General features: G+C 66.8%; 47 protein-coding genes and 1 riboswitch (2 of these 48 only partly in view). Of the genes, 32 read left to right on the top strand and 15 right to left on the bottom strand.

The window, feature by feature from the left end:
* Positions 1 to 1,791, bottom strand: partial view of a GspE/PulE family protein gene (locus ACZK45_RS21470; RefSeq protein ID WP_369353864.1) — the 5' portion only. The gene continues 45 nt to the left of window position 1, outside the view; 1,791 of the gene's 1,836 nt are visible here — the first part of the coding sequence; it begins with the start codon at positions 1,789 to 1,791; its stop codon lies off the left edge, out of view.
* 83 nt (positions 1,792 to 1,874) lie between these two features.
* Between ACZK45_RS21470 and glyQ the strand changes: the two genes are divergently transcribed.
* The 7 genes from glyQ to ACZK45_RS21435 all read left to right on the top strand — a co-directional run bounded on the left by glyQ (position 1,875) and on the right by ACZK45_RS21435 (position 16,797).
* Positions 1,875 to 2,786 (top strand): glycine--tRNA ligase subunit alpha, encoded by a 912-nt coding sequence (gene glyQ / locus ACZK45_RS21465; RefSeq protein ID WP_006403404.1) that lies wholly within the window; start codon positions 1,875 to 1,877, stop codon positions 2,784 to 2,786.
* An 87-nt stretch (positions 2,787 to 2,873) separates the two neighbouring features.
* Complete coding sequence (gene glyS / locus ACZK45_RS21460) at positions 2,874 to 4,949, top strand: glycine--tRNA ligase subunit beta (RefSeq protein WP_180866533.1); 2,076 nt, start codon at positions 2,874 to 2,876, stop codon at positions 4,947 to 4,949.
* A gap of 24 nt (positions 4,950 to 4,973) precedes the next feature.
* Positions 4,974 to 5,171, top strand: a complete 198-nt coding sequence (locus ACZK45_RS21455; protein ID WP_478445243.1) for a hypothetical protein — start codon at positions 4,974 to 4,976, stop codon at positions 5,169 to 5,171.
* 34 nt (positions 5,172 to 5,205) lie between these two features.
* Entirely contained in the window at positions 5,206 to 7,002 is a 1,797-nt protein-coding gene (locus ACZK45_RS21450; protein WP_080291770.1) for an autotransporter assembly complex protein TamA, read from the top strand.
* Positions 6,999 to 10,859, top strand: a complete 3,861-nt coding sequence (locus tag ACZK45_RS21445; protein WP_478445242.1) for a translocation/assembly module TamB domain-containing protein — start codon at positions 6,999 to 7,001, stop codon at positions 10,857 to 10,859. Before ACZK45_RS21450 ends, ACZK45_RS21445 begins: the two co-directional genes overlap by 4 nt.
* A gap of 171 nt (positions 10,860 to 11,030) precedes the next feature.
* The gene (locus tag ACZK45_RS21440; RefSeq protein WP_478445241.1) at positions 11,031 to 13,178 is read left to right on the top strand and encodes a S46 family peptidase; all 2,148 of its coding nucleotides are present in this window, start codon (positions 11,031 to 11,033) and stop codon (positions 13,176 to 13,178) included.
* A gap of 172 nt (positions 13,179 to 13,350) precedes the next feature.
* On the top strand, positions 13,351 to 16,797 hold the full coding sequence (locus ACZK45_RS21435) for a hybrid sensor histidine kinase/response regulator (RefSeq protein WP_110714185.1): 3,447 nt from the start codon (positions 13,351 to 13,353) through the stop codon (positions 16,795 to 16,797).
* A gap of 100 nt (positions 16,798 to 16,897) precedes the next feature.
* Here ACZK45_RS21435 and mntP read toward each other — a convergent pair whose 3' ends face one another.
* The 4 genes from mntP to acs all read right to left on the bottom strand — a co-directional run bounded on the left by mntP (position 16,898) and on the right by acs (position 21,168).
* Positions 16,898 to 17,473 (bottom strand): manganese efflux pump MntP, encoded by a 576-nt coding sequence (mntP, locus tag ACZK45_RS21430; RefSeq protein WP_478057924.1) that lies wholly within the window; start codon positions 17,471 to 17,473, stop codon positions 16,898 to 16,900.
* Positions 17,474 to 17,561: 88 nt separating this feature from the next.
* Positions 17,562 to 17,651: riboswitch (yybP-ykoY riboswitch) on the bottom strand.
* A gap of 246 nt (positions 17,652 to 17,897) precedes the next feature.
* The gene (locus ACZK45_RS21425) at positions 17,898 to 18,269 is read right to left on the bottom strand and encodes a hypothetical protein (RefSeq protein ID WP_478445240.1); all 372 of its coding nucleotides are present in this window, start codon (positions 18,267 to 18,269) and stop codon (positions 17,898 to 17,900) included.
* Between the two features lie 168 nt (positions 18,270 to 18,437).
* A complete protein-coding gene (locus ACZK45_RS21420; RefSeq protein WP_005420420.1) occupies positions 18,438 to 19,103 on the bottom strand; it encodes a response regulator transcription factor in 666 nt (221 codons plus the stop codon).
* Between the two features lie 121 nt (positions 19,104 to 19,224).
* The gene (gene acs, locus ACZK45_RS21415; protein ID WP_049462254.1) at positions 19,225 to 21,168 is read right to left on the bottom strand and encodes an acetate--CoA ligase; all 1,944 of its coding nucleotides are present in this window, start codon (positions 21,166 to 21,168) and stop codon (positions 19,225 to 19,227) included.
* Between the two features lie 245 nt (positions 21,169 to 21,413).
* On the opposite strand from acs, the gene ACZK45_RS21410 reads away from it, so the two are divergent.
* From ACZK45_RS21410 to xth, 4 genes are all read left to right on the top strand, one after another.
* Positions 21,414 to 22,841, top strand: coding sequence for a DcaP family trimeric outer membrane transporter (locus ACZK45_RS21410; protein ID WP_071229448.1), 1,428 nt, complete (start codon positions 21,414 to 21,416; stop codon positions 22,839 to 22,841).
* 98 nt (positions 22,842 to 22,939) lie between these two features.
* Complete coding sequence (locus ACZK45_RS21405; RefSeq protein ID WP_049399160.1) at positions 22,940 to 24,604, top strand: MFS transporter; 1,665 nt, start codon at positions 22,940 to 22,942, stop codon at positions 24,602 to 24,604.
* A 184-nt stretch (positions 24,605 to 24,788) separates the two neighbouring features.
* Entirely contained in the window at positions 24,789 to 26,198 is a 1,410-nt protein-coding gene (locus tag ACZK45_RS21400; protein ID WP_478445239.1) for a coniferyl aldehyde dehydrogenase, read from the top strand.
* A gap of 191 nt (positions 26,199 to 26,389) precedes the next feature.
* Complete coding sequence (xth, locus tag ACZK45_RS21395) at positions 26,390 to 27,157, top strand: exodeoxyribonuclease III (protein ID WP_478445238.1); 768 nt, start codon at positions 26,390 to 26,392, stop codon at positions 27,155 to 27,157.
* 72 nt (positions 27,158 to 27,229) lie between these two features.
* Here the strand turns inward: xth and ACZK45_RS21390 are convergent, their stop codons facing one another.
* Positions 27,230 to 27,481 (bottom strand): GlsB/YeaQ/YmgE family stress response membrane protein, encoded by a 252-nt coding sequence (locus ACZK45_RS21390; RefSeq protein ID WP_005411656.1) that lies wholly within the window; start codon positions 27,479 to 27,481, stop codon positions 27,230 to 27,232.
* 84 nt (positions 27,482 to 27,565) lie between these two features.
* Between ACZK45_RS21390 and ACZK45_RS21385 the strand changes: the two genes are divergently transcribed.
* The 9 genes from ACZK45_RS21385 (at position 27,566) to ACZK45_RS21345 (ending at position 35,756) form a co-directional block, all read left to right on the top strand.
* Complete coding sequence (locus tag ACZK45_RS21385) at positions 27,566 to 28,165, top strand: 4'-phosphopantetheinyl transferase family protein (RefSeq protein ID WP_049399162.1); 600 nt, start codon at positions 27,566 to 27,568, stop codon at positions 28,163 to 28,165.
* 39 nt (positions 28,166 to 28,204) lie between these two features.
* The gene (rsmG, locus tag ACZK45_RS21380; RefSeq protein WP_012512505.1) at positions 28,205 to 28,843 is read left to right on the top strand and encodes a 16S rRNA (guanine(527)-N(7))-methyltransferase RsmG; all 639 of its coding nucleotides are present in this window, start codon (positions 28,205 to 28,207) and stop codon (positions 28,841 to 28,843) included.
* A gap of 112 nt (positions 28,844 to 28,955) precedes the next feature.
* The gene (locus tag ACZK45_RS21375) at positions 28,956 to 29,753 is read left to right on the top strand and encodes a ParA family protein (RefSeq protein ID WP_032128472.1); all 798 of its coding nucleotides are present in this window, start codon (positions 28,956 to 28,958) and stop codon (positions 29,751 to 29,753) included.
* Complete coding sequence (locus ACZK45_RS21370; protein WP_049413186.1) at positions 29,753 to 30,676, top strand: ParB/RepB/Spo0J family partition protein; 924 nt, start codon at positions 29,753 to 29,755, stop codon at positions 30,674 to 30,676. The genes ACZK45_RS21375 and ACZK45_RS21370 overlap by 1 nt, the downstream gene beginning before the upstream one ends.
* A gap of 126 nt (positions 30,677 to 30,802) precedes the next feature.
* Positions 30,803 to 31,543 (top strand): suppressor of fused domain protein, encoded by a 741-nt coding sequence (locus ACZK45_RS21365; RefSeq protein WP_032128474.1) that lies wholly within the window; start codon positions 30,803 to 30,805, stop codon positions 31,541 to 31,543.
* 46 nt (positions 31,544 to 31,589) lie between these two features.
* The gene (locus ACZK45_RS21360; RefSeq protein ID WP_049399164.1) at positions 31,590 to 32,555 is read left to right on the top strand and encodes an NAD-dependent epimerase/dehydratase family protein; all 966 of its coding nucleotides are present in this window, start codon (positions 31,590 to 31,592) and stop codon (positions 32,553 to 32,555) included.
* Positions 32,556 to 32,644: 89 nt separating this feature from the next.
* On the top strand, positions 32,645 to 33,367 hold the full coding sequence (locus ACZK45_RS21355) for a glycosyltransferase family 2 protein (RefSeq protein ID WP_478445237.1): 723 nt from the start codon (positions 32,645 to 32,647) through the stop codon (positions 33,365 to 33,367).
* Positions 33,367 to 33,714: a lipid-A-disaccharide synthase N-terminal domain-containing protein gene (locus tag ACZK45_RS21350; protein WP_005414908.1), complete on the top strand. Its 348-nt coding sequence runs from the start codon at positions 33,367 to 33,369 to the stop codon at positions 33,712 to 33,714. Before ACZK45_RS21355 ends, ACZK45_RS21350 begins: the two co-directional genes overlap by 1 nt.
* Positions 33,715 to 33,983: 269 nt before the next feature.
* Positions 33,984 to 35,756 carry a DUF885 domain-containing protein gene (locus tag ACZK45_RS21345; protein WP_478445236.1) on the top strand — a complete coding sequence of 591 codons (1,773 nt, stop codon included), beginning with the start codon at positions 33,984 to 33,986 and terminating at the stop codon, positions 35,754 to 35,756.
* Positions 35,757 to 35,819: 63 nt separating this feature from the next.
* On the opposite strand, the gene ACZK45_RS21340 is transcribed toward ACZK45_RS21345, so the two are convergent.
* From ACZK45_RS21340 to ACZK45_RS21320, 5 genes are all read right to left on the bottom strand, one after another.
* Complete coding sequence (locus ACZK45_RS21340; RefSeq protein ID WP_478445235.1) at positions 35,820 to 39,029, bottom strand: efflux RND transporter permease subunit; 3,210 nt, start codon at positions 39,027 to 39,029, stop codon at positions 35,820 to 35,822.
* Between the two features lie 10 nt (positions 39,030 to 39,039).
* Positions 39,040 to 40,245 carry an efflux RND transporter periplasmic adaptor subunit gene (locus ACZK45_RS21335; RefSeq protein ID WP_478445234.1) on the bottom strand — a complete coding sequence of 402 codons (1,206 nt, stop codon included), beginning with the start codon at positions 40,243 to 40,245 and terminating at the stop codon, positions 39,040 to 39,042.
* Positions 40,242 to 41,495, bottom strand: a complete 1,254-nt coding sequence (locus tag ACZK45_RS21330) for a TolC family protein (protein WP_478445233.1) — start codon at positions 41,493 to 41,495, stop codon at positions 40,242 to 40,244. Before ACZK45_RS21330 ends, ACZK45_RS21335 begins: the two co-directional genes overlap by 4 nt.
* A gap of 56 nt (positions 41,496 to 41,551) precedes the next feature.
* Positions 41,552 to 41,893 carry a hypothetical protein gene (locus ACZK45_RS21325; protein ID WP_049399170.1) on the bottom strand — a complete coding sequence of 114 codons (342 nt, stop codon included), beginning with the start codon at positions 41,891 to 41,893 and terminating at the stop codon, positions 41,552 to 41,554.
* A 484-nt stretch (positions 41,894 to 42,377) separates the two neighbouring features.
* Entirely contained in the window at positions 42,378 to 42,767 is a 390-nt protein-coding gene (locus tag ACZK45_RS21320) for a RidA family protein (RefSeq protein ID WP_012512496.1), read from the bottom strand.
* A gap of 108 nt (positions 42,768 to 42,875) precedes the next feature.
* Here ACZK45_RS21320 and ACZK45_RS21315 point away from each other — a divergent pair, with 108 nt between their 5' ends.
* Both ACZK45_RS21315 and dnaQ read left to right on the top strand, forming a co-directional pair.
* Positions 42,876 to 43,769 (top strand): LysR substrate-binding domain-containing protein, encoded by an 894-nt coding sequence (locus tag ACZK45_RS21315; RefSeq protein WP_478445232.1) that lies wholly within the window; start codon positions 42,876 to 42,878, stop codon positions 43,767 to 43,769.
* A gap of 55 nt (positions 43,770 to 43,824) precedes the next feature.
* Positions 43,825 to 44,334 carry a DNA polymerase III subunit epsilon gene (dnaQ, locus tag ACZK45_RS21310; protein WP_478445231.1) on the top strand — a complete coding sequence of 170 codons (510 nt, stop codon included), beginning with the start codon at positions 43,825 to 43,827 and terminating at the stop codon, positions 44,332 to 44,334.
* 13 nt (positions 44,335 to 44,347) lie between these two features.
* Here dnaQ and ACZK45_RS21305 read toward each other — a convergent pair whose 3' ends face one another.
* The gene (locus ACZK45_RS21305; protein ID WP_478445230.1) at positions 44,348 to 45,562 is read right to left on the bottom strand and encodes a glycosyltransferase; all 1,215 of its coding nucleotides are present in this window, start codon (positions 45,560 to 45,562) and stop codon (positions 44,348 to 44,350) included.
* Positions 45,563 to 45,840: 278 nt separating this feature from the next.
* Here ACZK45_RS21305 and rpmB point away from each other — a divergent pair, with 278 nt between their 5' ends.
* The 6 genes from rpmB (at position 45,841) to uvrD (ending at position 52,303) form a co-directional block, all read left to right on the top strand.
* Positions 45,841 to 46,077: a 50S ribosomal protein L28 gene (rpmB, locus tag ACZK45_RS21300; RefSeq protein ID WP_005411638.1), complete on the top strand. Its 237-nt coding sequence runs from the start codon at positions 45,841 to 45,843 to the stop codon at positions 46,075 to 46,077.
* 10 nt (positions 46,078 to 46,087) lie between these two features.
* On the top strand, positions 46,088 to 46,255 hold the full coding sequence (rpmG, locus tag ACZK45_RS21295; RefSeq protein ID WP_170272460.1) for a 50S ribosomal protein L33: 168 nt from the start codon (positions 46,088 to 46,090) through the stop codon (positions 46,253 to 46,255).
* A 261-nt stretch (positions 46,256 to 46,516) separates the two neighbouring features.
* Positions 46,517 to 47,935, top strand: coding sequence for a cardiolipin synthase (cls, locus tag ACZK45_RS21290; RefSeq protein ID WP_478445905.1), 1,419 nt, complete (start codon positions 46,517 to 46,519; stop codon positions 47,933 to 47,935).
* 36 nt (positions 47,936 to 47,971) lie between these two features.
* Positions 47,972 to 48,625: a hypothetical protein gene (locus ACZK45_RS21285; protein WP_100435484.1), complete on the top strand. Its 654-nt coding sequence runs from the start codon at positions 47,972 to 47,974 to the stop codon at positions 48,623 to 48,625.
* Between the two features lie 54 nt (positions 48,626 to 48,679).
* A complete protein-coding gene (locus ACZK45_RS21280) occupies positions 48,680 to 50,101 on the top strand; it encodes an FAD/NAD(P)-binding protein (RefSeq protein WP_478445229.1) in 1,422 nt (473 codons plus the stop codon).
* 9 nt (positions 50,102 to 50,110) lie between these two features.
* A complete protein-coding gene (gene uvrD, locus ACZK45_RS21275; protein WP_006402493.1) occupies positions 50,111 to 52,303 on the top strand; it encodes a DNA helicase II in 2,193 nt (730 codons plus the stop codon).
* A 105-nt stretch (positions 52,304 to 52,408) separates the two neighbouring features.
* Here the strand turns inward: uvrD and ACZK45_RS21270 are convergent, their stop codons facing one another.
* Entirely contained in the window at positions 52,409 to 53,119 is a 711-nt protein-coding gene (locus tag ACZK45_RS21270) for a hypothetical protein (protein WP_478445228.1), read from the bottom strand.
* A gap of 132 nt (positions 53,120 to 53,251) precedes the next feature.
* On the opposite strand from ACZK45_RS21270, the gene ACZK45_RS21265 reads away from it, so the two are divergent.
* Both ACZK45_RS21265 and ACZK45_RS21260 read left to right on the top strand, forming a co-directional pair.
* Complete coding sequence (locus tag ACZK45_RS21265) at positions 53,252 to 53,578, top strand: low molecular weight protein tyrosine phosphatase family protein (RefSeq protein WP_057500899.1); 327 nt, start codon at positions 53,252 to 53,254, stop codon at positions 53,576 to 53,578.
* A 207-nt stretch (positions 53,579 to 53,785) separates the two neighbouring features.
* Positions 53,786 to 54,340: a hypothetical protein gene (locus ACZK45_RS21260; protein ID WP_478445227.1), complete on the top strand. Its 555-nt coding sequence runs from the start codon at positions 53,786 to 53,788 to the stop codon at positions 54,338 to 54,340.
* Between the two features lie 83 nt (positions 54,341 to 54,423).
* Here the strand turns inward: ACZK45_RS21260 and ACZK45_RS21255 are convergent, their stop codons facing one another.
* A complete protein-coding gene (locus ACZK45_RS21255) occupies positions 54,424 to 54,570 on the bottom strand; it encodes a hypothetical protein (RefSeq protein WP_317217713.1) in 147 nt (48 codons plus the stop codon).
* Positions 54,571 to 54,754: 184 nt separating this feature from the next.
* Here ACZK45_RS21255 and ACZK45_RS21250 point away from each other — a divergent pair, with 184 nt between their 5' ends.
* Entirely contained in the window at positions 54,755 to 55,201 is a 447-nt protein-coding gene (locus tag ACZK45_RS21250) for a universal stress protein (protein ID WP_005411629.1), read from the top strand.
* Positions 55,202 to 55,335: 134 nt separating this feature from the next.
* Here ACZK45_RS21250 and ACZK45_RS21245 read toward each other — a convergent pair whose 3' ends face one another.
* Positions 55,336 to 55,620: a DUF2782 domain-containing protein gene (locus ACZK45_RS21245; RefSeq protein WP_125893331.1), complete on the bottom strand. Its 285-nt coding sequence runs from the start codon at positions 55,618 to 55,620 to the stop codon at positions 55,336 to 55,338.
* A gap of 98 nt (positions 55,621 to 55,718) precedes the next feature.
* On the opposite strand from ACZK45_RS21245, the gene polA reads away from it, so the two are divergent.
* Positions 55,719 to 57,671, top strand: partial view of a DNA polymerase I gene (gene polA / locus ACZK45_RS21240; RefSeq protein WP_478445226.1) — the 5' portion only. The gene runs 822 nt beyond the window's last position; 1,953 of the gene's 2,775 nt are visible here — the first part of the coding sequence; it begins with the start codon at positions 55,719 to 55,721; its stop codon lies beyond the right edge, outside the window.

The following is a 57,671-nucleotide window of genomic DNA, read 5'->3' as shown; positions in this document are numbered from 1 at the left end:
TGACAGGACTTCCTCGATTGTAGTCAGCCCCTGCGCCACCTTTTCAAGCCCGGCCTGGCGCAGGGTTCGCAGCCCTTCAGCCCGTGCGGCACGGCTGAAACCGGCCAGATCCATGTCGGCACGGATCTGCCCGCGCAGCCGCGAGCCCAATGGCAGCAACTCATACAGGCCGATGCGGCCAAGGAATCCGGTGCGCCGGCACTCCAGGCAACCGACCGGCCGACAGGGCGTGGCGGCATCTGGATATGCGGCATGGCTATCAGCCAGCACCGCCCAGTCGGCCGCGCCGAGGCTGTGCGGTTGCTTGCAGTGCGGGCACAGCGTGCGCACCAGGCGCTGGGCAAGGATGCCGTTGAGGGTGCTGGCCAGCAGGTAGTGCGGCACGCCCAGGTCGAGCAGGCGGGTGACCGCCGAGGGCGCATCGTTGGTATGCAGGGTGGACAGCACCAGGTGGCCGGTCAGCGAGGCCTGCACCGCCATCTGCGCGGTTTCCAGGTCGCGGATCTCGCCGATCATGATGATGTCCGGGTCCTGCCGCAGCAGCGTGCGCACGCCGCTGGCGAAATCCAGGTCGATGTTGGCCTGCACCTGCATCTGGTTGAACTCGGGCGCGATCATCTCGATCGGGTCCTCCACCGTGCACACGTTCACGTCCGGCGTGGCCAGCCGCTTCAGCGTGGAATACAGGGTGGTGGTCTTGCCCGAGCCGGTTGGGCCGGTGACCAGCACGATGCCGTGCGGGCGTTCGACCAGTGCATTCCAGCCCGCCGCCTCCTGCGGGCTGAAACCGAGCTGGTCGATGCTCTTGAACGCGGCATCGGGGTCGAAGATACGCATCACGCACTTTTCGCCGAAGGCGGTGGGCATGGTCGACAGGCGCATCTCGACCTCACGGCCGCCCGGCGAACGGGTCTTGATGCGGCCATCCTGCGGGCGCCGGCGCTCGGCCAGGTCCATGCGGCCGAGCACCTTGATGCGGCTGACCACCGCGGTCATCACCGCCGGCGGTACCTCGAACACCTTGTGCAGCACGCCGTCGATGCGGAAGCGCATGCGCCCCATTTCGCGGCGCGGCTCCAGGTGGATGTCCGACGCGCGCTGCTCGTAGGCGTACTGCAGCAGCCAGTCCACGATATGCACGATGTGCTGGTCGTCGGCATTGACGTCGCCGGTGCGGCCCAGCTCCACCAGCTGTTCGAAGCTGGGCAGGGTGGTATTGGCTTCGCCACGCACGTCGCCACGGGCGCCGCGCACCGAACGGGTCACCCCGTAGAACTCCATGGTGTAGCGGTGCAGGTCCAGCGGGTTGACCACCGCCAGTTCGATGCGGCGCCGGGTCAGGTGCTGCAGGTCGCGGCGCCATTCCTGCACCAGTGGCTCGCTGGTGGCCACCAGCACGCGCTCGGCATCCACCGCCAACGGCAGGAAACGGTGGCGGCGCGCGTAGGCATGGGAGACCAGCGCGGTGACCGCGGCAACGTCGACCCGGGTCGGGTCGATGCGCAGGTAGCGGCTGCCGGTGCGCTGCGCCAGCCACTCGGTGAGGCGCTCCAGGGTCAGTTCGCCACCGCCGTTGGCGGCCAGCTTGAGGTTGGACAGCAGCACCAGCGGGTGCACTTCACTGGCGTTGCGTGCGCCTTGCGCGGAAAAGCGCATGCGCTCGCGGTCCTGCTCGGCCACCAGGCCATCGGCGATCAGGGCCGCGGCAATCTGCTCGAACTGCAGCCGTCCCCACGGCAGCGGTACGCGGCCAGCCTCGCCGGGCGTGCCCACCGGCAGCCGATGTTCCATCTGCCTGCTCCTCCCGGGTACGGAATGCCCCGCAGGTCGGCCGTTATACTAGCGCACCCCCTTGCCGGCCAAGACTCGTACGCATGTCCGCGACCCCGACCGTTCCGATCACCTTCCAGGGCCTGATCCAGACCCTGAACCAGTTCTGGGCCCAGCAGGGCTGCGTGCTCATCCAGCCGCTCGACCTGGAGGTGGGCGCCGGTACCTTCCACCCGGCCACCTTCCTGCGTGCGATCGGTCCGGAGAGCTGGAACGCGGCCTACGTGCAGCCCTCGCGCCGCCCGACCGACGGCCGCTACGGCGAGAACCCGAACCGTCTGCAGCGCTACTACCAGTACCAGGTGGCGATGAAGCCGGCGCCGGACAACATCCAGCAGCTGTACCTGGATTCGCTGAAGGCACTGGGCATCGATCCGCTGGTGCACGACCTGCGCTTCGTCGAGGACAACTGGGAATCGCCGACGCTGGGCGCCTGGGGCCTGGGCTGGGAAGTCTGGCTCAACGGCATGGAGGTGACCCAGTTCACCTACTTCCAGCAGGCCGGTGGCCTGGAGTGCCGCCCGGTGCTGGGCGAGATCACCTATGGTCTCGAGCGCCTGTGCATGTACCTGCAGAACTGCGACAACGTCTACGACCTGGTCTGGACCTACGGCCCGGACGGCCAGCCGGTGACCTACGGCGACGTCTACCACCAGAACGAGGTGGAGCAGAGCACCTACAACTTCGAATACGCCGACGTGGAAGAGATGTTCCACCGCTTCGATGCCTGCGAGCGTGAAGCGCAGAAGCTGGTGGAAGTGAACCTGCCGCTGCCGGCCTACGAGCAGGTGATGAAGGCCAGCCACACCTTCAACCTGCTGGACGCGCGCCGCGCGATCAGCGTGACCGAGCGCCAGCGCTACATCCTGCGCGTGCGCGCGCTGGCCCAGGCGGTGGCCAAGGCGTACTACGAGCAGCGCGAGAAGCTGGGCTTCCCGGGTGCGAAGAAGGCCTGACGGCCTTCCTGCACCGACCCGCTTTTCACCCACTACCCGGGGCGCCGGACGCGTTGCGCGCTGCGCCCCCACCACAGGATCGAACCGATGAGCCAACTGTCCCCCCTGCTGATCGAACTGGGCACCGAGGAGCTGCCGGTCAAGGCGCTGCCGGGCCTGGCCCAGGCGTTCTTCGACGGTGTCGTCGAAGGCCTGCGCAAGCGCGGCGTCGCGCTGGAACTGGGCGATGCGCGCCCGCTGTCGACTCCGCGCCGCCTGGCCGTGCTGCTGCCGGGCGTTGGCCTGGAACAGCCGGAACAGCACAGCGAAGTGCTGGGCCCGTACCTGAACATCGCGCTGGATGCCGAAGGCCAGCCGACCAAGGCCCTGCAGGGCTTTGCCGCCAAGGCCGGGATCGACTGGACCGCGCTGGAAAAGACCACCGACAACAAGGGTGAGCGCTTCGTGCACCGCGCGGTGACCCCGGGCGCGAGCACCGCCAGCCTGCTGCCGGAGATCCTGCGCGAGGCGATTGCGGCGATGCCGATTCCCAAGCCGATGCGCTGGGGTGACCACGCCTGGGGCTTCGCGCGCCCGGCCCACTGGCTGGTGCTGCTGCACGGTGCCAACGTGGTTGAAGCCGAGCTGTTCGGCCTGCAGGCCGGTCGCGTCAGCCGTGGCCATCGTTTCCACCACGACCAGGCGGTGTCGCTGGCCCAGCCGCAGGATTATGTTGAAGCCCTGCGTGCCGCCTTCGTGCTGGTCGACCCGAGCGAACGCCGTGCGCGCATCGTTGCCGAGGTCGAGGCCGCTGCGGCCAAGGCCGGTGGCAGCGCCCGCATCACCGACGACAACCTGGAGCAGGTGGTGAACCTGGTCGAATGGCCGTCGGCAGTGCTGTGCAGCTTCGAACGCGCGTTCCTGGCGGTGCCGCAGGAAGCGCTGATCGAGACGATGGAGATCAACCAGAAGTTCTTCCCGGTGCTGGATGCCGCTGGCACCCTGACCGAGAAGTTCATCGGCATCGCCAACATCGAATCGAAGGACGTGGCCGAAGTGGCCAAGGGCTACGAGCGCGTGATCCGCCCGCGCTTCGCCGATGCCAAGTTCTTCTTCGACGAGGACCTGAAGCAGGGCCTGGTGTCGATGGGCGACGGCCTGAAAACGGTGACCTACCAGGCCAAGCTGGGCAGCGTGGCCGACAAGGTGGCGCGCGTGGCCGCTCTGGCCGAAGTGATCGCCCCCCAGGTCGGCGCCGACGCTGCGCAGGCCAAACGTGCGGCCGAGCTGGCCAAGAACGACCTGCAGTCGCGCATGGTCAACGAGTTCCCGGAGCTGCAGGGCATCGCCGGCCGCCACTACGCCGTGGCCGGTGGCGAATCGGCCGATGTGGCGCTGGCCATCGACGAGGCCTACCAGCCGCGCTTCGGCGGTGACGACATCGCGCTGTCGCCACTGGGCAAGGTGCTGGCGATTGCTGAACGCGTCGACACGCTGGCCGGTGGTTTCGCCGCTGGCTTGAAGCCGACCGGCAACAAGGACCCGTTCGCCCTGCGCCGCAACGCGCTGGGCCTGGCCCGCACCATCATCGAAAGCGGCTTCGAGCTGGACCTGCGTGCGCTGCTGGCCAGCGCCAACGCCGGCCTGGCCGCGCGCAACGTGCAGGCCGACGTCGGCGAGCTGTACGACTTCATCCTCGACCGCCTGAAGGGCTACTACGCCGACAAGGGCGTGCCGGCCACGCACTTCAATGCGGTGGCCGAGCTGAAGCCGGCCTCGCTGTACGACTTCGACCGCCGCCTGGATGCGATCGGCACCTTTGCTGCGCTGCCGGAAGCCGAGGCGCTGGCCGCGGCCAACAAGCGCATCCGCAACATCCTGCGCAAGGCCGAGGGCGACATTCCGGCCCAGATCGATCCGGCGCTGCTGCAGGAAGATGCCGAGCGCGCGCTGGCCGAAGCGGTCACCGCGGCCATCGACGACACCGGCGCCAGCCTGCAGCACAAGGACTATGTGGCGGTGCTGGCACGCTTGGCGCGCCTGCGCCCGCAGGTCGACGCGTTCTTCGATGGCGTGATGGTCAATGCGGAAGATCCGGCGCTGCGTGGCAACCGCCTGGCGCTGCTGACGATGCTGGGCGAGCGCCTGGGCAAGGTCGCGGCGATCGAGCATCTGTCGAGCTGACGCCCGTATCGGTAGTGCCGGCCGTTGGCCGGCATTGCCACCGCGCATCGGATCGATCTGTGGGTTGCCGGCCAGCGGCCGGCACTACCGGATCATCGCCGGCGGATGTCCATCGGGGTCATTGCCGGCATCGCGCACGATGCCGGCATCCTCGCCTGCACTCACGATGATCGCCACAAAGGCGCGTATTTTGACCGCCACTTAACAACCGATCCCGAATGACGTGATGCATTTCGCATCGTCACCTTCGGTCGGTATGCTGTGCCGCATGCAGCCAAAGAAATACGCCCTGCCGCTGATGGTCCTGTCGCTGGCCGCCACCTCCGTGGCCCACGCGCGCGGCACCATCGACAAGGTGGACATCAAGGGATTGGACAAGGGCGACGACGCCGCAATCATCGAGAACATTCAGGAATCGCTGTCGCTGTACGACACGATCGGCAAGGAACAGGGCGAATCGCGCCTGGAGTACCTGCTGTCACAGGCCGAGCGGCAGACCCGCCAGGCACTGGAACCGTTCGGGTACTACAACCCGGTGATCAAGGTCGAGGCACCGCGCGAGGACGAGCACGTGCGCGTGCTGATCCATGTCGACAAGGGCACCCCGGTGACCGTCCGCCGCGAGCACATCGACATCACCGGGCCGGCGATGTACGACCAGTACCTGCAGGACGATCTGGCCGCGTTCAAGCCGCGCAAGGGCCAGCGTTTCGAACACACGCAGTACGAAGCCAGCAAGATCACCGTCACCCGTCGCCTGGCCGAACGTGGCTATTTCGATGCCGACTACACCCAGCGTCAGGTGCAGATCACCCGTGCCGACAACGCCGCCGACATCGACCTGACCTGGGACAGCGGCCGCCGCTACAACATGGGACCGGTGCGTTTCGAGCAGGACTACTTCGTCGACAAGCTGTTCGATCCGCTGGTCTACTGGGAACAGGGCAGCTACTTCCACGAGGGCAAGCTGGACCGGCTGCGCGAGTCGCTGACCAAGCTGGACTACTTCAGCGTGATCGACATCCAGCCGCGGCCCGACCAGGCCGATGCGAACGGCGAAGTGCCGGTGGATGTGAAGCTGACCCGTGCCAAGCGCACCATCTACACCGCGGGTCTGAGCTACGGCAGCGAAAGTGGCCCGGGTGTACGCGGTGGCATCGAACGGCGGTGGCTGAACAACCGCGGCCACAAGATGAACACGCAGCTGGACTATGCGCAGAAGCGCAAGAGCCTGGTCACCAGCTACCGCATTCCGGCCTTCAACTGGCTTGATGGCTGGTACACCTTCGCTGCCAGCGCCTACGACGAGCAGACCGACTACATCGACCTGCGCAACTTCAAGCTGATCGCCAGCCGCAGCGGTGAGATCAACGAACACTGGACCGCGATCGCCTCGATCAACGCACTGCGCGAGCGCTGGCGCTATGCCTCCGGCACCGAATTCACCGACGCGGTCTACAACACGTCGACGCTGGTGTACCCGCAGATGGTCGCCGACTACGTCAACGTCGATGACGAACTGTTCCCGCGCAAGGGCATCAGCGGTACTGCGACGATGCGTGCCGGCGTTGAAGGTGCCGGTTCGGACACCAGCTTCGTGCAGGCCAATGCCGTGCTGCGCTGGTACATCCCGGTGGGCGAAAGCAACCGCCTGATCCTGCGCGGCGAGGGTGGCACCACCTGGACCAGTGATCTGGTGGCCATGCCGCCCAGCCTGCGCTACTTCGCCGGTGGTGACCGCAGCATCCGCGGCTATGCCTATCGCGAGGTGGGCCCGCGGACCCCGGCACCGGACAAGTACGCGCTGGGCGCCAAGAACCTGGTGATCGGCTCGGCCGAGTATGAGCACTACTTCAATGGTGGCCCGTGGGGTGCGGCGGTGTTCGTCGATACCGGCAGCGCCTTCGACAACACCATCGATCTGCATACCGGCGTCGGCTTCGGCGTGCGCTGGAAATCGCCGGTGGGCCCGGTGCGCGTGGATATCGCGCATGGCTTGAACAACCCGGATTCGCAGTTCCAGCTGTACCTCAACATCGGAGCGGACCTGTGAGTACGCCCGCACCCACTCCGAACCCGACCACGCCGCCGCGCGTGCGCTTCTACCGCCGCCGCCGCTTCTGGGCCTGGTCCGGTGTGGGCGTGCTGGGCCTGGTGCTGCTGGCCCTGCTGGCGGTGTACTGGCTGCTGCAGACCGTGGCCGGGCGAGACGTGCTGCTGGCGCAGGTGGTGGCACGGCTGCCGGTGGGCGCCAGCTTCACCTGGGACAAGGTGGACGGCCCGGTGGCCGGTCCGCTGACCCTGTACAACGTCGACTTCCGCTACGACGACATCCATTTCCACGCCGAGCGCGCCCATCTGGAGCCGGACCTGCGCCCGCTGCTGGGCCGCAAGCTGCTGCTGGACAAGCTGGAGCTGACCAACGCGACGTTGAACCTGGCCAAGAGTGACGAGCCGTTCAAGCTGCCGTCGTGGCCCGATTCGCTGCCGCAGATCGAAATGCCGTTGGCGATCCAGGCCGATGCCATCGCCATCGACGGCTTCCGCATCAGCCAGGCCAACGAGCCGGTGATCGACATCAGTCGCGTGCGCGGCGGCATCGAGATCGCCAATGGCGAGTTCCAGGCACACAAACTGGTGGTGGACAGCGACATGGGCAATTTCACCGCCCAGGGTCGTTACATCCCGGCCAAGGACTACGACACCGATGTGACCGTCACCGCGGTGCTGCCGGCGCCGCGTGGCCGCACGGCCGCCACCGTCGGCCTGGTCGCCCGCGGTGACCTGTCGCACATGGAAGTGGCCGTGGCCGGGCGCGCGCCGAAGCCGCTGCACGCGATGCTGGTGTTCGATGGCCGCACCGATCCGAGCTGGAGTGCCAGCATCCGCAGTGACGAGCTGGATCTGGCGCTGCTGTCGCCGGCACTGGCCAGCTCGGCGATCGCGCCGCTGGCACTGGACTTCACCGCCGCCGGCAAGGGCGGCAACGCCAACCTGCGTGGCAAGGTGAAACAGGGCGATCAGGAACTGGAACTGGCACCGTCGGTGGTGTCGCTGCAGGACCAGGTGCTGAAAGTCTCACCCCTGCTGGTGAAGGGTCTTGGCGGTGAGGCGCGGCTGGAAGGCACCGCCGATTTCAGCCAGGAAGACCAGCAGAAGCTCAACTTCTCGGTGGTCGCACATGACCTGACCTACGTGCCAGCGGCGGACCCGAACACCGCCGGCAGCGCCCCGGTGCCGGTCACCTTGAAGGAAGCGCGCTTCGGCCTGGCCGGTACCCTGAAGGCCTGGGCGGCGATCGGCCGCGCCGAGGTCGAGCGCGACGCGCAGAAGGCACAGCTGCACTTCGATGTGCGCGGCAACGATCAGGCCGCGTCGATCCACCAGCTGCAGGCGCAGACCCCAGGTGGCCAGCTGCAGGTGGAAGGCCAGGTGGCGTGGGCACCGCAGCTGGACTGGGATGCCAAGGCCACGCTGAAGGACTTCGACCCCGGCTATTTCGTGCCGGGCTGGAATGGCCGCCTGTCCGGCAACCTGGCCTCCAAGGGCCGCCAGCTGCCGCCGCCGGCAAACGCACCGCCGGGTACCGCCGGCACGTTGGAAGCCACGGTCGATCTGCCGTCGTTGAAGGGCGTGCTGCGTCAGCGCAACCTGGACGCGCAGGGCAAGTTCGCGCTGCAGGGCGCGCAGGGCCAGGGTGACCTGAAGCTGTCGCTGGGCAGCAGCCGGGTGACCGCTTCGGGCAAGGTCGGTGACCGCCTCGACATCGATGCGCGTTTCGAACCGCTGCAGCTGAGTGACCTGCTGCCGGGCGCCGATGGCGGCCTGCGTGGCCAGGTACAGGTGAAGGGCCCGCGCGATGCGCCGGACATCACCGCCGACCTGGTCGGCAACAACCTCAACTGGGACAGCTACGGCGCCGAGAGCGTGAGCATCAAGGGCCACCTGCCGTGGCGTGGCGACAGCGGCACGCTGGCGATCCAGGGCCAGCAGGTCAATGCCGGCATGCTGCTGGAACGCTTGAACGTGGATGCGCAGGGCAGTGTCTCCAACCTGCGCCTGGCCGCGCAGACCCGCAACGAGATGGGCGCGATCGAGCTGCAGGGCAGCGTGCGCCAGCAGGGCGCGCAGTGGCGCGGCGAGCTGGCCGCGCTGCGCATCGCACCGGTGAAGGGCGATGCCTGGTCGCTGCGTGCACCGGCGGCGTTCGCGATCAACGGCAGCAACTACACGCTGGGCGAAGCCTGCCTGGCCGCCGCCAGCAGCGGCACACTGTGCGCACAGGCCAACTGGCCGCGCGAAGGCCTGGTGGTGCGCAGTGATGCGCTGCCACTGGCGCTGGTGCAGCCGTGGTTGCCGCCACAGTCCGGCCGTCGCATCTACCTGCGTGGCGATGTCAGCCTGGATGCGCAGATCCGCCCGCGCGGCAACGCCTGGGAAGGCCATGTGGAAGTGCGCTCGAAGGAAGGCGGCGTGCGCCTGGGTGAGAACCGCAATGCCGTGGGGGACACCACCCGTGGCGAGCTGGTGCGCTACGACCAGTTCTCGCTCAAGCTCGACATGACCCCGGCCAGCATCAAGGGCTACCTGGGCATGGGCTTCCAGGGCAACGGCTTCGTCGATGCCAGGATGCAGACCGGTTGGGAAGCCAGCGCGCCGTTGAACGGCGAGCTCTATCTCAACATGTCGCGGCTGTACTGGCTGGAGCTGTTCTCGCCGGACATCGTGCGACCGACCGGCCTGATCGAAGGCCACGTCAGCCTGCGCGGCACGCGTGGCCAGCCCTCGCTGGGCGGTGACGCGCAGCTGAGCAACTTCAAGGGTGAATTCCCGGCACTCGGCCTGACCTTCGACCAGGGCAAGGGCAGCTTCGTGGCCCAGCCCGATGGTTCGGCCAAGATCACCGCGCAGGCCAACTCCGGCCAGGGCACGCTGTACGTGGATGGTGGCCTGTCATGGTTCGGCGATGCACAGCCGCTGCAGTTGAAGATTCACGGCGACAACGTGCTGCTGTCCAACACCAGCGAGCTGCGCATCGTCGCCAATCCCAACCTCGACTTCACCCTGGCCAAGGCCGCGATGGAGCTGCGTGGCACCGTGCACGTGCCCGAGGCCGACATCGATCTGGAGCGCCTGGACCGCGGCACCTCGGTGTCCGAAGACGTGGTGGTGCTCGACCCGGCCGATCCGGAAGAGTCGCGTACCTCGCCGCTGGACATGGAGCTGACCGTCAGCCTCGGTGACAAGGTGAAGATGACCGGCTTCGGCCTGAAGGGCGCACTGACCGGCAAGATGCAGGTCTGGGCCAAGCCTGGCCGCGAGATGACCGCCAATGGTGGGCTGGAAGTGAGTGGCCGCTACAAGGCGTACGGGCAGGACCTGACCATCACCCGCGGCAACCTCACCTGGAACTACAACGCGGTGTCCGACCCGCGCATCAACATCCGTGCCGAGCGCCGGATCGGTGATGTCACCGCGGGTATCGACGTGACCGGGCGTGCGCAGCAGCCGCGTGCGGACGTGTGGTCTGATCCGGCGATGTCGCAGTCCGAAGCCCTGGCTTATCTGGTGCTGGGACGCAGCCTGACCGGCGCCAGCAGCGACCAGACGCAGCAGGTCAATGCGGCCTCGGCGGCATTGTCGGCCGGCAGCGGCCTGCTGGCCTCGCAGCTGGGTGCCAAGCTGGGCCTGGACGATGCCGGCGTGAGCCAGTCGCGCGCGCTGGGTGGCTCGGTGATCGGCGTCGGCAAGTACATCTCGCCCAAGCTGTACGTCGGTTACGGCGTGTCGCTGGTCGGTGCCGGTTCGGTGATCACGCTGAAGTACCTGCTGCGTCGCGGCTTCGACGTGGAAGTGGAATCGAGCACGGTGGAAAACCGCGGTTCGATCAACTGGCGACGGGAGAAGTAACGATGCGGTAGTGCCGGCCGCTGGCCGGCAACTGCACCGTATCTCCCGAGTTGCGTGGGTTGCCGGCCAGCGGCCGGCACTACCGTGCACGACGGCCCCAACCATCGGCCGTTGCCCCATCCGCCCCCAGCGGCTATGGTCCCGGGCTGTTCTGTCGTACCGGATTGCCCCATGTCACCACGCAAAGCCCTTCCCACTGCCCTGGCCCTGGGCCTGACCCTCGCCGCCGGCGCCCACGCCGATGAAGGCATGTGGATGCCGACCCAGCTGCCGGAGCTGGCCAAGCCGCTGCAGGCCGCAGGCTTCAAGGGCAATCCGGCCGACCTGGCCAATGTCACCGCACCGCCGCTGAGCGCAGTGGTGCGTGCCGGTGGCGGCACCGGCTCGTTCGTATCGTCGGACGGCCTGCTGCTGACCAACCACCACGTGGCGATGGGCGTGATCCAGTACAACAGCTCGCCCGAGCATGACCTGATCAATGGTGGCTTCATCGCCAGGGACCGCGCCGACGAGCGCCCGGCCAATCCCGATTTCCGCGTGCTGGTCACCGTCGGCTTCGACAAGGTGACCGACCAGGTGCTGGCGCAGGCGCGCGGCAAGACCGGCCGTGCCTACTTCGATGCGGTGGATGCGGCCAGCAAGCAGATCGTGGCCGAGTGCGAGAAGGACGGCAGCGTGCGCTGCTCGGTGGCCAACATGTACTACGGCACCGATTTCTACCGCATCGCGCAGCTGGAACTGAGCGACGTGCGATTGGTCTACGCGCCGCCGCGTGCGATCGGCAACTACGGCGACGAGATTGACAACTTCATGTGGCCGCGCCACACCGGCGACTTCACCCTGCTGCGCGCCTATGTCGGCAAGGACGGCAAGCCGGCCGCGTACAGCAAGGACAACGTGCCCTACCAGGCGCCGGCGCACCTGCAGATGTCGGTGGAAGGTCCGAAGGAAGGTGACTACGCGATGCTGGCCGGTTACCCGGGCATCACCTATCGCCACCGTACCGCGGCCGAATTCGCTGGCCAGATCGATACCGTGCTGCCGCGCCGCGTATCGGTGTTCCAGCAGATGATCGACACCATCGAGGCCGCCAGCGCCAAGGACGCGCAGGCGCGCACCCGCTACGCCTCACAGCTGCAGTCGCTGAAGAACAACCGCAAGCGCGCCGCCGGTGAGCTGGAAGGCCTGTTGCGCAGCGACGCCAAGGCCCAGCGTGCCGCCGACGAGACGGCGATGCTGGCTGCCACCGACCGCAAGTACCAGGGCGACATCAAGGCGCTGCTGACCAACCTGTCGCAGGGTGCGGCGGTGGGCGAGCGTGACCTGCTGCTGGACCAGATCGCCGCACAGAGCCAGTTGCTGCGCTCGGCGCTGCTGCTGGAACGCCTGCGTATCGAATCTGCCAAGCCGGACGCGCAGCGCGAGAGTGGTTTCCAGCAGCGCGACCAGGCGATGATCGAAGGCGTGCTCAAGCAGGTCCAGCGCCGCTACGCGCCGGAGGTCGAGAAGGCGCTGCTGACCACCCTGCTGACCCGTTACCAGCAGCTGCCGGACGCGCAGCGCGTGGCCGAGTTCGATACGGCCTTCGGCCGTACCCCGGAGCAGCTGGCAGCGGCGCTGGATACCCTGTACGCCGGCACCCAACTGGGTGAGGAGGCACAGCGCCTGTCCCGTTTCGCTGCTGCGCGCGAAGGCAAGGCGCTGGCTGCCGATCCGCTGATCACCGTGGCTGGCCCGCTGGTGGCCGCGCAGCTGCGCATCGAGAACGAAAGCAAGACCCGCGAAGGCGAGCAGCTGCGCCTGCGCCCGGCCTACATGCAGGCGCTGTTCGCCTGGCGTGCCAAGCAGGGCCGCGCGGTGTATCCGGATGCCAACCGCACCCTGCGCATCAGCTACGGCAAGGTCGAGGCGCTGCATCCGCGCGACGGCGTGACCTACTCGCCGGTGACCACCGTGGCCGGCATCGTCGAGAAGAACACCAACGCCTATCCGTTCGATGCGCCCAAGCCGCTGCTGGCCGCGATCGCCAAGGGTGACTTCGGCAGCACCGCCGACCCGGCGCTGAAGACCCAGACGGTCAACTTCCTGACCAACCTGGATACCACCGGCGGCAACTCCGGCTCGCCGGTGCTCAACGCCAAGGGCGAACTGATCGGCCTGAACTTCGACAGCAACTGGGAATCGGTCAGCGCCAGCTGGTGGTTCGACCCGCGCTACAAGCGCGCCGTGCACGTGGACATGCGCTACCTGCGCTGGCTGCTGGCCAAGGTCTACCCGGCGCCGGAACTGCTGAAGGAAATGGGCGTGCCGGCGGAATAAGGCCGGTTCCTGGTGGGTGCGCACCTCCTTTGGTGGGTGCCCACCGTTGGTGGGCATGGATGCCTCCGTCACGACCAACGGTCGTGACCCACCGCCATGACCCACCGCCGTGACCTACCCTCACGACCAACGGTCGTGATCTACTGGCCCCTGTCCTGACGGAAACGCGCGCGTGGTCTCCAGCTGGATCCTGCTGCTGGTCTCGGTTGCCTATGCCGCGCTGCTGTTCGGCGTGGCGTGGTGGGGTGACCGTCGGCCGATGTACCCCGACCGGCCGTGGCTGCGGCCGGTGGTCTACAGCCTGGCGCTGGCCGTGTACTGCTCGTCGTGGACGTTCTACGGCGCGGTCGGCACCGCCGTGCGCAACGGCGTGGGCTACCTGCCGATCTACATCGGCCCGCTGCTGCTGCTGTTGTTCGGCTGGCGCATCATCGAGCGCCTGGCGCTGATCGCGCGCAGCCAGAACGTGGTGTCCATCGCCGACTTCATCTCTTCGCGCTTCGGCCGCTCGCGGCGGCTGGCGGCGCTGGTGGCGATCATCGCGCTGATCGGCATCATTCCGTACCTGGCCCTGCAGTACAAAGCGGTGGCGATGAGCCTGCAGGTGCTGACCGGCAACACCGGCCCGACCGGCTTCTTCACCGATCCCGCGCTGTACGTGGCGCTGCTGATGGCGTTGTTCGCCACCCTGTTCGGTACCCGCCAGGTCGATGCCACCGAACACCATCACGGCATGATGCTGGCGATCGCCTTCGAATCGGTGATCAAGCTGTTGGCGATGCTGGCCGTGGGCGTGTTCGCCTACCTGTGGCTGAGCAACCGCACCGACGCGGTGGTCGAGTCGGTGCATACGCTGTTCACCGGCCTGCCGCCGGTGGGTTTCATCTCGCAGACCCTGCTCAGTTTCCTCGCCATCATCTGCCTGCCGCGCCAGTTCCACGTGGCGGTGGTCGAGTGCGGTGACGTGCGCGATGTGCGCCGCGCGCGCTGGATGTTCGGCGGCTACCTGGTGCTGATCTCGGGCATGGTGCTGCCGATCGCCACCGCCGGCGTGACCCTGTTCGGTACCGGCGGCAGCGTCGCCGACGACTCGATGGTGCTGGCCCTGCCGCTGGCCGAAGGCCGCAATGCGCTGGCGTTGATCGCCTATGTGGGCGGCTTCTCGGCGGCCACCGGCATGGTGATCGTGTCGTCGATCGCGCTGGCCACCATGGTCAGCAACGATCTGGTGATGCCGGTGCTGCTGCGTCGCAGTGGCGACCATCAGGAGGCCGCCGACGTCGCCTCGCGCGTGCTGTGGATCCGCCGCCTGGCGATCCTGCTGCTGGCGCTGATGGCCTACAGCTACTACCGCACCAGCAGCAACGACAGCACGCTGGCCTCGTACGGCCTGATGGCGTTCGCGGCGGTGGCGCAGTTCGCGCCCGGCCTGATCGGCGGCCTGTACTGGCGCGGTGCCAGCCGGCGCGGCGTCGAGGTGGGCATGCTGCTCGGCTTCGCCACCTGGCTGTACACCCTGCTGCTGCCGGCGATGACCATGGCCGGCTGGGTCGACGCCGCATGGGTGCAGCACGGCCCGTTCGGCATCGAGTGGCTGCGCCCGCAGCAGCTGTTCGGCATGACCGGCTGGGATCCGCTGACCCACGGCACCTTCTGGTCACTGCTGGTCAACGCGGCGACGATGATGCTGGTGTCTGCGCGCTGGCGGCCCGGTGTCGACGAGCGGCTTCGCGCCGCGCCGTTCCTCGATCCGTATGCCGAGCGTCCGTCGGTGGCCGGTGGCTGGCCCGGTCACGTGCACGTGGGTGACCTGCTGGCACTGGCCTCGCGCGTGGTTGGCGAGCGCCATGCGCGGCGTTCGTTCTTCGAGCAGGCGCAGTCGCTGGGCCGCGAGCTGCAATCCTCGGCGCCCGCGGACCGGCCGTGGGTGCAGTTCACCGAGCGCCTGCTGGCCGCCTCGATCGGTGCGGCGTCGGCACGCCTGCTGCTGACCAGCCTGCTGCGTGGCTCGGGCATGGATCTGGGCGAAGTGGTGGCCGTGCTGGACGAAGCCGGGCAGGAGCTGCGCTTCAACCGCGAAATCCTGTCGACCACGCTGGAGAACATCAGCGCCGGGGTCAGCGTGGTCGATCCGGACATGCGCCTGACCGCGTGGAACCGACGTTACCAGGACATGTTCGGCTACCCCGACGGCATGCTCTACGTCGGCCGCCCGGTGGCCGACCTGATCCGCTACAACGCCGAGCGCGGCGAGCTGGGCGAGGGCGATATCGAAGTGCAGATCAACCGCCGCATCGGCTACATGCGCGCCGGTTCACCGCACGTGTTCGAACGCACCCGCAGCGATGGCAAGGTGATCGAGATGCGTGGCCAGGCGCTGCCTGGTGGTGGCTACGTGACCAGCTACAACGACATCACCGACTACAAGCACGCGGAAAAAGCACTGTTGGAGGCCAACGAGACGCTGGAACAGCGCGTGGCCGAGCGCTCGCATGAGGCCGAGGTTGCGCAGCAGTCGAAGACCCGTTTCCTGGCGGCGATCAGCCATGACGTGCTGCAACCGTTGAACGCAGCGCGCCTGTTCGCTTCGGCACTGCGCGACAGTGATCACGTGAGTGACGAGCAGAAGCATCTGGCCGAGCGTGTGGACGCTTCGTTGCGTGCGGCCGAAGAGCTGCTCGATGGCCTGCTGGATGTGTCGCGGCTGGATGCCGGCGGCCTGCATCCGGTGATCGGCGAGTTCGACGTGAGTGCGTTGATGCGTGAGCTGGCCGCGCAGTACACCCCGGTCGCCGCTGGCCGCGGCCTGCGCCTGGACCTGTTCGCACGCCCTGCGTGGGTGCGCAGTGACCGCCGCCTGCTGCGCCGCGTGCTGCAGAACTTCCTGGCCAATGCGCTGCGCTACACCCGCCAGGGCCGCATCGTGCTGGCCGTGCGCCAGCGCGGCGATGAAGTGGAACTGCAGGTGTGGGATACCGGCCCCGGCATTCCCGAGCACCATATGCGTCAGATCTTCGACGAGTTCCACCGCTACCAGCAACCATTCGACTGGGGCGAACAGGGCCTGGGCCTGGGCCTGTCGATCTGCCAGCGCATCTCGCGCCTGCTCGACCATCGGTTGAACGCACGCAGCCGGGTCGGCAAGGGCTCGATGTTCTCGATCATCCTGCCGCGGGTGGCGCCGCTGCCGGGTTACACCGAGCTGGCCACGCCGGTACAGGCGGTGGCCGCACCGGTACGCAGCGATTCGCTGGCGGGCCTGCGCGTGCTGTGCGTGGACAACGACGAGGAGATCCTTGACGGCATGCGCGCGCTGCTGGGCCGTTGGCAGGTGCAGGTGATCACTGCGGCCACCGTCGACCAGGCGCTGGAGAAGATCGCCGAGCGCCCGCAGGTGATGCTGGTGGATTACCACCTGCACGACCGCATGGACGGCCTGGATGCGCTGGTAGCGCTGCGCGAGGCGGCCGGTTACCCGCTGCCGGGCGCACTACTGACCGCCGATGGTCGCGACGAGCTGAAGCGGATGGCGCGCGAACGCGGCTACCGCGTGCTGACCAAGCCGATCAAGCCGGCCTCGCTGCGCGCCTTCCTGGGCGCGCTGCGCGATGCTCAGTAGTGACGGCCGCTTGGCAGTAGATCCACGCCATGCGTGGATGTGATGCACTGGTAGTGCCGGCCGCTGGCCGGCAACCACGCAATCGCTCGCCTCCGGCAAGTTACCCCACGCCGTGCAGGTGTTCGTACAGGATCGTCGCGCCGATGATCACCAGGATCACGCCGCCGATGATCTCGGCACGCTTGCCGACCATGCTGCCCAGCACGCGGCCGAGCATGATGCCGACGGTGACCATGGTCAGCGTGCACAGGCCGATCACCAGTGCCATCACGCCGATATGCACGTCCATGAAGGCCAGGCCGATGCCCACCGCCATCGCGTCGATGCTGGTGGCGAAACCGGTCAGCGCCAGCTTCCAGAAGCCGTGGTGCTGCGAGGGGTCTTCGTCTTCGTCGGCACTGTCCGGGCGCAGGCCGTTGTAGATCATGTGGATGCCCAGTGCGCCGAGCAGGCCGAAGGCGATCCAGTGGTCGAAGGCTTCGACGTACTGCAGGGCGGCGCGGCCGAGCAGCCAACCGATGATGGGCGTGATCGCCTCGATGACGCCGAAGATGATGCCGGCACGCAATGCATCACGGAACACCGGCTTGCGCATGGCCGCACCCTTGCCGATTGCAGCGGCGAAGGCATCGGTGGACATGGCAAAGCCGATCAGGAGGATCGAAATGGGGGACATGGGCGGCGGCTGAGGTCGGGCGAGGACGGACGCACGGCCTGCGCTCGCGCCCAACCTGACGTTGCGCGCGCGGGCCGCTGGTCTCGCCAACCATCATGGTTGTCCACGCCACGGCGCACTGGCCGAGTATGTTGACGTGGACGATTCCTGCGTAGGAATCCGGCTACTCCCCAAGGGGACGCGCAGCTTAGCATCGCGATTCACGCGCGGCGCATTTCCAGCGAAACGCGCAGGCAGGGCTGGTTTGTATAGCGATGGCTATATCGAGAGCGCAGCGGTACCTGGTAGTGCCGGCCGCTGGCCGGCAGGTGCACCATCAAAAGCGTGCCAAGCAAGCTTGGCACCTACCGGAGCAGTGCCTGATGGTGCTGTGCCATGCCTGGAGGCCTGGGACCATCCGGACAGCCTTCGCGAACGAAAGCGATCAACGTGCGGATACTTTCGATTCTGTTGAGGGCAGGGCGAGAGGTTGCTCAACGGCTGGGCGGGTCATTGAACTGATCTGGAACTGACACCAGTCACGCATGATCTGCAGATTCGCAACCCGCTGCGGATCGTCCTCCCCGCTGGGCCCCACTGCACGAATGCGCAATGCAGCGATGCTTCTCTCGAGATCGTCGACATGGGTGAACAACTGCTCATTGGCTGCATATTCAAGATCGGCGAAGAGCCGCTGGTACCTTGAATAGCCGAGATCAGGCATGAACCTGCCACTCACGCGCCAGGATTCATATCGGAAGCACTGGACTACACCAATCTTCAAGCCGTCGGTATCGATCAGTGTCCAGGTGTCCATCGTTCCGGGCGGGAAGTTGGAACTTCCAGCTTGAGACCGAATCCATCATCCCGCCAGAGCTGATTGCGTCATCGGCGGGGCTGGGCAAAAGTGCCAAGCAAGCCTGGCACCTACCGAAGCGATTTCAGGCGGCTTCAGGCCAATGCCGGCCAGCGGCCGGCACTACCTTCAGTCTTCTTCCGGCGGCAGCACGATGGCGTCGTCGTCGATCGCCAGCTTGCCGGCCATCAGCACGGCCTGGGTGCGGTTGGTGACGCCCAGCTTGCGCAGGATGGCGGTGACGTGGGCCTTGATCGTCGCTTCGGACACGTTGAGGTCGTAGGCGATCTGCTTGTTCAAGCGGCCGGCGCCGAGCATCTGCAAAACGCGGAACTGCTGCGGGGTCAGCTCGCGCAGGCGCTGGCCGACTTCGCGTTCCTCGCTGCCGGTGGGCGGCACGTTGTGCGCTTCCGGCGGTGCCCAGGTCTCGCCATCGAGGATGGTGCCCAGCGCGTGGCCGATGGTGTCCGAATCCGCAGACTTCGGAATGAAGCCCAGCGCGCCGTGGTCGAGCGCGCGGCGCATCACCGTGGCTTCTTCGCGCGCGGACACCACCACCACCGGCAGCTGCGGATGCAGCGAGCGCATGTGCACCAGCGCGTTGAAACCCTGCGCACCGGGCATGTTGAGATCCATCAGGACCAGGTCGGCGTCGTTGTGCTGGTCGGCCAGCGCGTACAGCGCTTCCACGCTGTCGGCTTCGAACAGCTGCACGCCGGGGATGACCCGCTGTACCGCCCCACGCAGGGCTTCGCGGAACAGCGGGTGGTCATCGGCAATCAGGAGGGTGGTCATGGGTCGAGCTTATCGATCAGGGAAAAGAGCGACGTGATGGCAGGTGCAGGACGGGTCGGACACGGCCGGGTCCCTCCTCCCGGCCACGTCCCTGGCGCGTCCTGCGCCTGCGGTCACACCATCAGCGCACCTTGCGCTCGTCCACCAGTGACGCCACCACCGACGGATCGGCCAGGGTCGAGGTGTCGCCAAGCTGGTCCGGTGCGTTCTCGGCGATCTTGCGCAGGATGCGGCGCATGATCTTGCCCGAGCGGGTCTTCGGCAGGCCCGGCGCCCACTGCAGGTGGTCCGGCGTGGCGATCGGGCCGATCTCCTTGCGTACCCAGGCGACCAGTTCCTTCTGCAGCTCGTCGCTCGGAGCTTCTTCGGCCACCAGGGTGACGTAGGCGTAGATGCCCTGGCCCTTCACGTCGTGCGGGAAGCCGACCACGGCCGCTTCGGCCACCTTCGGGTGCGAGACCAGCGCGCTTTCCACTTCGGCGGTGCCGATGCGGTGGCCGGACACGTTGATCACATCGTCCACGCGGCCGGTGATCCAGTAGTAGCCGTCTTCGTCGCGGCGGCAACCGTCGCCGGTGAAGTAGCTGCCCGGGTAGGTGCGGAAATAGGTATCGATGAAACGCTGGTGGTCGCCGTACACCGTGCGCATCTGGCCCGGCCAGGAATCGCGGATGATCAGGTTGCCCTCGGTCGGGCCGTCCTGGATCTCGCCATCGGCGTTGACCAGCGCCGGCTGCACGCCGAAGAAGGGCAGGGTGGCCGAGCCGGGCTTGAGGTCCATCGCGCCGGCCAGCGGCGAGATCAGGATGCCGCCGGTTTCGGTCTGCCACCAGGTATCGACGATCGGGCAGCGGCTGTCGCCGACCACCTCGTAGTACCAGCGCCAGGCTTCCGGATTGATCGGTTCGCCGACGCTGCCGAGCAGGCGCAGCGACGCGCGCGAGGTCTTCTTCACCGGCTCTTCGCCTTCGCGCATCAGTGCGCGGATGGCGGTCGGGGCGGTGTAGAAGATGCTCACCTTGTGCTTGTCGATGACGTTCCAGAAGCGCGAGGTGTCGGGGTAGTTCGGCACGCCTTCGAACATCAGCGAGGTCGCGCCGTTGGCCAGCGGGCCGTACACGATGTAGCTGTGGCCGGTGACCCAGCCGACGTCGGCGGTGCACCAGTAGATGTCGTCCTCGCGCAGGTCGAACACCGCTTCATGGGTGTACGCCGCGTACAGCAGGTAGCCGCCGGTGGTGTGCAGCACGCCCTTCGGCTTGCCGGTGGAACCGGAGGTGTAGAGGATGAACAGCGGGTCTTCCGCGTTCATGCGTTCCGGCTCGCAGGTGGCCGGCTGGCTGTCCACCACATCGTGGAACCAGCGGTCGCGCGGCGCCTGCATGTCGACCGCGCCGCCGGTGTGACGCACCACCAGCACGGTTTCCACGGTATTGGTGCCGGGCAGCTTCAGCGCAGCATCGACGTTGGCCTTCAGCGGAATCCTGCGGCCACCGCGCAGGCCCTCGTCGGCGGTGATGATCAGCTTGCTCTGGCAGTCGCTGACGCGGTCGGCGATCGAGTTCGGTGCGAAGCCACCGAACACCACCGAGTGGATCGCACCGATGCGTGCGCAGGCCAGCATGGCCACGGCGGCGTCGACGATCATCGGCAGGTAGATGGTGACCCGATCGCCCTTCTTGACCCCGAGGTTGCGCAGCGCGTTGCCGAGGCGGCAGGTGCGCTCGTACAGCTCGCGATAGGTCACGTGCTGCGCCGGTGCGTCCGGGCCGTCCGGCTCGAACAGCAGGGCGGTCTTGTCGCCACGCTTCTCCAGCTGGCGGTCCAGGCAGTTCACGCTGGCATTGAGCTCGCCATCTTCGAACCACTTGATGTGGAAATCGGACAGGTCGTAGCTGACGTTCTTGATCTTCGTCGGCTTGCGCATCCACTCCAGGCGCTCGGCGGCCTTGCCCCAGAAACCATCCGGGTCGGTCACCGACGCCTGGTACTGCTGTTCGTACGACGTCTTGTCGATGCGTGCCTTGGCGGCGAACTGCGGATCGACGGGGTAGATATCAGCCATGGCACCCTCACTTGCACGTTGACTTTGTATGTGCGGTCGCAGCATCGCAGCGACCGATCCCCTTCAGTTTGCCCCATCCACCCCCGGCCGCGTCACCACTCTGGTTAGACCATGGTCGAAAGTGAGCGCCCAGCAGGGCCGGGTTCGACCAATGGCGAATAGCCGCTATACATAATCGCCCCGCAGTCTCGGCTCGACCGTGCCCCACGCGCGGCATCACCTTGCCACTTGGGAGAGAGGGCAACATGAGCCACCGTACGTTGAAAGCCGTGCGCAAACCTTTGGCGGCCTGCCTGTTGGTCGCCCTGGTCGCACCGGGCATGGCGTTCGCTGAGACCGCCAAAGAGAAAGCGCTGGAAGCACGCGTTGCCGAACTGGAACGCCAGGTCCAGCTGCTGCTGTCTTCGCAGCAACAGCAACAGACCCAGATCAGCCAGACCCAGCAGGCGGTGACCGAAGTCCGCACGGTGCAGGCCGAGCAGAAGCCGGTCGCCTCGGTGCCGGCGGGCAAGCAGCCGATCCAGGTCACCACCATCACCCCGGGCGCCGCGCCGGGCACCACGGTCAAGATCGGCGGCTTCATCAAGGCCGATTTCCTCGCCACCCAGACCAGCGATGGTCAGCTGGCCGACGACGCCACCGGCCGCTCGCTGTACCTGCCGGGCCAGACCCCGGTGGAAGGCGCCGGCGGCAGCGGCAAGCGTTCGGGTACCGACTTCAATGCCCACGCCAAGTTCTCGCGCTTCAACCTGGGCATCGACAACGTGAGCGAATCGGGCAACAAGGCCGGTGCGTTCTTCGAGATGGACTTCTTCGGCAACTCGCTGGGCAACCAGACCGCGACCAATACCTACGGTGTGACCCTGCGCCACGCCTACATGTACTGGAACAACTGGATGGCCGGCCAGACCTGGTCCAACTTCATGGATGCGGCCGCACTGCCGGAAGCGGTCGACTTCGTCGGCCCCACCGACGGCGTGATCTTCGTGCGCCAGGCCCAGGTGCGCTACACCCAGGGTGGCTTCAGCGTCGCGCTGGAAAACCCGGAAACCACCACGCTCACCGGTACCCGCAACCCGGTTACCGGCGCCTGGACCAACGCCAGCGCCAACTCCGATCGCGGCAGCCTGCCTGATCTGACGATGCGTTACGGCTGGAAGGGCAACTGGGGCACCTTCGGCGTCGGCGGCATCGTCCGTCAGCTGAAGGTCGACAACCAGGCCACCGGCGCCAAGGCCGACAAGGTGGCCGGCGGCCTGACCCTGGGCGGCAAGTGGGTGATGGGCGACAGCGATTCGCTGCACTACCAGCTGACCGGCGGCGAAGGCATCGCCCGCTACATCGGCCTGGGCATCACCGCCGATAGTGCCTACGACGTGGCCCGCGACGAGCTCAACCCGACCGGCGTGCTGGCCGGCTACGTGGGCTGGCGGCATGCGTTCTCGCCGAAGCTGCGCACCAACCTGATCTACGCGCGCAGCGACTACGACAACGACAGCATCCTCGGCCCGCTGGTGACCAAGAGCGTGCAGAGCATCCGCGGCAACATCTTCTATTCGCCGCTGCCCAAGGTCGATATCGGCGCCGAGCTGATGTACGGCCGTCGCGAAGTGGAGAACGGCAACAAGGGTGACATCACCCGGTTGCAGTTCACCACGAAGTACAGCTTCTAAGAGCGTGCCGGCCAGCGGCCGGCACCTACCGAATTGTGTGCCGACCAACGGTCGGCACCCACCGACCCAGGTCGGCATCTACAGAGGGAAAACGTCCCATGTCCAGCACTGCATCCAGCCCGCACAATGCGGCGGGCACCCTGACCAAGGGCCACAAGAAGGTCATCTTCGCCTCGAGCCTCGGTACGGTCTTCGAGTGGTATGACTTCTTCCTGTACGGCTCACTCGCCGCCATCATCGCCAAGCAGTTCTTCAGTGGCGTCAATGAAACCACGGGCATGATCTTCGCCCTGCTGGCGTTCGCTGCCGGCTTCTTCGTGCGTCCGTTCGGTGCGGCCTTCTTCGGCAGCCTCGGCGACCGCATCGGCCGCAAGTACACCTTCCTGGTCACCATCCTGATCATGGGCATCTCGACCTTCCTGGTCGGTGTGTTGCCCAACTACGCCTCGATCGGTTTCGCCGCACCGGTGATCCTGATCATCCTGCGCCTGGCCCAGGGCCTGGCGATGGGCGGCGAGTACGGCGGTGCCGCCACCTACGTGGCCGAGCATGCGCCGGACGACAAGCGCGGCCTGTACACCAGCTTCATCCAGTGCACCGCCACGCTCGGCCTGTTCATGTCGCTGCTGATCATCCTGGCCTGCCGCTACTTCCTCGGCAACGAAGCCTTCGAAGCCTGGGGCTGGCGTATTCCGTTCCTGGTCTCGATCCTGCTGCTGGGCGTGTCCGTGTGGATCCGCCTGCAGCTGAGCGAATCGCCGCTGTTCCAGCAGATGAAGTCCGAGGGCAAGGGTTCCAAGACCCCGTTCCGTGACAGCCTGAAGGGCGGCAACCTGAAGCTGATGCTGCTGGTCCTGCTCGGCGCTGCGGCTGGCCAGGCGGTGGTCTGGTACGGCGGTCAGTTCTACGCGCTGTTCTTCCTCAGCAGCATGCTGAAGGTCGATGCCACCACCTCCTACCTGCTGATCGCGGCCGCGCTGGCACTGGGCGTGCCGTTCTTCATCTTCTTCGGCTGGCTGTCCGACCGTATCGGCCGCAAGAAGATCATCCTCGCGGGCTGCCTGCTGGCCGCCGTCACCTACATCCCGATCTTCAAGGGCCTGACCCACTTCGCCAACCCGGCCATCGAAGAAGCCCGCAGCAGCTCGCCGGCCCTGGTCGTGGCCGATCCGGCCACCTGCTCGTTCCAGTTCGATCCGGTCGGCCTGCGCAAGTTCACCAGCTCCTGCGACGTGGCTACCGCCGCGCTGACCAAGGCCGGTGTGCCGTACGACGTGCAGCCCGCCGCCGCCGGTTCGCTGGCGATGGTGAACGTGGGCAGCGCCAGCGTCACCTCGTATGAGGCCGCCGGCCTGACCAAGGAAGACGGCAAGGCCAAGGCCGATGCGTTCGGTGCGGAACTGAAGACCGCCCTGACTACCGCCGGCTACCCGGCCAAGGCCGATGGCGCACGCATCAACATCGCCGGCACGATCTTCATGCTGTGGCTGCTGGTGCTGTACGTGACCATGGTCTACGGCCCGATCGCCGCCTACCTGGTCGAACTGTTCCCGACCCGCATCCGCTACACCTCGATGTCGCTGCCGTACCACATCGGCAACGGCTGGTTCGGTGGCTTCCTGCCGGCGATCTCGTTCGCGCTGGTGGCCGGTACCGGCAACCTGTACTACGGCCTGTGGTACCCGATCATCATCGCGCTGATGTCGGTGGTGATCGGCGGCTTGTTCCTGCGCGAGACCAAGGACGTGGATATCACCAAGTAATCGGCGTGCCGACCAACGGTCGGCACCCACCGGGTTTCAGGGGCCGCGGTGCAGACCGCGGCCCTCTTTTTGGTAGTGTCGGCCGCTGGCCGGCAAATGCACGATGTCTGCCGGAGATCCATGGGGCTGCCGGCCAGCGGCCGGCACTACCCTTGCGTTGCACAGCACGCCGTATAGTCGGCCCATGACCATCACCACGCCGACCGAGCTCCCCGCCATCCTGCACACCCTGCGCAGCGCGTGGCAGTCGCAGCGCCCGTCGCTGGACCAGCGCGAGAATGACCTGCGCCGCCTGCGCGAGGCGCTGAAGCTGCGCCTGGACGAAATGGCCCAGGCCATCGCCGAGGACTTCGGCCACCGCGCCCACACCGAATCGAAGCTGGCCGATGGCATGAGCGTGCTGTCGGCCATCGACCACCTGCGCCGCCACCTGCGGCACTGGTCGAAGCCGCAGCGGGTGGGCGCTGGCTGGCGACTCTGGCCGGCGCGCGCGCAGTTGCGGCAGACGCCGCTGGGCGTGGTCGGGGTGATCTCGCCCTGGAACTACCCGGTTACGCTGGCACTGGTGCCGCTGGCCACCGCCATCGCCGCCGGCAACCACGTGTTGCTCAAGCCTTCGGAACACACGCCGCGCACCAGTGCATTCCTGGTCGATCTGCTGGCCAGCGTGTTCCCGCCCGATCGCGTGGCGGTGGTGCAGGGTGGGGCGGATGTGGCGGCGGCGGTGTCCTCGCTGCCGCTGGACCATCTTCTGTTCACCGGCTCGACGGCGGTTGGCCGCAAGGTGATGGCTGCCGCCGCCGAGCATCTGGTGCCGGTCACGCTGGAACTGGGCGGCAAGTCGCCGGCCATCGTCTGCCGCGATTTCCCGCTGGACAAATCCGCTGCGCGGCTGGCTACCGGCAAGTGGTTCAACGCCGGGCAGACCTGCATCGCGCCGGATTACGTGCTGATCGATACCGTGCGTCAGCGTGAGTTCGTGCAGGCGCTGCAGCAGCAGGTACGCGAGCGCTACGGCGATTTCAGCAGCGCCGACGACTACACGCGCATCATCAACGAAAGCCAGTACCGGCGCCTGCAGGGCTATCTGGCGCAGGCGCGCGAACGCGGCGTGCCGGTAATTCCGTTGGCGCAGGTGGATGATGCGCGCGCCGACCGCGAGCGTCTGCTGGTGCCCACCGTGGTGCTGGACCCGCCGGACGACCTGGACCTGATGCGCGAGGAGATCTTCGGGCCGATCCTGCCGGTGCGGGCGTACCCGGATCTGGATGCGGCGCTGGCCGACGTGCTGTCCCGCGACCGGCCGCTGGCGCTGTATCCCTTCAGCCATGACCGGGCCACGGTGGAGCGCATCCTCGGCCAGGTGGTGGCCGGTGGGGTGACGGTCAATGACACGCTGCTGCATTTCGCTGCCGATGGCCTGCCGTTCGGCGGGGTGGGGGCCAGCGGCATGGGCGCGTACCACGGCCGGGCCGGGTTTGATGCGATGAGCAAGCGGCTGCCGGTGCTGTGGCAGTCGCGCTGGGCAGCCAGCGACCGGCTGCGGCCGCCGTATTCGAAGATTGCGGGGTTGTTGAAGCTGCTGCTTCGGTAGTGCCGGCCGCTGGCCGGCAACTGCAGGGTCTTGCCGACGGTTCATGGGGTTGTAGGCCGGCGTGTGCCTGCAAGGTAGGTGCCAACCCGCGCGGCCCCTTCCGGTGGGTGCCAACCTGGGTTGGCACGCGTGAACCCCATGCGCCAACCAAGGTTGGCGTCTACCAAACCTGGGCCGGGTAGAATGCCCCCATGAAGATCGCCTCGTGGAACGTCAATTCGCTCAATGTCCGCCTGCCGCACCTGGAGCAGTGGCTCAAGGACTTCGGCCCGGACATCGTCGGTATCCAGGAAACCAAGCTGGAGGACCACAAGTTCCCCGATTCGGCGCTGATCGCCGCGGGCTACCGCAGCGTGTTCGCCGGCCAGAAGACCTACAACGGCGTGGCGCTGCTGTCGCGTGAGCCGGCGCAGGACGTGCAGATCGGTATTCCCGGCTTCGAGGACGAGCAGAAGCGCGTCATCGCCGGTACCTTCGGCGACCTGCGGGTGATCAACCTGTACGTGGTCAACGGCCAGGACATCGGCACCGACAAGTACGACTACAAACTGCGCTGGTTGGAGGCGGTGCATGCGTGGATCGCCGAAGAACTGCAGCGGCACCCGAAGCTGATCGTGATGGGCGACTTCAACATCGCCCCGGACGCGCGCGATGTGCACGACCCGGAGGTGTGGAACGAAAACCACATCCTGACCTCCACCTCCGAGCGCGGCGCACTCAACAAGCTGCTGCAGCTGGGCCTGCACGATGGCTTCCGCCTGCACAACGACGAGGCCGGTGTGTTCAGCTGGTGGGATTACCGTGCCGCGGGCTTCCGCCGCAACCTGGGCCTGCGCATCGACCTGACCCTGGTTTCCGACGCGCTGAAGGGCAGTGCGGTGGCCTCGGGCATCGACCGTGAGCCGCGTACCTGGGAGCGCCCGAGCGACCATGCGCCGGCGTGGGTGCAGTTGGGTTGAACGAACTGGGCCCGACGATTGCCGGGCCCGTTCTGAAACGTCTGCCGGCCAGCGGCCGGCACTACCCTCAGATCACCGTATGCTCTTGCGGGTGAACAGGTTGACGATTGCCAGCAGGATCACCGCACCGATCAGCGAGAACAGGAAGGTGCGGATGGTGATCGCTTCGTTGATGCCGCCGCCGAACAGCCAGCCGGAAATCAGCGCGCCGACGATGCCGACCACGATGTTGAGGATGATGCCCTGCTGGGCATCGCGCTTCATGATGATGCTGGCCAGCCAGCCTACGATGCCGCCGACGATCAGCCAGATGATGATGCCCATGATCGAACCTCCGGTGGGGAACTGTGACCAGTTGACGCGCACGGCCGTGAACCCGTCGTGGAATTGCGTGATGGGCGCGTGCGGATGAGCCTGCCAGCCACCCTCGACGGCCCGTGGCGCTTCGGTCCGGTGACGGTCTGGCGGCGCCCGCACGTGCCGGGCCACCGCGGCGAACCGCAGGCGCGGCAGGTGCTGGCGCAGGCGCTGGGCGCCGACCCGGACACGCTGCCGCTGGTCCGCGATGACAAGGGCCGGCCGGAGCTGAGCGGCGCGTTGGCCCACTACGGCACCGGCTGGAGCCACAGCGGCGAGGTGCTGCTGGTGGCGCTGGGCGAGGGCGTGCGGTTGGGCGTCGACCTGGAACTGCTGCGCCCGCGGCCGCGTCTTCTGGAAATCGTGCAGCGCTTCTTCCACCCCGAGGAAGTGGCCTGGCTGGAAAGCCTGGACGAGGCCGGGCGCGAGCACTGGTTCTTCCGCGTGTGGTGCGTCAAGGAGGCCATCCTGAAGGCGCACGGGCAGGGCATCTCGTTCGGCCTGCACCGCCTGCAGTTGGCACCGGGGGCCGATGGCGCCCTGCACCTGCGCTGGTGCGACCCGGAACTGGGCGAGGCCGCGCGCTGGCACCTGCACGAATGGCAGGCCACCGGCCAGTTCCGTGCGGCATTGGCCTGGTATCCACACTGAAGCGGGGAATCAGCGCGCAAAACCGGCGATAATGGCGGCATGAGCGAACACCCACTTCCCGCCAGCGTGGCTGCCACGCTGGAACAGGGCCTGGCCAGCATGGGCCTGGACGCCGCGCTGGCGCCGCCGCTGCTGCGTTACCTGGCCCTGCTGCACCGCTGGAACGGCACCTACAACCTCACCGCCATCCGCGATCCGCAGGAGATGGTCACCCGCCACCTGCTCGATTCACTGGCGATGCAGCCGTTCGTGGCCGATGGCAGCCTGGCCGACCTCGGCACCGGTCCCGGCTTGCCCGGCATCCCGCTGGCGATCGCCTGCCCGGGCCTGCAGGTCACCCTGGTGGAGAGCAACGGCAAGAAGGCGCGCTTCATGCGCGAGGCCGTGCGCCAGCTCGGTCTGGGCAATGCCCGCGTGGCCGAATCGCGCGCCGAGGCGCTGGACGAAGCTGGCCACTACGACCAGCTGACCGCGCGTGCGATGGACACCCTGGCCGGCATCGTCCGCGTCGGTGGCCATCTGTTGCGCCCCGGCGGCGTGCTGTTGGCCATGAAGGGCGTCTACCCGCATGAAGAGATCGCGGAGCTGCCGGCTGGCTGGCAGGTGCGCGAGGTGACCCCGTTGAGCGTGCCCGGCCTGGCCGGCGAACGCCACCTGGTCACTGTTACAGGTCCCTGATTCCCGTCGCCAGCCCCTTGTGGAACAAGAGGTTGGCGATCCACGATTTCCGCAAGGGCCCGGTTGTACGCATAATGACCGGTCCCAGCACACGTCGACGAGGCACACCCGCATGGCCCGCATCATCGCCATCGCCAACCAGAAGGGTGGCGTCGGCAAGACCACGACCGCCGTCAACCTGGCCGCTTCCCTGGCCAACGCACCCAAGCGCGTGCTGTTGGTCGACCTGGATTCGCAGGGCAACGCGACCATGGGCAGTGGCGTGGACAAGCGCGAGCTGGTCTCCTCCACCTACGATCTGCTGCTGGGCGAGTCCAGCGCCGCCGATGTGCGCGTGCAGACGGCCGAAGGCTACGACCTGCTGCCGGGCAACATCGACCTGACCGCGGCCGAGATCCAGCTGATGGCGCAGAGCGAGCGCGAGCAGCGCCTGAAGCGCGCGCTGGCACCGATCCGCGACGAGTACGACTACATCCTGATCGACTGCCCGCCAGCGCTGTCGCTGCTGACGCTCAACGCGCTGGCCGCCGCCGATTCGGTGATCGTACCGATGCAGTGCGAGTACTACGCACTGGAAGGCCTGAGCGCGCTGGTGGAAACCATCGAAGCGCTGCGTGCCAACCTCAACCCGGCGCTGGAGATCGAAGGCGTGCTGCGCACCATGTTCGACGTGCGCAACAACCTGGCCAACGCGGTCTCGGCCGAGCTCACCGAGCACTTCGGCGACCGCGTGTTCCGCACCATCGTGCCGCGCAACGTGCGCCTGGCCGAGGCGCCCAGCCATGGCCAGAGCATCGTCGGCTACGACCGCGCCTCGCGCGGTGGCGTGGCCTACCTGGGCCTGGCCGGCGAGATCATCCGCCGCAACAACGAACGCAACAAGGCCGCCAAGGCCGTGGAGACCGTCTGATGACCAGCAGCAAGCCGGCAGCCAAGAAGCGAGGCCTCGGCCGTGGCCTGGATGCCCTGCTCGGTCCCAAGGGGGCGGTCAGCCAGGTGCAGGCCACCACTGCGGTGATCGAGCCGCTGCCGGGTGAGGTGCTGCGCAAGCTGGCCGTCGGCCAGCTGCAGCCGGGCAAGTACCAGCCGCGCCGCGAGATGGACGAGGGCAAGCTCTCCGAGCTGGCTGATTCGATCAAGTCGCAGGGCGTGATCCAGCCGATCCTGGTGCGCCAGCTGCCGGCGGGCAACTACGAGATCGTCGCCGGTGAACGCCGCTGGCGCGCCTCGCAGCTGGCCGGCCTGGACGAAGTGCCGGTGGTGGTGCGCGAGCTGGAAGACCGCACCGTCATCGCGATGGCGCTGATCGAGAACATCCAGCGCGAAGACCTCAACCCGCTGGAAGAAGCCGAAGCGCTGCAGCGCCTGATCAGCGAATTCACCCTGACCCATGCCGAGGCTGCCGAGGCCGTCGGCCGCTCGCGTGCGGCGGTGTCCAACCTGCTGCGCCTGCTGGAGCTGCCGGTGGCAATCCGCCTGCTGCTGGAAACCCGCCGCCTGGAAATGGGCCATGCCCGTGCGCTGCTGACCCTTGCCCCCGAGCTGGCCGGCAAGCTGGCGCAGGAAGCGGCCGATGAAGGCTGGTCGGTGCGCGAGGTCGAGCGCCGTGCGCAGGCCTTCGCCGCCGGCAAGGTGCCGAGCAACCGCCCGGTCGCCACACCGAAAGTGCAGCAGGCCGACATCGCCTCGCTGGAAACCGAACTGTCCGAAACGCTGGGTGCCAAGGTGGCGATCAGCCACGGCCGGGGCGGCAAGGGCAAGCTGATCATCCATTACACCGACCTGGATACCCTGGACGGCGTGCTGGAAAAACTGCGTACGCGCCAGGGCTGAGCCCGGCGCAGCGCCAGGGGATGCGGCCTGTTCCTGCCGTGTCCCGCGAATGACAGGGAACGTACCGCCGCGCGCGCCGTGGGATGTACTGCCTTCCGGCCCGTGGCCTCATCCAGGGAGCAGGACATGAGCAACGAATACGAGTACGAGGACGTCAGCCCGGACGGTACCCAGATACTGAGGCACCGGCGCGAAAAGGACTTTGTGCTCGCCATCGGCGAAGAGCAGCACATCGAAGCGATCAGCGGCCATATCGAGCGCCATCTCGGACCGATCGCCACGGTCCTGCACGAACTCATTTCCGACCTGGTGCACATTGATGTGCACGTGGTGCCGGCCAATGACCACTGCCCGTACCTGCGCCTGGTCACCTCCGGCATGAGCGACCTGCCGATGACCGTGCCCGCCGACGTGGACGCGGATGTGCCGCGCTACATGGAGCTGATGGTGACCCTGCCGGCCGACTGGCCGATGTCCCAGGACGCCTTCGAGGACGAGCGCAATTACTGGCCGGTGCGCCTGCTGAAGGGCATGGCGCGGTTGCCGCATGAGTACGACACCTGGCTGGGCTTCGGCCACACCATTCCCAACGGCCATCCCAGCGAGCCTTATGCGCCCGGAGCAGGCTTCGACGGTGCCATCGTGCTGATGCCGGTGACTGCTCCGGAGGACTTCGCCACGCTGGAGCTGGAGGATGGCAGGACCATCAGCTTCATGAGCCTGGTTCCGCTGTATCCGGAAGAGATGGACCTGAAGCTGAAGAAGGGCGCCGACGCCCTGCTCGACCGCTTCGATGCGAAGCAGATCAACGATGTGATCGAGCCGGGCCGGGTCAACGTCGCCAGGAAGCGTTTCGGTTTGTTCTGAGACCGGTAACATCAGGGGCCTGAATTTCTGCTTCCGGGCCCCTGCCATGACCATCCTGCTTACCGGCGCTGCCGGCTTCATCGGTGCCTACACCGCCCGCGCGCTGCTGGAGGCGGGCCAGCCGGTGGTCGGCCTGGACAACTTCAACGACTACTACGACCCGCAGATCAAGCGCGACCGCGTGGCCGCGCTGTGCCCGACGCTGGACCTGCGCACCCTGGACCTGACCGACCAACAGGGCCTGGCTGCGCTGTTCGACGAGGTGAAGCCGACCGCGGTGATCCATCTGGCTGCACAGGCGGGCGTGCGCTATTCGCTGGAGAATCCGCAGGCCTACGTCGACAGCAATCTGATCGGCTTCGTCAACATGCTCGAGCTGTGCCGCCACCGTGGCGTGCAGCACCTGGTGTATGCGTCGAGCAGCTCGGTCTACGGTGATTCGGCCACGCCGCCGTTCTCCGAGGACCAGCGCGTGGACCAGCCGCGCTCGCTGTATGCGGCCACCAAGGCGGCCAACGAGCTGATGGCCTACACCTACGCGCAGCTGTACGGCCTGCATGCCACCGGCCTGCGCTTCTTCACGGTGTATGGCCCGTGGGGCCGGCCGGACATGGCACCGTTGCTGTTCTCGCGCGCGGTGCTGGCCGGGCGGCCGATCGACGTGTTCAACGAAGGCCGCATGCAGCGCGACTTCACACATGTCTCCGACATCGTGTCCGGTATTCTCGGCGCGCTCGCGCATCCGGCCGATGGTCCGGTACCGCACCGGGTGTTCAACCTCGGCAACCATACGCCGGTCGAGCTGGAGCGCTTCATCAGCGTGATCGAGCAGGCCGCCGGTCGCCCCGCGCAGAAGGTCTACAAGCCGATGCAGCCGGGCGACATGGTGCGCACGATGGCCGATACCCGGCGCGCCCATGACGCATTCGGCTTCGACGCGGTGACCCCGATCGAAGCAGGGTTGCCCCCCGTCGTGCAGTGGTGCCGCGAGTATTTTGGCGACCGCGCCTGAGGAGGGATCCTCACACAGCCGGATTCATCTTCGGATAACCTCGGCTTCGGAGAATGCGCGGTCTTTGTCCCCCTTTGGCCGAGTGCCTTATGAGCCAACCCGAGCTTTCCGTTGTCGTCCCGGTGTTCAACGAACGCGACAATGTCGCCCCGCTGGTTGCCGAAATCACCGCCGCACTGCGTGGACGGCTTCCGTTCGAGATCGTCTACATCGACGACCACTCGCGCGATGACACCCTGGCGGTGCTGCAGGGCCTGAAGGCGACCACCCCGGAACTGCGGGTGCTGCACCATGTGAATCAGAGCGGGCAGAGCACCGCCGTGCGCACCGGCGTCAAGCACGCACGTGCGCCGTGGATCGCGACCCTGGATGGCGACGGGCAGAATGATCCGGCCGACATTCCCAAGCTGCTGGCGGCGCGCGATGCCGCCGAGGCACAGGTGAAGCTGTTCGCCGGCTGGCGCGTCAACCGCCAGGACAGTGGCAGCAAGCGCTGGGCCAGCAAGTGGGCCAACGCCATCCGTGCACGCATGCTGCGCGACGATACGCCCGATACCGGCTGCGGCATCAAGCTGTTCGAGCGCAGCGCGTTCCTCGACCTGCCGTATTTCGACCACATGCACCGCTACCTGCCGGCGCTGATGCAGCGCGCCGGCTGGAAGACCACCAGCGTGCCGGTCAACCACCGCCACCGTACCGCCGGCGTTTCCAAGTACAACAACTTCGGCCGCGCCCTGGTCGGCATCCGTGACCTGCGTGGCGTGGCCTGGCTGATCACCCGCAGCAAGCGCACCGCGGTGGAGGAGCGTTGATGGATCTGGAGCTGCACTGGCTCGACCAGCCGCTGACCTGGCTGTACTGGACCGGCCTGCATGTGACCGGCTGGAAGCTGATCGGCTATACCGGCGCGCTGATGTTCGGGGGCCGCTGGCTGGTCCAGTTCATCGCCTCCAAGCGTGCGGGCAAGCCGGTGATCCCACGCCTGTTCTGGTACATGAGCGTGGTCGGCAGCCTGATGACACTGAGCTACTTCCTGTTCTCGGCCAAGCAGGACTCGGTGGGCGTGCTGCAGAACCTGTTCCCGGCGTTCACCGCGCTGTACAGCCTGCAGCTGGACATCAAGCACCGGGGCTGGAAGCGGGACAAGGCCAGCCACTAGGTCTTCGGGGCCTCATCCGGTAGCTGCCGACCTTGGTCGGCAGATATGTATCCGGGCCCGGCCCATCCACGCATGGCGTGGATCTACTGCTTGCCTGGCTACCGTGCCTGGTAGCTGCCAACCTTGGTTGGCACACGGGGAAATCCAGCGCCAACCAAGGTTGGCCGCTACCGGGGCCCCGGCCTGCTGCGCAGGCAGGACCTTCGTCCCATGCCACGGGCCGTGGGCGGTGCCATCATCGGGGTCTGCCTTCCCGGGAACCTGTGCTCGTGAAAACCCGTCTTGCCGTTGCCCTGCTGATCGCCCTGTCCGCCCCTGCCGTAGCCCTGGCCGCGCCGCCCGCCGCCGCCCCACCGGCCAGCGTGGCCACCGAATCGCCCGCCGATGCCGCCTTCCGTGCGGTGTACGAGAAGGAATGGAAGTGGCGCCAGGAGGGCGGCGGCGAGGCCAGCGAGGACGAGGACGCGCCAGCCAACGCCACCCGCATGCCCGACGTCGGCCCGGCCGCGCAGCAGGCGCGCCTGAAGGTATGGGATGAAACCCTGGCTGCGCTGAAGAAGATCGACCCGAAGACCCTGTCGCCCGACAACCAGATCAACTACGCGATCTACCGCGATCAGGTGTTCAACCTGGCCGAAGAAGTGCGCCTGCGTGGCTACGAGATGCCGTTCAACGCCGACTCCTCGTTCTGGTCCAACCTGTCCTTCATGGCCCGGCGCGAGATGAAGACCGTGCAGGACTACCAGAGCTACATCGCACGCCTGAACGATGTACCGCGTTACTTCGGCCAGCAGACCGAAAACATGCGCGCCGGCCTGAAGCGAGGTTTCAGCGTGCCGCGCGCGGTGCTCGATGGCCGCGAAGTGTCCATCGCCACCGTCGCCGAGCTGATGGATCCCACCGAGTCGCCGCTGTACGCGCCGTTCAAGAAGCTGCCCAACAGCATCCCGGCCGCCGAGCACGCCAGGCTGCAGGCGCAGGCGCGGGAAGCGATCAGTGGCAAGGTGGTGCCGGCGTTCCAGCAGCTGCGCACCTTCTTCGTCAGCGAGTACGTGCCGCAGGCGCGTACCACGCTGGCCGCCGAAGCGATGCCGGGCGGCAAGGCGTACTACAAGCAGCAGATCCACGAATACACCACGCTGGACCTGTCGCCGGACGAGATCCATCGCATCGGTCTGGATGAAGTCGCACGCATCCAGAAGGAAATGAACGACATCATCAAGCAGGTGAAGTTCAAGGGCAGCTTCGCCGAGTTCCTGACCTTCCTGCGTACCGATCCGCAGTTCTATGCCAAGACGCCGGAAGAGCTGCTGTCGCGCGCCGCATGGATCTCCAAGCGGGCCGATGGCCAGCTCGGCAAGTACATGACGTTGCCGCGCGCGCGCTTCACCATCGTGCCGGTGCCGCCGGACATCGCGCCGTTCTGGACCGCCGGCCGCGGTGGCATGGGCACCTACTGGCTCAACACCTACAACCTGCCGTCGCGCCCGCTGTACAACCTGCCGGCGCTGACCCTGCATGAATCCGATCCGGGCCACGCGCTGCAGGGTGCCATTGCCGCCGAGCAGAAGAACCTGCCCGAGTTCCGCCGCAACGCCTATATTTCCGCTTATGGCGAAGGCTGGGCGCTGTACTGCGAGAAGCTGGGCGTGGAAATGGGCATCTACGAAACCCCGTATGAGGATTTCGGCCGCCTGACCTACGAGATGTGGCGCGCCACGCGCCTGGTGATCGACACCGGCGTGCACAGCAAGGGCTGGAGCCGCGAGCAGGCCTTGGCCTACCTGCGTGACCACACCGCGCTGAGCGAGCATGAAGTGACCACCGAAGTGGACCGCTACATTTCCTGGCCGGGCCAGGCCCTGAGCTACAAGCTGGGGGAGATCGCCATCGTGCGCCTGCGTGCGCAGGCAGAGAAGGAGCTGGGCGACAAGTTCGACATCAAGGGCTTCCACGACACCCTGCTCAAGCAGGGCTCGGTGCCCCTGCCGGTGCTGGAACAGCAGATCCAGGCCTACATCGCCGAACGCAAGAAGGCCTGACCGTTGTGTGATCGGGTCAGAGCCCCGCCCGTCGGGCGGGGATCCGACCCGCATGGCATCACATCACCCCACCGCCCTCGGCTTGGCCACCCGTGCGGCGAAGGTCGGCAGCACCAGCAAGGTCAGCACGGTGGCGGTGATCAACCCGCCGATCACCACCGTAGCCAGCGGCTTCTGCACTTCCGCACCGGAACCGCTGGCGATCGCCATCGGAATGAAGCCGACGATCGCCACCAGCGCCGTGGTCAGCACCGCGCGGATGCGGCTCGACGCACCGTTGATCGCCGCCTGCAGCGGCAGGTCACCGGCATCCAGGCGCTCGCGGATCGCCTGCATCAGCACCAGGCCGTTCAAGGTGGCCACGCCGGAGACGGCGATGAAGCCGACCGCCGCCGACACCGAAAACGGCATGCCACGCAGCAGCAGCGCAAGAATGCCGCCGACCAGCGCCAACGGTACGCAGCTGAACACCAGAATGGCTTCCTTGCCGCTGCGCAGGGCCATGAACAGCAGGCTGCCGATCAGCAGGAACACCACCGGCACCACCGTTGCCAGCCGCTTTTCCGCGCGCTGCAGGTTCTCGAACTGGCCACCCCAGGTCAGATACGCACCCGGCGGCAGTGCCACGTCGGCCACCGCTGCCTGCGCTTCGCCGACGAAGCCGCCCAGATCCCGGCCACGCACGTTGGCCTGCACCACCACGCGGCGGCTGCCGTTGTTGCGGCTGATCTGGTTGGGCCCTTCGCTCACCGTGATGCGCGCCACCGACGACAGAGGAATCACCAGCCCCGATGGCGTGGCAATCGGCAACGACGCCAACTGGTCCGGATCATTGCGCGAGGCATCGTCCAGGCGCACCACCACGTTGAAGCGGCGATCACCTTCGAAGATCTTGCCGGCCGCCGTGCCACCAATGCCGGTGGACAGCGCATCACTCACGTCCGCGGCAGTCAGGCCGTACTGCGCCGCCGCCACGTGGTCGATGGCCACATTGAGCGTGGGCAGGCCGGAGATCTGTTCCACCCGCACGTCGGCCGCACCGTTCACCGCACGCAGCTTCAACGCCACCTGGTCGGCCACTTTCTGCAGCTGGCTGAAGTCATCGCCGAAGATCATTACCGCCAGGTCGGTACGCACGCCGGAAATCAGTTCGTTGAAGCGCAGCTCGATCGGCTGGCTGAATTCGAAGCTGTTGCCCAGCTGCTGCCCGGCCAGCTTTTCGAAGCGTGCTACCAGTGCATCCTTGCCCAGTTTCGGATCCGGCCAGTCCTTGCGTGGCTTGAGCACGATCACGCTGTCGGAGATGTTGGTCGGCATCGGGTCGATCGCCGCCTCTGCGGTACCGGTGCGCGAGAACACGGTTTCCACTTCCGGCTGTTTGGCAATCGCCTTTTCCAGTGCCAGCTGCATCGCCAGCGACTGCTCCAGAGACGTCGATGGCACGCGCAGGGCCTGCATCGCCACGTTGCCTTCGTCCAGCGTCGGCATGAACTCGCGGCCCAGCAGCGAGAACGAGCCGATGCCCACCACCACCATCATCACCGCACCGGCCAGCACCGTGCGCGGATGCGCCACGGCTTTGCGCACCACTGGTTCGATGCGCGCACGCAGCACGCGGATCAGCTTGGTTTCGTGCTCGCCATCGTCAGCATGTGTATCGCCGTCCTTCACCTTGGGCTCGCGCACCAGCAGTGCGGCCATCGCCGGCACGAAGGTGAAGGAGAATATGAAGGCACCGACCAGGGCCAGCATGAACGTGGCCGCCATCGGGTGGAACGTCTTGCCCTCCACGCCTTCCAGGGTAAGGATCGGCGCGAACACCAGCAGGATGATCAGCTGCCCGAAGGCCGCCGGGCGTGCCATTTTGCGCGCCGAATCAGCGGCCACGCGCAGGCGTTCCATCGCGGTCAATGCACGGCCCAGTTCGGCGCGGCGCTGGCCCAGCATCAGCAGCGTCGATTCGATCACGATCACCGCACCGTCCACCAGGATGCCGAAGTCCAGCGCACCCAGGCTCATCAGGTTGCCGCTGATGCCGAAGCGGTTCATGCCGATCACTGCAAACAGGAACGACAGCGGAATCACCAGCGCGGTGATCGTTGCTGCACGCAGGTTGCCCAGCAGCAGGAACAGCACCACCACCACCAGCAGCGCACCCTCGGTGAGGTTCTTGGCCACGGTCTTGATGGTCGAATTGACCAGCACGCTGCGGTCCAGCACCGGTGCTGCCACGATGTCGGCCGGCAGCGATTTGTTCACCTGTTCCAGGCGCGCCGCAGCTGCCTGCGCCACGGTGCGGCTGTTGCCGCCGGCGATCATCAGCGCGGTACCCAGCACGGCTTCATGGCCGTTGCGGCTGGCCGCACCCAGGCGCGGTGCGCGGCTCAGGTCGACGTCGGCCACATCGGCCACGCGTACCACCACGCCATTGCGGGTGGCTACCGGGGCCTGCGCCAGATCGTCGGTGGTCAGCGCCAGGCCATCGGCACGTACCACCAGGCCTTCGCCGGCACGCTGCACGAAGCCGGCACCGGCCTGCACGTTGGAACGCTGCAGGGCAGTGACCAGGTCGGCCAGGCCGAGGCCGTGCGCGGCCAGCTTGGCGCTGTCCGGATGCACGCCGTATTCCTTGACGTAGCCGCCGACCGTATCGACGCCGGCCAGCCCCGGGCTGGAACGCATCTGCGGCGCGATGATCCAGTCCTGCACGGTGCGCAGGTAGGTGGCACGTTCTTCCGGCGTGCGCAGCAGGTTGCCTTCCGGCGTGCGGTAGACCTCGCCGGCCTGCCAACCCGCTTCACCGGGCTTGGCCAGCTTGGCCGGATCGAACGCCGTGAAGTCCACCGTCCACATCAGCACCTCGCCGAGGCCGGTGGTGACCGGCGACAGCATCGGCGACGCGCCATCGGGCAGGTCTTCCGATGCCTCGCGCATGCGTTCGGCCACCTGCTGGCGGGCGAAGTAGATGTCGGTCGCATCGGTGAAGATCGCGGTGACCTGCGAGAAGCCATTGCGCGACAACGAACGCGTGGTGGTCAGGCCGGGAATGCCGGCCAGCGCGGTTTCCAGCGGGTAGGTCACCTGCCGTTCGATCTGCTCCGGCGTCAGCGCCGGTGCCACCGTGTTGATCTGCACCTGGCGGTTGGTGATGTCCGGCACCGCGTCGATCGGCAGCTTGCCCAGTTGGAACAGGCCCACGGCGGCGATCAGCGCCGCCATGAACACCACCAGCCAGCGGTGGCGCACCGCTGTTTCAATGATCAGCTTGAACATGGTCGCCTCCTCAGTGGCCGTGCTCGGCTTCGCCCTTGGCCAGTTCGGCCTTGAGCAGGAAGGCGTTGGCACCGACGATGCGCTCGTTGCCGGTCAGCCCACCGAGGATCTCGATACGGTCACCAGCACGACGGCCAGCCAGCACCGGCTGCGCCTTGAAGCCGCCTTCGACGGCGACGAACACCGCACTGCTGCCATCGACGTTCTGCACCGCATCGGCGGGCACGCTGAGCGAGCCATCCTGGCCTTCGGTGACGACCACCGCCGATACCGGCGAACCGGCGGGCGGCAGCGCGGCATCCACCGGCGTGGCACGGATCACCGCGACGCCGCCCTGCTGGCGGACATCGGCGGCCGACCCGGTGACGGTGGCGGTGAAGCTGCCACCCGGCACGCTCACTTCCAGCTTCATGCCCGGCGTGACCTGCGCGGCCAGCGCCGGCGGTGCGGTGAACACCAGCTCGTTCATCGTCGGGTCGGCGACGTCGGCCACCGCGCTGCCGGCGGCGACCACGCCACCCGGGGTGACCTGCACGTTGCCGACGATGCCGGCTACCGGGCTGGTGATGCGCACGCGACCGCTGCTGTCCGGCGAACCGTTGGCGGCGGCTTGGGCCTGCGCGGCGGCTGCCTGGGCCTGTGCCGCCAGCGAACGTGCGCGCGAGGTTTCCATTTCCTGGCGGGCGACCACGCCCTGGTCGACCAGCGCCTTGTCGCGGCCATAGGCCAGGCGCGCGGCTTCTGCTTCGGCCGAGGCGGCCAGCGCATTGGCGCGGAACACCGCGGCCTCGCCACTGACCACGATGGCCAGTGCCTGGTTCTGCTTCACCGCCGTGCCCGGCGCGACCAGCACGCGCTCGACGCGGCCGGTCACCGTGGAGGCAACCGAAGCGCGGGCGCCCACGGTGGGCTCGACCCTGCCGGACAGCCGGGTCGAGCCACCGCCACCGTGACCGATCGCGACCACTTCGATACCGGAGGCCTTGATCTGTTCCTGGGTCAGCTGCACCACGCCTTCATCGGCGTCGGCGGGGGCTTTCGCGGTTTCCGCCTTGGCCTCCTTGCTGTCGGCGGCATGGCCGTGGCCATCGTCGGTGCCGGCCTTGGCCGCAGCGGGGTCTTCATTGGCAGGCGTCTGCGCGTTGCCAGCGCAGCCGGCCAGCAGCATGGTCAGCAGCACGCCGCCGATCAGCGGGAAAGTACGGGAGAGAGTCATTTGGCCTCCACAAAAGGTGCGCGCCCCTCAAGGCGGGCAAGATCGATTTCCGCGCCGACGCGCGACAGGCGCGCATCGACGGCGGTGCCGCGGGCGGCGATGAGGGCGCTGCGCGTGCTGCGCAGTTCCAGCTGCGAGATGCGTCCGGCGTCGAAGCCAATGCGGGCCAGGCGATACGCCTCTTCGGCGGCGACCACGCTTTCATCGGCGGCGCGGGTACGGCTGCTGGCGGCCTTCAACCCGGCCACCGCAGAGAGGCGCTCGGCCTCGCTGTCGCGGCGCTGCTGGTCCAGGCGTGCCTCGGCCGCGCGCTGGTCGGCATTGGCGGCGCGGATGCCCCCGCGGTTGCGGTCGAACAGCGGGATGCTGAGGCTGACCCCGAGGTTGTAGGCACGCTCGCCGCCTTCGCGGAAGCGGGTCTGTGCGGCGGTGACACTGAGGTCGGGCAGGGCGCGCTTGCGCTCCACGTCGACCAGCTTGCCGGCCGCATCGGCTTCGGCTTCGGCGATGCGCACCGCCAGTGCCACGTCGGTGGCGCCACGCGGCAGCGGCGGGGCCCGGTCGAGCAGGCTGTCGTCAATCGACTGCACCGGCGCATCCAGCAGCGCGGCACCGGCCAGGCGGGCCAGCGCGGCATCGCGGAAGGCCTGTGCCTCATCCAGTGAAGCACTGGCGTTGGCCACTTCGCTCTGCGCCTGCACCGCACGCAGCTGCGGCTCGCGGCCCTGCTTGACCATCGCGTTGACGGCGTTGGCGTCATCGCGGGTGAGGGTCAGTGCTTCTTCGGCCAGGCTGTAGCGGCGCAGTGCGCTTTCCGCCTGTGCGTAGACCACCGCCAGCTGGCTGGCCACGTCGCTGCGGCTTTGGGCACCACGCAGGTTGGCGGCCTGTGCCTCGGCGCGGGCGGCACGGACACGCGCGCCACGCTGGCCCCAGACCTCCAGCGGCTGGGACAGGGTGAGCACGGTATCGGCCTTGCCCATGCCGCCATAGGAGCCGGTGCCCCAGGCGTTTTCGGCGGAGTAGGAGAGGGAAGGATTGGGCAACGCACGGGCCTGGTCGGCACGCGCATCGGCGGCCTCGGCCAGTGCCGTACCCACACGGGTACCGGGCAGCTGGTCCAGGCGTTCAAGCAGGGTGTCGTAGGAGGGGGCGGCTTGCGCCATCACCGATGCTGCCGGGGCCAGGCCCAGCAACACGGCGACGACCAGCCCGGCCGCGCGCGGCGACCGAGGTGTCAGGATCGACATAGGGGGATTCCGGTTGTGAGTGAAACGGGAGCCCGCGATTGCGGGACGCGCTCAACTCACGCCCGGGGGGGACGCGTCAATTCATCCTGGGCGACCGCATAGGTCGCAACGTCGCCGGCATTCATCCAGCGCGCCGGCAGCGGCGTACCGAAGGCGGCGAAATCGTTCGCCGGCAGGCTCAGCGTGGAGTGGTGGCAGTGGTTATGCGTGCAGGCACCCGTGTGCTTGCTGTCGCTGTCGCTGTCACCGCCTGCGTCGTCCGCGAGGGATTCGACATGGGCGCTGCTGGCATGCGGTTCCACCGCACACACCAGTGCGTCGGCCACCGGCACGACCACGAATGCCGCCATCAGCAGCATCATCAGGTACGTACGCAGTTGGCGGGTGATCCGGCGCATGGAGGGGAGGCTAGCAAGCGGTTTTCGCCGGATACAATATCAATGGCCACCTCGGGAATTCGTCGGAACCTCCCGTTCAGGTGGGCCGGGCACGCCAGCTCTGGCAGGTGCCGACCTCCTGCCCTGGTGGGTGTCGACCTTGGTCGACACGCTTTTCGACCTCCGACACATTGCCGGCCAGCGGCCGGCACTACCGGTCTGCAGGCAGCTTCGCGATCAACTTGATCTCGAACTGGAACCATACAGCCAGGTCACGCCGACTGCCCTGGTAGGTGTCGACCTTGGTCGACACGCTTTTCGACCTCCGACACATTGCCGGCCAGCGGCCGGCATTACCGGTCTGCAGGCAGCTTCGCGATCACCTTGATCTCGAACTGGAACCCATACAGCCAGGTCACGCCGACTGCCCTGGTAGGTGTCGACCTTGGTCGACACGCTTTTCGACCTCCGACACATTGCCGGCAAGCGGCCGGCACTACCCGTATCACGGCAGCTTCGCGATCACCTTGATCTCGAACTGGAATCCGTACAGCCAGGTCACGCCGATGCCGGTCAGGGTCGGGTGCGGTGCTTCGCCCCAGTACTCGGGCACGATCGCCCAGGCCTTCTCGAAGTTCTTCTCGGGGTCGACCAGGAACACGGTCACGTCGACCACGTCATCGAAGCTGCAGCCGGCGGCAGCCAGTACCGCATTGAGATTTTCGAAGGCGCGGCGCACCTGCGCTTCGAAGTCCGGCTCAGGCGAACCATCCTCGCGGCTGCCGACCTGGCCGGAGACGAACAGGAAGCCATTGGAACGGATCGCCGGCGAGTAGCGGTTGCGCTCGTACAGGGCCTGGCGGCCGGCGGGGAAAACGACATCACGCTGTGACATGGGGAAGATCCCGTGGGAGAGAACGCCATCCTCCGCGCCAGCGCTGTCTGGATAAACCGCAATAATCGGCCTAGATTGATTGTCAATTCCAAACAATAATGGCCAGCTATGGACCGTTTCGAGGCGATGCGGGCCTTTGCCCGGGTAGTGGAAACCGGCAGCTTCACCCGCGCCGCGCAGACCCTGCAGATCAGCCGCACCACGGCCACCCAGCTGGTGCAGCAGCTGGAGGCGCACCTGCGGCTGCGGTTGCTCAACCGCACCACGCGCCGGGTCAGCGTCACCGCCGATGGCGCGGCCTACTACCCGCGCATCGCCCGCCTGCTGGCTGAGCTGGAAGAGGTGGAGGGCGGACTGGGCGATGCCGCCACGCAGCCGCGTGGGCGACTGCGCGTGGATGTGCCGGGGCCCTACGCGCGGCTGCGGCTGGTACCGGCGCTGCCGGATTTCCAGGCGCGCTACCCGGAGATCCAGCTGGACATCGGCGTGAGTGACCGCGAGGTGGACGTCATCGCCGACAACGTCGATTGCGTGATCCGTGGTGGCACTCCAGCCGACCCGGCGCTGGTGGCGCGGCCGCTTGCTGCGCTGCCGATCGGCTTCCACGCCAGCCCGGGCTATGTGCAGCGCTTCGGCGTGCCGACCGACCCGCGCGCGCTGGAAGGGCCCGATCACCACATGGTCGGTTTCCTCAGCCCGCGCAGTGGCCGCGCCCGCGTGTTCACTGCACAGCGTGGCGATGAGCGCGTCGAGGTGCAGGGCCGCTATACGGTCAGCTTCGACGACGGCAACGCCTATCTGGCGGCTGCGTTGGCGGGGCTCGGCGTGGTGGCGCTGCCCAGCTACATGGCCGAACCGCACGTGGCGCGTGGTGAGCTGCTGCCGCTGCTGCGGGACTGGCAGCTGCCACCGATGCCGATGCATGTGATGTTCCCGCCCAACCGGCACATGAGCCAGCGGCTACGGGTGTTCATTGATTGGGTGGTGGAAGCGTTGGGGTGAGTGCATCGGTCGCGTGCGAAAATCCGGCTGCACGTACTGGAGAACGCACACTCTGATGAGCCGCATCGTCGCACTGGATACCGAAACCACCGGCATCTCCCACCGCCTGGGGCACCGGGTGATCGAAATCGGTGCCGTCGAACTGATCGATGGCCAGCTCACCGGCCGCCAGTTCCACACCTACCTGCAGCCGCAGCGCAAGGTGGACTGGGGCGCGCAGCGCGTGCACGGCATCAGCGACGCGATGCTGGTGGGCAAGCCACTGTTCTCCAGCAAGGCCGCCGAGCTGCTGGAGTTCCTGCGTGGCAGCGAGATGGTCGCGCACAACGCCACCTTCGACGTGGGTTTCCTGGACAACGAGCTGCGCCTGGCTGGCATCCCCGGCACGCTGGCCCAGCATTGCCGCATTACCTGCAGCCTGAAGCTGGCGCGCAGGCGCTGGCCAGGCCAGGGCAATAAACTGGACGATGTGTTGCAGCGCCTGCGCATTCCCAGCCAGCGCGGCCTGCACGGCGCGTTGAAGGATGCCCATCTACTGGCCCAGGTGATTCCGCATCTGCGCTGAGGCCTGGTCGCCGTTACATCGGCCGCAACCAGCGCTCGATCATTGCCACGCCACATGCCACCCCGTCCTCACTGCTCATCGCCACGCCCAAGGCCGCCGCGCGTGCGCGTGTTGCTTCGGTTGCAGCGAAGGTGATGGCTGCTGCCAGCGCTGCTGCATCCAGTCGCTTCGGTGACAACGGTGCCGGTGCTACGCCCAACCGATACAGGCGATCGGCCCAGAAGAACTGATCTGCGGCGAACGGCATCACCAGTGAAGGAATGCCGGCGCGGCAGGCCGAATGCGTGGTGCCGCTGCCACCGTGGTGGATGGCGAATGCGCAACGCGGGAACAGCGCTTCGTGTGGGGCCGGGCCCAGGACGAAGACAGAATCGGGCAAGCGCATCGCAGGCAGTCCCACCCAGCCGGGAAACAGCAGGACACGGCGCGGTGCCAACGCCTGCAGCAGGGCCGGGAACACGCGTTCGCGATCAAAGCCGGTCATGCTGCCGAAGCCCAGATAGACCGGCGGCGGTCCGGCGTCGAGGAAGGCCTGCAGATCGGCCGGCGGCGTCCAGGGCGCATCAGGAAACCGCCATTGGCCACAGACGATGTGGTCGGCCGGCCAGTCCGTCGGTGGCGGCAGCAGCTGCGGCGAGATGCCATAGAGCATCGGCAGGCCGGACCACAGCGAGCGGCGCGGCGATTGCCCCAGCTGCTTGCGGGCCTCGTTGATCGGCTGGCGGAACTGGCGCCAGATCAGGCCGTTGACCAGCCCATAGCTGGCCCGGTTCAACCAGCCCGGCGAGCGTCCCGGCGGCAGGAACGGGGAGCGGAAGGCACGCGTCGGGGTCAGTGGAATCATGCCGGTCCCGATCACCGGCAGACCCCGGCGTTCGCCCACACTCATGCCGACAAAGGCCGCCAGCCCACCCGTCAGAATCGCGTCGCAACCCTCGGCCGCCGCGTCCGCCTGCCGCATCCAGCCAGTGACATGCTGCAGCGCCATCCGTGCCAGTCCGCTACTGGCGGCGGCAACACCGTTGCCACGCGAGACCAGCGCGACCACTTCGTCATGGATGTCACCTTCCAGGGACGCATGGGGGACATTCAGCGCCTGCGCGCTGCCCAGCGTGCCGCCATCGGCCAGCAGTGTCACCTCGTGGCCTGCGCCAATCAGCCCATGGCAGAGCATGGCCAGCGGACGCGTATCGCCTTCGGTTCCGTAGGTCAGGGCCAGCAGCCGCATGGAAAGCTCCGCAGTGAACCGGGCCAGTATGCCGGTTGGTGGGCTCCCGGCCCTCCCGGTTCAGTCCCGGCCTGTGGGTAACTTGCGCAAGTGCTTGAACCCGTGCATAATGCGCGGCTCGCTGTGTCCGGTTTTCTACCGGGCGGCGCCTCCGGGAGCACGTCCCCGGCCGCCCAACGCCAGCGTAACCCTTTGATTCTCTTGACGTGTGGTGGGCAACCATCGAGGCCGCCGTCTCCCGGGCTACGGGCTGACACAACTTACTATCGAGGTGCGCAATGTCCCGCGTATGCCAGGTTTCCGGCAAGCGAGTGCAGACGGGTAACAACGTCTCGCACGCCAACAACAAGACCCGTCGTCGTTTCCTGCCGAATCTGCACGAGCGCCGCTTCTGGGTTGCCAGCGAAAACCGCTGGGTGAAGCTTCGTGTTTCCGCGCATGCACTGCGCACCATCGACAAGAACGGCATCGATTCCGTTCTGGCTGAGCTGCGTGCGCGCGGCGAAAAGGTCTGAGGAGTAGACGATCATGGCAGGCAAGCGCGATAAGGTCCGTATGATTTCGACCGCTGGTACCGGTCACTTCTACACGACCGACAAGAACAAGAAGAACACCCCGGGGAAGATGGAATTCTCCAAGTACGATCCGGTCGTGCGCAAGCACGTCCCGTACAAGGAAGGCAAGATCAAGTAATCCGCAAGGATTGCTGATCCCCGCGAAGAAACCCGCCCTTGTGGCGGGTTTTTTCATGCCTGGCATCCAGAGGGTGGGTGCCGACCGTTGGTCGGCACATTCCCTCCACCCCCGGTAGGTGTCGACCTTGGTCGACACGCTGTCCCCCCACCCGGTAGGTGCCAACCTTGGTTGGCACACGGCTTCAAAGCAGTCGAGCATGGCTCGACTCTACAAAGGCCGGTGGGCAGAATGGCCCATCACCTCCCGACGGGCGACGCGATGCTGTTCGAGTGGTTGCTGGGTTCCTACCTGCTGCTGATCGACTGGCTGATCCGGCTGGTCGCGCTGTGCTGGATCCCCACCCGCACCACGCCGGGGGCGGCGCGCAGCTGGCTGCTGCTGGTCGGCTTCGTGCCGCTGCTGGGCCTGCCGCTGTACCTGCTGTTCGGCCACCCGTGGCTGTCGCGCGAGCGCATCCGCCGCCAGGCCGAGGCCTCGCAGGTCATCCGCGAGGAACAGGCGCTGCAGCATCGCCTGCGCTGGACCCCGCAGCCAGACACCGCCTGCGCCGAGATCGTGCCGCTGGTGCAGCGCCAGGGCGACTTCATGCCGGTGCACGGCAACGCGGTGGACCTGTTGACCGACTACGACGAATCGCTGCACACGCTGATCGCCGACATCGACCAGGCTGAAGACCGTGTGCACCTGCTGTACTACCTGATGTTCGATGACGCGGTGGGCGAGGCGGTGGTCGAGGCGCTGCAGCGCGCAGCGGCGCGTGGTGTGCAATGCCGCGTGCTGCTCGACGCAGTGGGTGCCAAGCGTGGCCTGCGCGCCTATCGCAAGCGCCTGCAGGCGCGCGACATCGAAGTGCGCGCGATGCTGCCCGGTGGCCTGCGCTGGCGCCGCAGCGGGCGCATGGACCTGCGCAACCACCGCAAGATCGCGGTGATCGACAACGAGGTGGCCTATGTCGGTTCGCAGAACCTGGCGGGCCCGCAGTTCGTGCCCGGCCACCCGAACCGCGAGCTGGTGGCGCGCGTGCGCGGCCCGGCGGTGGCGCATCTGGAAGCCGTGTTCGCCAGCGACTGGTATATGGAGACCGGTCAGCGTCTGGACGTGATAGCCGATGTGCCCGAGTGCAGCGATGACATCGCCACCCAGCTGCTGCCCAGCGGCCCGGCCTATCCGTACAGCAACGCACGCGATGCGGTGGCCGCGCTGATCCATCTGGCGCGGCGGCGGCTGGTGATGGTCACCCCGTACTTCGTGCCTGACGAAGCCACGCTCAGCGCCTTGCGCATTGCGGCGTTGTCCGGCGTGCAGGTGCAGCTGATCCTGTCTGCCAGCAACAACCAGCGGCTGACGTCGTGGGCGCAGGAGGCCTACTACGATGAGCTGCTGCGCTGTGGCGTGCGCATCGCGCTGTACGAGCCGCAGTTCCTGCACGCCAAGCACATGAGCGTGGATGAGGACATCGCCGTGCTCGGCTCGATCAACATGGATATCCGCTCGTTCGCGCTGAATGCCGAGATCGGCCTGATCTGCTACGACCACGCGCTGGTGAAGCAGTTGTGCGAGATCGAGGATGGCTACCTGCGCGAATCGCGGCAGCTGGATCTGCAGCAGTGGCGCAGTCGCCCCACGTGGCGGCGTAGCCGCGAGGGCATCGCACGCTTGGCAGATGCGTTGATGTGAGAAATCGAATCGAAAGTAGCTGAATGCGGGGAGCTTATGGGAAAGGGCAAGCATGGGTTGCAGGTGTTCGATGAGAGCGGAAGCTCTTTGGTCGAGGTCGGGCCGCATGTTGTGGTGGATCGCCCCGAATTTGGCGCTGCAATAGGCTCCATCGCCACAGCTTGGGCTCAAGCCGAGGTGAATCTTCTCTGCCTACTCGCCGTACTTATCAATACAACGCCGGAGCTGGTGAAGAGTTCTCTCAAAAAACATCGTTCGGCAAAGTCGGCTTCCGAAGCGGCACGAAAGATTGCTACAGAGACCCTTGATGGCGCAGCTCTTCAAGATGTAGTTGAGCTGCTGAGTGCACTGGATAAGGTTCGGGATGCTCGGAACCGAGTTCAGCACGACGTTTGGGCGCGAAAGGCAACCGATAGCGAACGGCTCTATAGAGTGCATTCTGACCAGTACCTCGCTTTGGCCCTGAAGCTTCTAGACGTAGAAAGGATGAACGCCCCTGCAGCGGCCGCAATTGAAGTTGCCACGAGCTTCGCCGCGGCGGTTTCGGAGGGTTACTCAGTTTCCGATCTCAACGAGATCGCTGACGACATAGATTCAGTCAGCAAGCGTCTACTGACAGCGATGTTCAGTAATCGAATTTGCCAATTGAAGGCACTTGGCCAGGTAGATCCTTCATCAGGATCGATCTGAAACAAGAAGAAGCGCCCATCCCGCCCATTTCGGCAATCCGGCCTGTCATCGCCGATGGCCTACAATCGGCACATGACTGATTCACCGCGTAATGGCGAACTGGACCTGGCAATCATCGGTGGTGGTGCGGCCGGGGTGCTGGTGGCGATCCAGGTACTGCGCCAGGCCAAGGCGCCGCTGGCGCTGGCCATTTTCGAACCCGCCTCGCAGCTGGCGCAGGGCATCGCCTATGCCACGCCGTGGCCGGAGCATCTGCTGAACGTGCCGGCGGCGAAGATGAGTGCGTTTGCCGACCAGCCCGGCGATTTCCTCGACTACCTGATGGCCGCCAACGCCTACCCGGGCGAGGCGCGCGAGGTGCTGGGCGAGCGTTACGTGTGCCGCCACTACTTCGCGGCCTACCTGCAGCAGCGCCTGCAGGACGCTGCCGCAGCCAGCCCGGCGCAGCTGCAGGTGATCGCGCAGCCGGTACTGGGCCTGCAGCCGGATGACCACGGCTACCAGCTGACGCTCGGCGATGGCCACACGCTGCACGCCGCGCAGGCGGTGCTCGCCACCGGCAACAGCATGCGCCCGCTGCCGGTGGCCGGTGCCGATGCGCTGCCTGCCGACGATGTGATCGAGGCCTGGGACTACGACGGCGTACGCACCCTGGCCGGCGAACAGGCTGTAGCCATTGTCGGCTCCGGCCTGAGCATGGCCGACACCGTGCTGGCGCTGGTCGCCGCCGGCCACACCGGACCGCTGCACGTGATCTCGCGCCATGGCCTGCTGCCGTTGCCGCACGCGCACGGTGGCCTGCCCACGTTCGACCCGGCCACGCTGCTGCCGATGAACCTGCGTCAGCGCCTGCGCGCATTGCGTGGCTTCGCGCGCCAGGCGCAGGCCGACGGCCTGCCGTGGCAGGGCGTGATGGACCGCATCCGTCCGCACGGGCAGGCGCTGTGGTGCAGCCTCGATGAGGCGGACCAGCGTCGCTTCCTGCGCCATGTGGTGCGCTATTGGGACGTGCATCGCCACCGCATCGCCGAAGAAGTGGATGCGCAGCTGCAGTCCCTGCAGGACAGCGGCCAGCTGCGTATCCACCGGTCCCGCCTGCAACGCGTCTGGCGCGACGGCGATTCACTGCAGCTGTCCGGCCGCGATGCCCCGGGCAATGAACAGCAGTGGATGATCGGCGGGGTGATCAACGCCACCGGCGTGGAGACCCGCGCCAGCGCACTACGCAATCCCTTGCTGCAACAGCTGCAGGCCGATGGCATGGTGCGCCCCGGCCCACATGGGCTGGGCCTGGACAGCACGGTCCCGGGCGACCGCCTGTGTGCCGCCGGTGGCCAGCCGCAGGCACGGCTGGGCGTACTCGGCAGCCTGCGCATCGGCAGCCTGTGGGAAAGCCTGGCGGTGCCTGAACTGCGTCAGCAGGCGCAGGCACTGGCAACCCAGGTGGTCGCAGGAGCCGCGACGGCGATGCCGTAAAATGGGGGCATGGATGTCTCCCACCTGCTTGATGGCCTGAACCCGGCCCAGCGCGAAGCCGTCTCCGCTCCCCCCGGCCACCACCTGGTGCTGGCCGGTGCCGGTTCCGGCAAGACCCGCGTACTCACCCACCGCATCGCCTGGCTGCATGAAGTCGATGGCGTGCCGACCCACGGCATTTTCGCGGTGACCTTCACCAACAAGGCGGCCGGCGAAATGCGCCACCGCATCGACGCACAGCTGCCCAATGGCAGCCGCGGCATGTGGATCGGCACCTTCCACGGCCTGGCCAACCGCCTGCTGCGCCTGCACTGGCAGGACGCGAAGCTGCCGGAAGGCTTCCAGGTGATGGATTCGGACGACCAGCTGCGGCTGGTCAAGCGCGTGGTGCAGGCGCTGGAACTGGATGACGGCAAGTACCCGGCCAAACAGATCGCGTGGTGGATCAACGCGCAGAAGGACGAAGGCCGCCGCCCGCAGCACATCCAGCCCGAACCGCACGACGCGTGGCTGGAAACCATGCGCCAGGCCTACATCGAGTACCAGGCGCGTTGCGACCGCGCCGGCCTGGTCGACTTCGCCGAGCTGCTGCTGCGCGCGCATGAGCTGCTGCGCGACAACCCGGCGTTGCTGTCGCACTACCGCGCGCGCTTCCGCGAGATCCTGGTGGACGAGTTCCAGGACACCAATGCCATCCAGTACGCCTTCGTGCGCGTGCTGGCCGGCGATTCCGGCCACGTGTTCGTGGTCGGTGACGATGACCAGGCCATCTACGGCTGGCGCGGTGCCAAGGTCGAGAACGTGCAGGGCTTCCTGCGCGATTTCCCGGGCGCGCAGACCATCCGCCTGGAACAGAACTACCGCTCCACGGCCAACATCCTCGGTGCCGCCAACGCGGTGATCGCGCACAACCCGGATCGCATCGGCAAGGAACTGTGGACCGACAGCGGCGACGGCGAGCCGATCGACCTGTACGCGGCGTACAACGAGATGGACGAAGCGCGCTACATCGTCGAGCGTGCCCGCCAGTGGGTGCGCGATGGTGGCAGCTACACCGAAGTGGCCGTGCTCTACCGCAGCAACGCGCAGTCGCGCGCGCTGGAAGAAGCACTGCTGAGCGAGCAGGTGCCGTACCGCGTGTATGGCGGCATGCGCTTCTTCGAACGTGCCGAAATCAAGGACGCGCTGGCCTACCTGCGCCTGCTGTCCAACCGCAACGATGACGCCGCCTTCGAACGCGCGGTCAATACGCCGACGCGTGGCATCGGCGACCGCACGCTGGACGAAGTGCGCCGCGAGGCGCGCGCGCAGGGTATTTCGCTGTGGGAAGCGACCATGCTGGTCACCCAGGGCAGCGCGCTGGCCGCACGTGCGCGCAATGCGCTGGCCGGCTTCCTGGTGCTGGTCAACGAGCTGCAGGCGCAGACTCTGCACATGACCCTGGCCGAGCGCGTGGACCACGTGCTGGCGCGCTCGCAGCTGCGCGAGCACTGGAGCAAGGAAAGCCGCAACGCGCTCGATTCGGAATCGCGCACCGACAACCTCGACGAACTGGTCTCGGTGGCCTCTCGCTTCGTGCGCCGCGCCGACGACATCGAGGAAGTGGGCGAGGACATGGACGAGCTGGTCGCATTCCTGGCCTATGCCGCGCTGGAGGCCGGCGAGGGCCAGGCGCAGGCGGGCGAGGAAGGCGTGCAGCTGATGACCCTGCACTCGGCCAAGGGCCTGGAATTCCCGCTGGTGTTCCTGGCCGGCCTGGAAGAAGGCTTATTCCCCAGCGCACGTTCGCTGGAGGAAAGCGGGCGGCTGGAAGAAGAGCGCCGCCTGGCCTACGTGGGCATCACCCGCGCACGCCAGAAACTGGTGCTGAGCTACGCCGAATCGCGCCGCATCCATGGCCAGGACAACTACAGCCTGCCGTCGCGCTTCCTGCGCGAGATTCCGCGCGAGCTGCTGCACGAAGTGCGCCCGAAGGTGCAGGTCTCGCGGCCGGCCTCGATGGGCGCCAGCCGGGTGATGGGCCATGCCTCGATCGAGGCGCCGCCGCTGAAGCTCGGCGCGCTGGTCACCCATCCCAAGTTCGGCGAAGGCATGGTGACCGACTACGAAGGCAACGGCGCCCACGCCCGCGTGCAGGTCGAGTTCGCCGATGCCGGCAGCAAGTGGCTGGTGATGGCGTATGCCAACCTGACGGTGATCTGATCAACGTCAGGGGCCGGGAATTCCTGTAGAGCCGAGCCATGCTCGGCTGCTTTTGGTGGGAAAGAGCAGCCGAGCATGGCTCGGCTCTACAACAGCGGTCGGCTATCAGCCGATGGTGAATGTCTCCACGGCTGCCACCAACCCGGCGCGGTCCATCGCTTCTTCATCCTGGCGGTTGCGGATCAGCACGTAGTGGCCTTCTGCCGGCGACAGCACCTCGATCACCTCGCCGCGGTAGTTGGTGATCTCGATGAAGCCGTTGCCCACGCCGTTGAGGTTGTCGATCTCTGCTATCAACGTCTCCAGGCTCACGATGGCGCCGTCCTTGTCCGTTCCGCCGCCAGTGCGGGGATTGTCGAAGTACACGCTTATCTTCGGCTGCCTGGTCCGATGCCAGTTGTTGACGTCAACGATGTGATGTGTGGACCACCTGAAGTCATCTTCTGATTCGTTGCCGTTGAACTCACACCGGAAGATCGGCAGGCACAGGAACAGACCCGTGCGCTTCTCGATCCGGTTCAGAAGCCCGTGATACGTGCTGGGCACCGCCATCGCATGAGTGAACCCATAGGCGTTGGAAGGAATTTCAAAGATCGTTGGCCCATCGTGTGAAAGACGGGGCGGCGCGTTCAGTACAACGCTGGCGGCGAATTCCGGATCATCGACATTCTTGGACGCGATCGCGAGGTCATGTCCCTTGGCATTCCTTATGCAGCAGTAGACCACGAACGTCGCGACTACGTACTTGCTGAAGTAGCAGCCGTGTGATTCGGCTACCTCTGCGAACGTCGTTAACAGGTCATCCTTGGTGATCATGAGCATCTGGACGCTTAAAAACACAATGATGGCTGCTGATGCCTTCTTGGGCTATGCAACTTGTCTGAAAGCACCTGGGGTCAGAGCCCTTTTCCGATGGAAAAGGGATCCGACCCCGATTAGGCTGCGGGCATGACCCGCAACGTGCTCTTCCTCTGCAGCCAGAACCGCCTGCGCAGCCCGACGGCCGAGCAGGTGTTCGCCGATTGGCCGGGGATTGAAACGGCCTCGGCCGGCCTGCTGGCCGATGCCGAGGAAGTGCTCAGCCCGGAGCTGCTGCAGTGGGCGGACCTGGTGTTCGTGATGGAGCGTGCGCACCGCAACCGTCTGTCCAGCCGTTACAAGGCCTGGTTGAACGGCAAGCGGGTGATCTGCCTGGATATCCCGGACGACTACGACTACATGGACCCGGTGCTGGTGGAGCTGCTGAAGCGCAAGGTGGCGCCGTTCCTGCGTTGACGGGCTGTTGTAGAGCCGAGCCCATGCTCGGCTGCTTCTGGTGGGAAAGGCAGTCGAGCACGGTTCGACTCTACAAAGGCAGTCGAGCGTGGCTATGCCGGTCGTCCTGACCGGCACCCTTCGGGCCGTCGCAAGCGACGTTGGCAGCGGCTCCTGCCGCTACCTTCGACTCTACAATGGGGCCTGACATCTTCCAGGAACGCCCCGATGACCGAACCCACGCTGCACGTCACCGTGAAGTTGAACGCCAAGCTGCAGCCCGAGCATCGTCATGAGCTCTTCGAGGATCCGCTCGATGCGCTGCTGCAGGCGGCCCAGGTGGGCGAGCTGACCGGCGGTGGCACCGCGATGTCCGATCTCGGCGAGGTCGAATACGGCGACATCGAAGTGGCGCTGGTGGACGCTGCGGGTGTGCCGAAGCTGATCGACCTGCTGGAGCAGCTGGGCGCGCCGAAGGGTTCGCAGCTGCAGGGTGCGGGCGAGGCTGATCGAGGCTTCGGCGTGACCGAGGGCCTGGGCATCTACCTGGATGGCCTGGCCCTGCCGGACGAGGTCTACGAGCAGTGCGATTCCAACCACGTGTTCGAGCAGCTGTCCGAGCGCATCGACGGCCTGGGCGAGATCTGCAGCTGGTGGCAGGGCCCGACCGAAACGGCGCTGTACATGTACGGCGAATCGTTCGAGGCGATGCGTGATGCGATTGCCGAGTTCGTCGGCAGCTATCCGCTGTGCCAGAACGCGCGCGTGGTGCAGATCGCCTGAGGGCAGAAAATGTAGAGCCGAGCCATGCTCGGCTGCTTCTGGCGGGAAAAGCAGTCGAGCAAGCTCGACTCTACGGCAGCAGGCTATCGGCCGGCTGACTGCCTGGCGTTGTCGCGCTGAGCCAGATCCTTGCCCAGGTAATAGCCGCCGCAGAACAGCACGAAGGCGGCGATGAGGCTCCACAGGATGATCCTGAGGGGGCTTCGTGATGTCGGCTTGCTGTCCTGCATGCGGGTTCTCCCAAGGCGGCGGTGCCGCCGCCCACCCAGCTTGCGCTGCAGTGTCCGGGTACGCAAGCCGGCGGTGCGCACACGCCGCTGCGCCGCGCCGGATTGATCCTGCTCAAGGCGCGCCCTGCACATCCGGTGTGCAATGGTGTCGTTCCCATCTGGCAGATCGCTACGGAGCCCCACCATGTACAAGCGCATCCTGATTGCCACCGACGGATCCGAGCTGGCCGACAAGGGCCTGGCCAAGGGCCTGGAGCTGGCCAAGGACCTCAACGCCGAGGTCGACATCGTGACTGTCTCCGAGCCGTGGGCCGTCGGCATGTACGACGCCATGGGCTGGAGCGTGGGCTACATGAACAGCCCCGAGTACAAGGCCGACCGCGAGGAAGGCGCGCAGAAGGTGCTGCAGCCGGCGCTGGCCAAGGCGGCCGAGCAGGGCATCACCGCCAATCCGGTGCACGTGCTGGACCGCTACGCAGCTGACGGCATCATCGAGACCGCCGGCGAGCGCAACAGCGACCTGATCGTGATGACCTCGCACGGCCGCCGTGGCGTGACCCGCGTGCTGCTGGGCAGCCAGACCGCCGAAGTGCTGGCACGCAGCACGCTGCCGGTGCTGGTCATCCGCTGATACAAGCGTTCCCGGGGAGGGGACCCGACGCCGGCCGCAGGATGCGCGCCGGCGTCATCTTTTGTAGGGCCGGCAGGGGCCCATCCACGCATGGCGTGGATCTACTGAATCGCAGGGATCCGACCCCGGTCACATCACCAGCTGTACAGCTTCCAGTACACCGGCGACACGCCGTCCTTGTCGTTGTCGAAACGGCCATCGCCGTTCTTGTCGTACATGTAGAACGGGGCACCGCGCGACGGGGTCACCTTGACCATGCGCAGCTGGCCGGACACGCGGTATTCCTCGATGACATCGCCGTTGTCCATGGTGCGCTTGGACACATCCGCGCCCTTGACGTCCACCGGGGGAGCGCCGGCACCACCCATGCTGGCGCAGCCAGCAAGCAGGAGCACGGAAGCCAGCATCAGGGTCTTCATCGGCGGGGGCCTTTGCCTGGAAAGAGCCTTGATTATGCCCCATCGCCGCGGCTGTGCCGTGTCGTCGCAGTGCAGGCACGGGCGCGTAGAATCGACCCATGAGCAGATTAGTCCTGATCGACGGGTCCAGTTACCTGTACCGCGCGTTCCACGCGCTGCCGCCCCTGTCCAATGCACAGGGCGAACCCACCGGCGCGCTGTTCGGCGTGGTCAACATGCTGCGCTCGACGCTGAAGGAGCGCCCGGCCTACGTGGCGTTCGTGGTCGATGCGCCCGGCAAGACCTTCCGCGATGACCTGTACGAGCAGTACAAGGCCAACCGCCCGCCGATGCCCGACGAGCTGCGCAGCCAGGTTGAACCGATGTGCCGCATCGTTGAAGCGCTGGGCATCAGCATCCTGCGCATTCCCGGCGTGGAAGCCGACGATGTGATCGGCACGCTGGCCCTGCAGGGCGTGGCGCAGGACCTGAAGGTGACCATCTCCACCGGCGACAAGGACTTTGCCCAGCTGGTGCGCCCGGGCATCGAGCTGGTCAACACCATGACCGGCAGCCGCATGGATTCCGATGCCGCAGTGATGGAGAAGTTCGGCGTGCGCGCCGATCAGATCATCGACCTGCTGGCGTTGATGGGCGACACCGTCGACAACGTGCCGGGCGTGGAGAAATGTGGGCCGAAGACCGCCGCCAAGTGGCTGGCCGAGTACCAGCACCTGGACGGGGTGATGGCGGCCGCGCCGACCATGAAGGGCAAGATCGGCGAGAACCTGCGCGCCGCGCTTGAGCGTCTGCCGCTGAACCGCGAGCTGGTGACCATCCGCACCGACGTGGAGCTGGACGCCAGCCCGACCACGCTGGCCCTGCGCGAGCAGGACGTGCCGGAGCTGACCGAGCTGTATGCGCGCTACGGCTTCACCCAGGCGCTGAAGGAGCTGGGTGCACCGCTGCCGGCGCCGACGGCCGCCAGCGAAGCCACCCCAAGCCTGCGTGGCACCGCCGCCGGGTTCGCCCGTGGCAGCGCCGAGGCACCGGCCGCCGGCACGCTGGATCCGGCGCTGGCCGCACCGGGTGAATACGAGACCGTGCTGACCGCCGAGCAGCTGCAGGCCTGGGTCGAGCGCCTGCAGCAGGCGGACCTGATCAGTTTCGATACCGAAACCGATGCGCTGGACGCGATGCGTGCGCGCCTGGTGGGCATCAGCCTGGCGGTCGAGCCGGGCAAGGCCGCCTATATTCCGGTCGGCCACGATTACCCGGGCGCGCCGGCGCAGCTGCCGATGCAGCAGGTGCTGGACGCACTGCGCCCGGTGCTGCAGGACCCGGCAAAGAAAAAGCTGGGCCAGCATGGCAAGTACGACCTGCATGTGCTGCGCCGCCACGGCGTGGAGGTGCAGGGCTACCACGACGACACCATGCTCGAGAGCTTCGTGCTCAACTCCACCGCCACCCGCCACGACATGGATTCGCTGGCCCTGCGTTACCTGGGCTACAACACCATCAAGTTCGAGGACGTGGCCGGCAAGGGCGCCAAGCAGATTCCGTTCTCGCAGGTGGGCATCGACGAAGCCAGCCGCTATGCGGCCGAGGACGCCGACATCACCCTGCGCCTGCACCGCGCGCTGCAGCCGCAGCTGCTGGCCGAGCCGGCGCTGGACAGCGTGTACCGCGACATCGAGATGCCACTGGTACCGGTGCTGACCACGATCGAAGCCAACGGCGTGCGGATCGACACCGACGAACTGCGCCGGCAGAGCCAGGACCTGTCCTCGCGCATGCTGGCCGCGCAGCAGAAGGCCACCGAACTGGCCGGCCGTAGCTTCAACCTGGATTCGCCCAAGCAGCTGCAGGCGGTGCTGTTCGATGAGCTGAAGCTGCCGGCGGTGGTGAAGACCCCGAAGGGTCAGCCCAGCACCAATGAAGAGGCGCTGGAGGCGATCGCCGACCAGCACGAGCTGCCGCGGGTGATCCTGGACTACCGGGGCCTGGCCAAGCTGCGCAGCACCTACACCGACAAGCTGCCGGAGATGGTCAACCCGGACACCGGCCGGGTG

It is taken from the genome of Stenotrophomonas sp. 63632_Sma (assembly GCF_056482875.1).
This window is presented reverse-complemented; position numbering and strand designations above follow the sequence as displayed.

Excerpts from the sequence above, each read along its gene's own strand:
- glyQ (WP_006403404.1), top strand. The coding sequence starts at position 1,875 with ATGTCCGCGACCCCGACCGTTCCGATCACCTTCCAGGGCCTGATCCAG.
- glyS (WP_180866533.1), top strand. The coding sequence starts at position 2,874 with ATGAGCCAACTGTCCCCCCTGCTGATCGAACTGGGCACCGAGGAGCTG.
- ACZK45_RS21450 (WP_080291770.1), top strand. The coding sequence starts at position 5,206 with ATGCTGTGCCGCATGCAGCCAAAGAAATACGCCCTGCCGCTGATGGTC.
- ACZK45_RS21440 (WP_478445241.1), top strand. The coding sequence starts at position 11,031 with ATGTCACCACGCAAAGCCCTTCCCACTGCCCTGGCCCTGGGCCTGACC.
- mntP (WP_478057924.1), bottom strand. The coding sequence starts at position 17,473 with ATGTCCCCCATTTCGATCCTCCTGATCGGCTTTGCCATGTCCACCGAT.
- ACZK45_RS21425 (WP_478445240.1), bottom strand. The coding sequence starts at position 18,269 with ATGGACACCTGGACACTGATCGATACCGACGGCTTGAAGATTGGTGTA.
- ACZK45_RS21420 (WP_005420420.1), bottom strand. The coding sequence starts at position 19,103 with ATGACCACCCTCCTGATTGCCGATGACCACCCGCTGTTCCGCGAAGCC.
- acs (WP_049462254.1), bottom strand. The coding sequence starts at position 21,168 with ATGGCTGATATCTACCCCGTCGATCCGCAGTTCGCCGCCAAGGCACGC.
- ACZK45_RS21410 (WP_071229448.1), top strand. The coding sequence starts at position 21,414 with ATGAGCCACCGTACGTTGAAAGCCGTGCGCAAACCTTTGGCGGCCTGC.
- ACZK45_RS21405 (WP_049399160.1), top strand. The coding sequence starts at position 22,940 with ATGTCCAGCACTGCATCCAGCCCGCACAATGCGGCGGGCACCCTGACC.
- ACZK45_RS21400 (WP_478445239.1), top strand. The coding sequence starts at position 24,789 with ATGACCATCACCACGCCGACCGAGCTCCCCGCCATCCTGCACACCCTG.
- xth (WP_478445238.1), top strand. The coding sequence starts at position 26,390 with ATGAAGATCGCCTCGTGGAACGTCAATTCGCTCAATGTCCGCCTGCCG.
- ACZK45_RS21390 (WP_005411656.1), bottom strand. The coding sequence starts at position 27,481 with ATGGGCATCATCATCTGGCTGATCGTCGGCGGCATCGTAGGCTGGCTG.
- ACZK45_RS21385 (WP_049399162.1), top strand. The coding sequence starts at position 27,566 with ATGAGCCTGCCAGCCACCCTCGACGGCCCGTGGCGCTTCGGTCCGGTG.
- rsmG (WP_012512505.1), top strand. The coding sequence starts at position 28,205 with ATGAGCGAACACCCACTTCCCGCCAGCGTGGCTGCCACGCTGGAACAG.
- ACZK45_RS21375 (WP_032128472.1), top strand. The coding sequence starts at position 28,956 with ATGGCCCGCATCATCGCCATCGCCAACCAGAAGGGTGGCGTCGGCAAG.
- ACZK45_RS21370 (WP_049413186.1), top strand. The coding sequence starts at position 29,753 with ATGACCAGCAGCAAGCCGGCAGCCAAGAAGCGAGGCCTCGGCCGTGGC.
- ACZK45_RS21365 (WP_032128474.1), top strand. The coding sequence starts at position 30,803 with ATGAGCAACGAATACGAGTACGAGGACGTCAGCCCGGACGGTACCCAG.
- ACZK45_RS21360 (WP_049399164.1), top strand. The coding sequence starts at position 31,590 with ATGACCATCCTGCTTACCGGCGCTGCCGGCTTCATCGGTGCCTACACC.
- ACZK45_RS21355 (WP_478445237.1), top strand. The coding sequence starts at position 32,645 with ATGAGCCAACCCGAGCTTTCCGTTGTCGTCCCGGTGTTCAACGAACGC.
- ACZK45_RS21350 (WP_005414908.1), top strand. The coding sequence starts at position 33,367 with ATGGATCTGGAGCTGCACTGGCTCGACCAGCCGCTGACCTGGCTGTAC.
- ACZK45_RS21340 (WP_478445235.1), bottom strand. The coding sequence starts at position 39,029 with ATGTTCAAGCTGATCATTGAAACAGCGGTGCGCCACCGCTGGCTGGTG.
- ACZK45_RS21335 (WP_478445234.1), bottom strand. The coding sequence starts at position 40,245 with ATGACTCTCTCCCGTACTTTCCCGCTGATCGGCGGCGTGCTGCTGACC.
- ACZK45_RS21330 (WP_478445233.1), bottom strand. The coding sequence starts at position 41,495 with ATGTCGATCCTGACACCTCGGTCGCCGCGCGCGGCCGGGCTGGTCGTC.
- ACZK45_RS21325 (WP_049399170.1), bottom strand. The coding sequence starts at position 41,893 with ATGCGCCGGATCACCCGCCAACTGCGTACGTACCTGATGATGCTGCTG.
- ACZK45_RS21320 (WP_012512496.1), bottom strand. The coding sequence starts at position 42,767 with ATGTCACAGCGTGATGTCGTTTTCCCCGCCGGCCGCCAGGCCCTGTAC.
- ACZK45_RS21315 (WP_478445232.1), top strand. The coding sequence starts at position 42,876 with ATGGACCGTTTCGAGGCGATGCGGGCCTTTGCCCGGGTAGTGGAAACC.
- dnaQ (WP_478445231.1), top strand. The coding sequence starts at position 43,825 with ATGAGCCGCATCGTCGCACTGGATACCGAAACCACCGGCATCTCCCAC.
- ACZK45_RS21305 (WP_478445230.1), bottom strand. The coding sequence starts at position 45,562 with ATGCGGCTGCTGGCCCTGACCTACGGAACCGAAGGCGATACGCGTCCG.
- rpmB (WP_005411638.1), top strand. The coding sequence starts at position 45,841 with ATGTCCCGCGTATGCCAGGTTTCCGGCAAGCGAGTGCAGACGGGTAAC.
- cls (WP_478445905.1), top strand. The coding sequence starts at position 46,517 with ATGCTGTTCGAGTGGTTGCTGGGTTCCTACCTGCTGCTGATCGACTGG.
- ACZK45_RS21285 (WP_100435484.1), top strand. The coding sequence starts at position 47,972 with ATGGGAAAGGGCAAGCATGGGTTGCAGGTGTTCGATGAGAGCGGAAGC.
- ACZK45_RS21280 (WP_478445229.1), top strand. The coding sequence starts at position 48,680 with ATGGCCTACAATCGGCACATGACTGATTCACCGCGTAATGGCGAACTG.
- uvrD (WP_006402493.1), top strand. The coding sequence starts at position 50,111 with ATGGATGTCTCCCACCTGCTTGATGGCCTGAACCCGGCCCAGCGCGAA.
- ACZK45_RS21270 (WP_478445228.1), bottom strand. The coding sequence starts at position 53,119 with ATGATCACCAAGGATGACCTGTTAACGACGTTCGCAGAGGTAGCCGAA.
- ACZK45_RS21265 (WP_057500899.1), top strand. The coding sequence starts at position 53,252 with ATGACCCGCAACGTGCTCTTCCTCTGCAGCCAGAACCGCCTGCGCAGC.
- ACZK45_RS21260 (WP_478445227.1), top strand. The coding sequence starts at position 53,786 with ATGACCGAACCCACGCTGCACGTCACCGTGAAGTTGAACGCCAAGCTG.
- ACZK45_RS21255 (WP_317217713.1), bottom strand. The coding sequence starts at position 54,570 with ATGCAGGACAGCAAGCCGACATCACGAAGCCCCCTCAGGATCATCCTG.
- ACZK45_RS21250 (WP_005411629.1), top strand. The coding sequence starts at position 54,755 with ATGTACAAGCGCATCCTGATTGCCACCGACGGATCCGAGCTGGCCGAC.
- ACZK45_RS21245 (WP_125893331.1), bottom strand. The coding sequence starts at position 55,620 with ATGAAGACCCTGATGCTGGCTTCCGTGCTCCTGCTTGCTGGCTGCGCC.